The 56027-nt window shown below is 66.8% G+C and carries 48 protein-coding genes, 1 tRNA gene, 2 rRNA genes and 4 pseudogenes (1 of these 55 running past the window's edge); 27 read left to right on the top strand and 28 right to left on the bottom strand.

Going from position 1 to position 56027, the window contains the following annotated elements:
- Positions 1 to 282: the 5' end (the start) of a DMT family transporter gene (locus CSW59_RS03545; protein WP_099442734.1), read on the bottom strand. 612 nt of this gene lie to the left of the window's left edge; the window shows 282 of its 894 coding nt (coding positions 1–282); the start codon lies at positions 280 to 282; its stop codon lies beyond the left edge, outside the window.
- A 176-nt stretch (positions 283 to 458) separates the two neighbouring features.
- Between CSW59_RS03545 and CSW59_RS03540 the strand changes: the two genes are divergently transcribed.
- From CSW59_RS03540 to CSW59_RS03525, 4 genes are all read left to right on the top strand, one after another.
- Positions 459 to 1928 (top strand): NAD(P)/FAD-dependent oxidoreductase, encoded by a 1470-nt coding sequence (locus CSW59_RS03540; protein WP_099442794.1) that lies wholly within the window; start codon positions 459 to 461, stop codon positions 1926 to 1928.
- A gap of 76 nt (positions 1929 to 2004) precedes the next feature.
- On the top strand, positions 2005 to 2379 hold the full coding sequence (locus CSW59_RS03535; protein WP_099442733.1) for a hypothetical protein: 375 nt from the start codon (positions 2005 to 2007) through the stop codon (positions 2377 to 2379).
- On the top strand, positions 2376 to 3329 hold the full coding sequence (locus tag CSW59_RS03530) for a hypothetical protein (protein WP_099442732.1): 954 nt from the start codon (positions 2376 to 2378) through the stop codon (positions 3327 to 3329). The genes CSW59_RS03535 and CSW59_RS03530 overlap by 4 nt, the downstream gene beginning before the upstream one ends.
- A gap of 14 nt (positions 3330 to 3343) precedes the next feature.
- Positions 3344 to 3544 (top strand): hypothetical protein, encoded by a 201-nt coding sequence (locus tag CSW59_RS03525; protein WP_099442731.1) that lies wholly within the window; start codon positions 3344 to 3346, stop codon positions 3542 to 3544.
- Positions 3545 to 3595: 51 nt separating this feature from the next.
- Here CSW59_RS03525 and CSW59_RS03520 read toward each other — a convergent pair whose 3' ends face one another.
- Together CSW59_RS03520 and CSW59_RS03515 are read right to left on the bottom strand one after the other, a co-directional pair.
- Positions 3596 to 4192, bottom strand: coding sequence for a DUF3052 family protein (locus CSW59_RS03520; RefSeq protein WP_099442730.1), 597 nt, complete (start codon positions 4190 to 4192; stop codon positions 3596 to 3598).
- A 2-nt stretch (positions 4193 to 4194) separates the two neighbouring features.
- The gene (locus CSW59_RS03515) at positions 4195 to 4998 is read right to left on the bottom strand and encodes a crotonase/enoyl-CoA hydratase family protein (RefSeq protein WP_099442729.1); all 804 of its coding nucleotides are present in this window, start codon (positions 4996 to 4998) and stop codon (positions 4195 to 4197) included.
- A 181-nt stretch (positions 4999 to 5179) separates the two neighbouring features.
- Between CSW59_RS03515 and CSW59_RS03510 the strand changes: the two genes are divergently transcribed.
- Positions 5180 to 5542: a response regulator gene (locus CSW59_RS03510; RefSeq protein ID WP_099442728.1), complete on the top strand. Its 363-nt coding sequence runs from the start codon at positions 5180 to 5182 to the stop codon at positions 5540 to 5542.
- A gap of 48 nt (positions 5543 to 5590) precedes the next feature.
- Positions 5591 to 6202, top strand: a complete 612-nt coding sequence (locus CSW59_RS03505; protein ID WP_099442727.1) for a pyridoxamine 5'-phosphate oxidase family protein — start codon at positions 5591 to 5593, stop codon at positions 6200 to 6202.
- Between the two features lie 9 nt (positions 6203 to 6211).
- Here CSW59_RS03505 and CSW59_RS03500 read toward each other — a convergent pair whose 3' ends face one another.
- Together CSW59_RS03500 and CSW59_RS03495 are read right to left on the bottom strand one after the other, a co-directional pair.
- The gene (locus CSW59_RS03500) at positions 6212 to 7087 is read right to left on the bottom strand and encodes an endonuclease/exonuclease/phosphatase family protein (RefSeq protein ID WP_099442726.1); all 876 of its coding nucleotides are present in this window, start codon (positions 7085 to 7087) and stop codon (positions 6212 to 6214) included.
- 11 nt (positions 7088 to 7098) lie between these two features.
- Positions 7099 to 7860 (bottom strand): DeoR/GlpR family DNA-binding transcription regulator, encoded by a 762-nt coding sequence (locus CSW59_RS03495; RefSeq protein ID WP_099442725.1) that lies wholly within the window; start codon positions 7858 to 7860, stop codon positions 7099 to 7101.
- 177 nt (positions 7861 to 8037) lie between these two features.
- Between CSW59_RS03495 and CSW59_RS03490 the strand changes: the two genes are divergently transcribed.
- The gene (locus CSW59_RS03490; RefSeq protein WP_099442724.1) at positions 8038 to 10842 is read left to right on the top strand and encodes a TonB-dependent receptor; all 2805 of its coding nucleotides are present in this window, start codon (positions 8038 to 8040) and stop codon (positions 10840 to 10842) included.
- Between the two features lie 96 nt (positions 10843 to 10938).
- Positions 10939 to 12153, top strand: coding sequence for a histidine-type phosphatase (locus tag CSW59_RS03485; protein WP_099442723.1), 1215 nt, complete (start codon positions 10939 to 10941; stop codon positions 12151 to 12153).
- Between the two features lie 72 nt (positions 12154 to 12225).
- Here the strand turns inward: CSW59_RS03485 and dksA are convergent, their stop codons facing one another.
- Positions 12226 to 12654, bottom strand: a complete 429-nt coding sequence (gene dksA / locus CSW59_RS03480; protein WP_013078283.1) for an RNA polymerase-binding protein DksA — start codon at positions 12652 to 12654, stop codon at positions 12226 to 12228.
- A gap of 203 nt (positions 12655 to 12857) precedes the next feature.
- A complete protein-coding gene (locus CSW59_RS03475) occupies positions 12858 to 13292 on the bottom strand; it encodes a flagellar assembly protein FliX (RefSeq protein WP_099442722.1) in 435 nt (144 codons plus the stop codon).
- Positions 13293 to 13511: 219 nt separating this feature from the next.
- Here CSW59_RS03475 and CSW59_RS03470 point away from each other — a divergent pair, with 219 nt between their 5' ends.
- Genes CSW59_RS03470 through CSW59_RS03460 form a run of 3 tightly spaced genes read left to right on the top strand, consistent with a single transcriptional unit; the run spans position 13512 to position 15423 of the window.
- Positions 13512 to 14636, top strand: coding sequence for a flagellar basal body P-ring protein FlgI (locus tag CSW59_RS03470; protein WP_099442721.1), 1125 nt, complete (start codon positions 13512 to 13514; stop codon positions 14634 to 14636).
- Complete coding sequence (locus CSW59_RS03465; protein ID WP_099442720.1) at positions 14636 to 14968, top strand: rod-binding protein; 333 nt, start codon at positions 14636 to 14638, stop codon at positions 14966 to 14968. Before CSW59_RS03470 ends, CSW59_RS03465 begins: the two co-directional genes overlap by 1 nt.
- Positions 14969 to 14973: 5 nt before the next feature.
- Positions 14974 to 15423, top strand: coding sequence for a flagellar basal body protein (locus CSW59_RS03460; RefSeq protein WP_099442719.1), 450 nt, complete (start codon positions 14974 to 14976; stop codon positions 15421 to 15423).
- On the opposite strand, the gene CSW59_RS03455 is transcribed toward CSW59_RS03460, so the two are convergent.
- The 5 genes from CSW59_RS03455 to CSW59_RS20885 form a co-directional block, all read right to left on the bottom strand.
- The gene (locus tag CSW59_RS03455; protein ID WP_099442718.1) at positions 15420 to 16055 is read right to left on the bottom strand and encodes a methyltransferase; all 636 of its coding nucleotides are present in this window, start codon (positions 16053 to 16055) and stop codon (positions 15420 to 15422) included. The genes CSW59_RS03460 and CSW59_RS03455 overlap by 4 nt on opposite strands.
- Before the next feature lie 107 nt (positions 16056 to 16162).
- Positions 16163 to 17749, bottom strand: a complete 1587-nt coding sequence (locus CSW59_RS03450; RefSeq protein WP_099442717.1) for an ABC-F family ATP-binding cassette domain-containing protein — start codon at positions 17747 to 17749, stop codon at positions 16163 to 16165.
- Positions 17706 to 17819: a hypothetical protein gene (locus CSW59_RS20515; protein WP_143754941.1), complete on the bottom strand. Its 114-nt coding sequence runs from the start codon at positions 17817 to 17819 to the stop codon at positions 17706 to 17708. Before CSW59_RS20515 ends, CSW59_RS03450 begins: the two co-directional genes overlap by 44 nt.
- A 62-nt stretch (positions 17820 to 17881) precedes the next feature.
- Positions 17882 to 18031 carry a hypothetical protein gene (locus CSW59_RS20890; RefSeq protein WP_099442716.1) on the bottom strand — a complete coding sequence of 50 codons (150 nt, stop codon included), beginning with the start codon at positions 18029 to 18031 and terminating at the stop codon, positions 17882 to 17884.
- 304 nt (positions 18032 to 18335) lie between these two features.
- Positions 18336 to 18497: a hypothetical protein gene (locus CSW59_RS20885; RefSeq protein WP_099442715.1), complete on the bottom strand. Its 162-nt coding sequence runs from the start codon at positions 18495 to 18497 to the stop codon at positions 18336 to 18338.
- A 318-nt stretch (positions 18498 to 18815) separates the two neighbouring features.
- On the opposite strand from CSW59_RS20885, the pseudogene uvrA reads away from it, so the two are divergent.
- A pseudogene (gene uvrA, locus CSW59_RS03435) lies at positions 18816 to 21721 on the top strand (excinuclease ABC subunit UvrA).
- A gap of 192 nt (positions 21722 to 21913) precedes the next feature.
- Here uvrA and CSW59_RS03430 read toward each other — a convergent pair.
- The 4 genes from CSW59_RS03430 to CSW59_RS03415 form a co-directional block, all read right to left on the bottom strand.
- Complete coding sequence (locus tag CSW59_RS03430; RefSeq protein WP_099442714.1) at positions 21914 to 22822, bottom strand: hypothetical protein; 909 nt, start codon at positions 22820 to 22822, stop codon at positions 21914 to 21916.
- An 85-nt stretch (positions 22823 to 22907) separates the two neighbouring features.
- Positions 22908 to 23792, bottom strand: coding sequence for a hypothetical protein (locus CSW59_RS03425; protein WP_099442713.1), 885 nt, complete (start codon positions 23790 to 23792; stop codon positions 22908 to 22910).
- Positions 23793 to 24548, bottom strand: coding sequence for a hypothetical protein (locus tag CSW59_RS03420; RefSeq protein WP_099442712.1), 756 nt, complete (start codon positions 24546 to 24548; stop codon positions 23793 to 23795).
- Between the two features lie 77 nt (positions 24549 to 24625).
- Entirely contained in the window at positions 24626 to 25564 is a 939-nt protein-coding gene (locus CSW59_RS03415; protein ID WP_099442711.1) for a hypothetical protein, read from the bottom strand.
- Positions 25565 to 25663: 99 nt separating this feature from the next.
- Between CSW59_RS03415 and trmFO the strand changes: the two genes are divergently transcribed.
- The 10 genes and pseudogenes from trmFO (at position 25664) to CSW59_RS03365 (ending at position 38754) form a co-directional block, all read left to right on the top strand.
- A complete protein-coding gene (gene trmFO / locus CSW59_RS03410; RefSeq protein WP_099442710.1) occupies positions 25664 to 27076 on the top strand; it encodes a methylenetetrahydrofolate--tRNA-(uracil(54)-C(5))-methyltransferase (FADH(2)-oxidizing) TrmFO in 1413 nt (470 codons plus the stop codon).
- A gap of 302 nt (positions 27077 to 27378) precedes the next feature.
- Positions 27379 to 30768, top strand: a complete 3390-nt coding sequence (locus tag CSW59_RS03405) for a TonB-dependent receptor (protein ID WP_236632148.1) — start codon at positions 27379 to 27381, stop codon at positions 30766 to 30768.
- A gap of 185 nt (positions 30769 to 30953) precedes the next feature.
- Positions 30954 to 31997, top strand: a complete 1044-nt coding sequence (locus tag CSW59_RS03400) for a cyclopropane-fatty-acyl-phospholipid synthase family protein (protein WP_099442708.1) — start codon at positions 30954 to 30956, stop codon at positions 31995 to 31997.
- Positions 31994 to 32401 (top strand): DUF2177 family protein, encoded by a 408-nt coding sequence (locus tag CSW59_RS03395; protein WP_099442707.1) that lies wholly within the window; start codon positions 31994 to 31996, stop codon positions 32399 to 32401. The genes CSW59_RS03400 and CSW59_RS03395 overlap by 4 nt, the downstream gene beginning before the upstream one ends.
- A 172-nt stretch (positions 32402 to 32573) precedes the next feature.
- Positions 32574 to 33836 (top strand): annotated as a pseudogene (locus tag CSW59_RS03390) (allantoate amidohydrolase); the annotation flags it as partial.
- Positions 33837 to 33927: 91 nt separating this feature from the next.
- Positions 33928 to 35151, top strand: coding sequence for an alanine--glyoxylate aminotransferase family protein (locus tag CSW59_RS03385; protein WP_201722707.1), 1224 nt, complete (start codon positions 33928 to 33930; stop codon positions 35149 to 35151).
- 142 nt (positions 35152 to 35293) lie between these two features.
- Positions 35294 to 36214 (top strand): allantoinase PuuE, encoded by a 921-nt coding sequence (puuE, locus tag CSW59_RS03380; RefSeq protein ID WP_099442705.1) that lies wholly within the window; start codon positions 35294 to 35296, stop codon positions 36212 to 36214.
- Between the two features lie 151 nt (positions 36215 to 36365).
- Positions 36366 to 36890, top strand: coding sequence for a 2-oxo-4-hydroxy-4-carboxy-5-ureidoimidazoline decarboxylase (gene uraD, locus CSW59_RS03375; protein ID WP_201722706.1), 525 nt, complete (start codon positions 36366 to 36368; stop codon positions 36888 to 36890).
- A complete protein-coding gene (locus CSW59_RS03370) occupies positions 36890 to 38077 on the top strand; it encodes a urate hydroxylase PuuD (protein ID WP_099442703.1) in 1188 nt (395 codons plus the stop codon). The genes uraD and CSW59_RS03370 overlap by 1 nt, the downstream gene beginning before the upstream one ends.
- On the top strand, positions 38074 to 38754 hold the full coding sequence (locus tag CSW59_RS03365; protein WP_099442702.1) for a TetR family transcriptional regulator: 681 nt from the start codon (positions 38074 to 38076) through the stop codon (positions 38752 to 38754). Before CSW59_RS03370 ends, CSW59_RS03365 begins: the two co-directional genes overlap by 4 nt.
- Here the strand turns inward: CSW59_RS03365 and CSW59_RS03360 are convergent, their stop codons facing one another.
- Both CSW59_RS03360 and CSW59_RS03355 read right to left on the bottom strand, forming a co-directional pair.
- Positions 38755 to 39471, bottom strand: coding sequence for a YceI family protein (locus CSW59_RS03360; protein ID WP_099442701.1), 717 nt, complete (start codon positions 39469 to 39471; stop codon positions 38755 to 38757). It lies immediately after the preceding gene.
- Between the two features lie 83 nt (positions 39472 to 39554).
- A complete protein-coding gene (locus CSW59_RS03355) occupies positions 39555 to 40520 on the bottom strand; it encodes an acetamidase/formamidase family protein (protein WP_201722705.1) in 966 nt (321 codons plus the stop codon).
- Positions 40521 to 40743: 223 nt separating this feature from the next.
- Between CSW59_RS03355 and CSW59_RS03350 the strand changes: the two genes are divergently transcribed.
- The 4 genes and pseudogenes from CSW59_RS03350 (at position 40744) to CSW59_RS03335 (ending at position 43746) form a co-directional block, all read left to right on the top strand.
- Positions 40744 to 40962, top strand: a complete 219-nt coding sequence (locus CSW59_RS03350; protein WP_099442700.1) for a hypothetical protein — start codon at positions 40744 to 40746, stop codon at positions 40960 to 40962.
- Positions 40959 to 42352, top strand: a pseudogene (locus CSW59_RS03345) (AtzE family amidohydrolase). Before CSW59_RS03350 ends, CSW59_RS03345 begins: the two are co-directional and overlap by 4 nt.
- On the top strand, positions 42349 to 42765 hold the full coding sequence (hpxZ, locus tag CSW59_RS03340; protein WP_099442699.1) for an oxalurate catabolism protein HpxZ: 417 nt from the start codon (positions 42349 to 42351) through the stop codon (positions 42763 to 42765). Before CSW59_RS03345 ends, hpxZ begins: the two are co-directional and overlap by 4 nt.
- Before the next feature lie 9 nt (positions 42766 to 42774).
- The gene (locus tag CSW59_RS03335) at positions 42775 to 43746 is read left to right on the top strand and encodes a nucleoside hydrolase (protein ID WP_099442698.1); all 972 of its coding nucleotides are present in this window, start codon (positions 42775 to 42777) and stop codon (positions 43744 to 43746) included.
- Between the two features lie 129 nt (positions 43747 to 43875).
- Here CSW59_RS03335 and guaD read toward each other — a convergent pair whose 3' ends face one another.
- The 5 genes from guaD to uraH form a co-directional block, all read right to left on the bottom strand.
- On the bottom strand, positions 43876 to 45168 hold the full coding sequence (guaD, locus tag CSW59_RS03325) for a guanine deaminase (RefSeq protein WP_099442697.1): 1293 nt from the start codon (positions 45166 to 45168) through the stop codon (positions 43876 to 43878).
- On the bottom strand, positions 45165 to 46175 hold the full coding sequence (gene xdhC, locus CSW59_RS03320) for a xanthine dehydrogenase accessory protein XdhC (RefSeq protein ID WP_099442696.1): 1011 nt from the start codon (positions 46173 to 46175) through the stop codon (positions 45165 to 45167). Before xdhC ends, guaD begins: the two co-directional genes overlap by 4 nt.
- 120 nt (positions 46176 to 46295) lie before the next feature.
- A complete protein-coding gene (xdhB, locus tag CSW59_RS03315; RefSeq protein WP_099442695.1) occupies positions 46296 to 48647 on the bottom strand; it encodes a xanthine dehydrogenase molybdopterin binding subunit in 2352 nt (783 codons plus the stop codon).
- Complete coding sequence (gene xdhA / locus CSW59_RS03310) at positions 48640 to 50082, bottom strand: xanthine dehydrogenase small subunit (protein WP_099442694.1); 1443 nt, start codon at positions 50080 to 50082, stop codon at positions 48640 to 48642. The genes xdhB and xdhA overlap by 8 nt, the downstream gene beginning before the upstream one ends.
- A complete protein-coding gene (gene uraH / locus CSW59_RS03305) occupies positions 50082 to 50429 on the bottom strand; it encodes a hydroxyisourate hydrolase (protein ID WP_099442693.1) in 348 nt (115 codons plus the stop codon). The genes xdhA and uraH overlap by 1 nt, the downstream gene beginning before the upstream one ends.
- A 317-nt stretch (positions 50430 to 50746) precedes the next feature.
- Between uraH and CSW59_RS03300 the strand changes: the two genes are divergently transcribed.
- Positions 50747 to 53035, top strand: a complete 2289-nt coding sequence (locus CSW59_RS03300) for an NADP-dependent malic enzyme (protein WP_099442692.1) — start codon at positions 50747 to 50749, stop codon at positions 53033 to 53035.
- 129 nt (positions 53036 to 53164) lie between these two features.
- Here the strand turns inward: CSW59_RS03300 and CSW59_RS21145 are convergent, their stop codons facing one another.
- The 5 genes and pseudogenes from CSW59_RS21145 to CSW59_RS03280 form a co-directional block, all read right to left on the bottom strand.
- Positions 53165 to 53359, bottom strand: a complete 195-nt coding sequence (locus tag CSW59_RS21145; RefSeq protein ID WP_035017693.1) for a cold-shock protein — start codon at positions 53357 to 53359, stop codon at positions 53165 to 53167.
- A 132-nt stretch (positions 53360 to 53491) separates the two neighbouring features.
- A pseudogene (locus CSW59_RS21140) lies at positions 53492 to 53695 on the bottom strand (cold-shock protein); the annotation flags it as partial.
- Positions 53696 to 53952: 257 nt separating this feature from the next.
- Positions 53953 to 54029 (bottom strand) — tRNA-Met (locus tag CSW59_RS03290).
- Between the two features lie 64 nt (positions 54030 to 54093).
- Positions 54094 to 54208 (bottom strand): 5S ribosomal RNA (rrf, locus tag CSW59_RS03285).
- A gap of 103 nt (positions 54209 to 54311) precedes the next feature.
- Positions 54312 to 56027: ribosomal RNA gene (locus CSW59_RS03280) — 23S ribosomal RNA — on the bottom strand; the annotation flags it as partial.

The raw sequence follows: 56027 nt of genomic DNA, 5'->3' as shown, positions 1-56027 counted from the left end.
GATCACCACCGCCGCCGCCGAGGGCGAGGCGGTGGTCAGGCCCATGAACAGCAGCGCGAAATTGCCTCCGCCCATCAGCAAACCCACCAGCACCATCCGCCAGGTCGGCCTGGGCGCGGGCAGCAGCCAGGGCAGCGTGATGACCGCGACCAAGGCAAAGCGCACGGCCGCATAATACAGCGGCGGTACGCCCCAGTGCGCCACGACCAGCTTCGAGACGATATTGCTGCCGGCCCAGGCCAGACAGATCAGGACCAGAAGGCCAAAGTCGCGCAGAGACATGGGTTACCGCTTAAGCCTTGGCCGCCTCAGTCCGCAATCGAAACCCGCGTTGGCGCCCCCAGGCTGGGGCGCTATCGCGGTTGACGTTCGGTCAAAACGGTCGTTTGTTCCTGAACAATGTTCACCTATCGCCACGCCGGATCAACCGTCGGGCGTCGAAGCGGGGCGGAAATCTGATGGAACACGTGGACGTCCTGATCGTCGGCGCCGGCCTCTCAGGCATCGGCGCGGCCTATCACCTGCGCAAGCACTGCCCCGGCAAGACCTTCGCGATCCTGGAGGGGCGCGAGGCGATCGGCGGCACCTGGGACCTGTTCCGCTATCCCGGCATCCGCTCCGACAGCGACATGTACACCCTGGGCTACAGCTTCAAGCCGTGGAAGCAGGCCAAGGCGATCGCCGACGGGCCGTCAATCCTGTCCTATGTGCGCGAGACCGCGCGCGAGCACGATGTCGATCGCCACATCCGCTTCAACCACAAGGTCAAGCGCGCCAGCTGGTCGACGCAGACCGCCACCTGGACCGTCGAGGCCGAGCACGACGGCCAGATCGTCACGTTCTCGTGCGGCTTCCTCTACATGTGCTCGGGCTACTACCGCTATTCGGCGGGCTATACGCCGGAGTTCGCCGGGACCGAGCGCTTCAAGGGCCGCATCGTCCATCCGCAGCACTGGCCCGAGGACCTCGACTACGCCGGCAAACAGGTCGTGGTGATCGGCAGCGGCGCGACGGCCGTCACCCTGGTGCCCGAGATGGCCAAGACCGCCGCGCACGTGGTCATGCTGCAGCGCTCGCCGACCTATGTGGTGTCGCGTCCGGCCGAGGACGGGATCGCCAACTGGCTGCGGACCAAGCTGCCGGCCATGACCGCCTACGGCATCACGCGCTGGAAGAACGTCCTTATGCAGCTGCTGTTCTTCAACCTGGCCCGCAAGCGGCCCGAGAAGATGAAGGCGCGGCTGCTGGACCTGGTCCGCGACCACTTGGGTCCCGACTACGACATCGCCACCCACTTCACGCCCAAGTACAATCCCTGGGACCAGCGCCTGTGCCTGGTGCCGGACGCCGACCTCTTCGACTCGATCAAGGCCGGGACGAGCTCGGTCGTCACCGACCAGATCGAGACCTTCACCGAAGACGGCATCCTGCTGAAATCCGGCAAGACCCTGAAGGCCGACGTGGTCGTCACCGCTACGGGCCTACAACTGCAGCTGCTAGGCGGCATGGAGGTGGTGGTCGACGGCAAGGTCGCCGATCTGTCCAAGGCGTTCAGCTACAAGGGCATGATGTTCAGCGGCGTGCCAAACCTGGCCTCGGCGTTCGGCTACACCAACGCCAGCTGGACGCTGAAGGCGGACCTGACCAGCGAATATGTCTGCCGCCTGCTCAAGCATCTGGACCGCACGCATGCGGACTTCTGCGTCCCGCGCGTCGATGAGCCCAACATGCCGATCGCGCCGTGGCTGGACTTCTCGTCCGGCTATGTGACCCGCTCGATCGGCATGTTCCCCAAGCAGGGCCCGAAGGCGCCGTGGAAGGCGCATCAGAACTACGCGCTGGACCTTATGACCCTGCGCTTTGGCAAGGTGGACGACGGGGTGATGGCGTTTGGACGCAAGACGAAGATTGACGCCATAGCTGCATAAGCTTAACCATACCCGCCAAGGGAGAATCTATCTCTCTGGGCGGCGTCTTGGCCCGTGTGGTTGGGGGAAGACGCCTATGGCCCACGCCTCGCGGCGCCGCGACCATCGCCTTGCCAAGGCCGTGCTTCGATTTGGCCGGGGCTTGGCTCTGCTGACCTTGGTCAGCCCGATCAGCGGCTGCTTCTCGATCAGTTACGTCGATCGCGACAACAGGCTGCATCGCACGGGACTGATGGACATCGTTGTCGCCGAGGACGCGACGAAATCGGTTCAGGCCACTCGCGTCACTATCCTGGGCTTGGCCATTAGCCACGACCCCGTCAACGGCGGCGGCCTCACCATTGGCTATCGCGATGACCGCCTCCTGGCCCTGCCCGACAATTCCTGCGTCGATCTGAAAGCCTCAGCCGTCTGCGCCGAGGCCGCAAAACCAAAAGGAAGCGTTCCATGAAGCGAGTTCCTATTCTGGCGGGCGTGGCCGTCGCATCCCTTCTGTCCGCCTGCGCCAGCGAGAAGAGCGTGCTCTTCGTTACCTCGGCCTCGCTGGGGATCAATGTCGATGGCAAACCGCCCACCGCGAGCGTCGGCTATGACCGAACCGAAGGTTACCTTGCTCCGCTGGTGCCGAATGGAGCGCTTCCTCCGGTCGTGGCGTCGATCGAGACAGGCGGCGGCCTTCTGAGCCCGAAAGTCCGCCAGCTCTACGCCACCGGCGCCGCGGCCGGGAAGGCCGCCGACGCGCCAGACGTCAAGGATGGCCCGGTCGAACTGAAGGGCCAAGTGGAAGGCAAGAAGCGGGTGTTTTTCGGGACAACGACGAACATCGGCTTCAAGATCGGCGTCGGGCCGGACAACATCCCCGACAGCTTCAACTTCGGTTACAAGCGCAAGGAGTTCTCTTACATCCCGCTGGCCGAGGTCCCACAGACCACGCCGGGAGGCGAACAAGTCTATGTCTATCCGTCGGTCCTGGCGTCGGTGGACACCGCCAGCCTGGCCACCGCGCCACAGACCGCCAACAGCGGCCTGACCAGCCGTCAGTTCTTCGCGACAGGCCAGGCGGCCGAGGCTCTCGCCGTTTTGAACCAGGGGTTGTTCCGCGACAAAACGCAAGACGCTCTGAGCGCGGCGCTGACGCCCGAGGAGCAGCGCCAAGCCCAGGACGCAGGCCACCAGGACGCCGAAACCCAGAGTGCGAACGTCGACAAAATTCTGGATTATGTCGCGCCGGGCGGCGTCGTAGACGTCAATAAGTTGAAAGCGCTGGTCGCGGCCGCCAGGACCAAGGGATCCGTGCCAGAGAATTTGGAGAACCAGACCTCAGCGGCCGAAATCCGGAAAGCCATCGCCAACAAACAGGCGGCCACCCGTCGGCTGGTCGCGGCGATTCCAAACCTCTGACTCAGGAGATTCCGATGTTGGCAGAAATGGTCATCTATGTCTGCGAAACGGCACCCAAGGCCGAACAGGCGCGACAAGTCCTAATCGATCAGGGCTTCCCGGCCGCGGCTATCACGGCCGAGGAAGTTGGCGACTTCACCTACGACGCCGAGACCTATGCCAACGGAACCTCGGGCGACGCGAGCAACTGCTGGGTGGTGACTGGTCGAAAGTAATTGCCCCTGAGATGCGGTGTGGGCGTCGGAACGCAAGCCAAGCCCGCGCTCCTAGCCGCCTTTGCGCTTCACGAACCGCAGCGCGGTGTGGGTCGTTGAGAAGCCGCAGACCTTGGTGTCCGAAAAGCCCATGCCGCGCGCGGCGCCCAGGATGTCGGTGTCCTTCAACGGCGCGCCCTTGCCCTTGCGCGAGACCACCCAGATCGCGCCCTTGTCGGCCAAGGCGCCCTTCCAGTCGTCCATGCGGTCGAGGTCGGCCAGGTCCTCGGCGGCCAGGAACAGGATGTCGATCCCCTCCTCGGCCTCGACCGGCTCCACGCGCGTGCTGAGCTCCTCGACGAACGCCTCGTCCTCGACACCGTCGATCACGACCGTCATGCCCGGCTTCACGCCCAGCTTGTCTAGGCGCGAGGGCGGGTTGAGGATCGCGTGGACCCATTTGTCGGCTTGGCCCGGCTCCAGCGTGAAGCGGGTGCCGTCGCTGAGCACCAGGTCATCGCCCTCGGTCCGAACGTTCTTCAGGGCGTGGCCCTGATAGATCCCGCGATAGGCGCCGCGGAAGATCAGCTTCGGCGGCTCCCACAGCAGCTTTCCCTCGCTCTCGCCCTCGGAGAGTTGCCCCCAGACCCCGCTTGCTTCCTTGCCCATGCTCAAGCGCCCTTAAAGACCGGAGCGCGCTTTTCGAGGATCGCCTCGACGCCTTCCATGTGGTCCTGCGTGTGGTGGGCGATGGCCTGGGCGGCGGCGCTCATCTCCATCAGCGTGTCGTAGCTGGCGGTCTGGCCGTGCTTGAGCAGGCTCTTGGCCATGCGCAGGGCGTGCGGCGGCTGCTGGGCGATCCGTTCGGCCAGGGCGAGGGCCTCGCCCATCAGGTCGGCGTGCGGCACGGCCTTGCTGACCAGGCCCCACTCGGCCGCCTTGCCCGCGTCGATGACATCGCCGGTGAAGAGCAGCTCGGCCGCGCGGCTCATGCCGATCGTGCGCGGCATCAGCCAGGCGCCGCCGTCGCCGGGGATCAGGCCCAGCTTCAGGAAGGTGACGCCGAACCTGGCCGTGTCGGCGGCGATGCGGATGTCGGTCATGCAGGCCACGTCGCAACCCAAGCCGATCGCCGCGCCGTTCACGGCCGCGATCGAGGGGACCTCCAGGCCATAGATCGCCCGCACGATGCGGTGGATGTTCTTGCGGTAGCCGTCGCGCACCGCCACGCCATTGCCGGCGAAGGCGCCCTCGCGCGCCTTCATCGCCTTGACGTCGCCGCCGGCCGAGAAGGCCTTGCCCGCGCCCGTCAGGATCACGCAGCGGATCTCCTGGTCATCATTGATCGCCTCGCAGGCGGCCGCCACCTGATCGCCGTCGCCCGGCGCGCCGAGCGCGTTCATCGCCTCGGGGCGGTTCAAGGTGAGAATGGCGACGTGGCCGCGCTTCTCGGTCAGGATCAAGGGCTGGGACATCGGCTAGGGCGCTCCTGCGGTTCTTATCTGTTGGGCGTTCCATAGCGCGGTTTGCACCCGCGCGCAGCCTCGGGCTGGATGTCACTCAACCCCTACGATATAAGCGATCACGAAAACGCGACTGGCGCGCGAGCGCGCGCCGTCATTGATATGTCTTGGGACTCGATAGAAAGCAGCGGCAATGACCGTGCACACACAGGCCCGACATGTATTGATCATCGAGGACGAAATCCTCGTGGCCTTCGAGGTTGAGGCTCTTCTTGCCGAGCAAGGGTTCACCAGCTTCGACATCGCCGATAGTCCAGCCGACGCCTTGGCGATGGCCGTGGCTCACCCTCCGGACTTGATCACCGCGGACTATCGCATCGTTGGCGGGACGGGCGTCGAGGCTGTCGAAGCGATCCAGAACCAGCTCGGCCACATCCCGGTCGTCTATGTCACCGGCAACGCCGACCAGCTGAGGGGCCACTTCAAGCCCATCGTCGACAAGCCCATCTCGCCGCGCCACCTGGCCGAAGCCTGCGCCCGCGCGTTCGCCAGCTGATTGCGGCCCGCCCCCGCCGCTCATAAGGTCGAGCCAGGAGGCCGCGCGATGGATATCACCACGATCGAAGCGCTGGAGGCGCTGTATCAGCCCGCGCCCGTCCCGGCCTCGCTCGTCAAGGTCAGCGACCACATCACCCCGCACTACGCCGCGCTGATCCAGGCCTCGCCGTTCGTCGCCCTCGCCACCGTCGGCCCCGAGGGCCTGGACTGCAGCCCGCGCGGCGACCAGCCCGGCTTTGTCCGCATCGCCGACCCGAAGACCCTGATGCTGCCGGACCGGCGCGGCAACAACCGCATCGACACCCTGCGCAACATCGTCCGTGATCCGCGCGTAGCCCTGCTGTTCCTGATCCCCGGCTCGGGCACGACCTTCCGTGTCAACGGCCGCGCCAAGCTGAGCGCCGATCCGGCCTTGCTCGAAAGCTTCGCCGTCGACGGCAAGCCGCCTCGCACCGTGACGGTGATCACGATCGAGGAGGCCTATTTCCAATGCGCACGCGCCATCGTGCGTTCGGGCCTCTGGAAGGCCGAGAGCCATGTCGATCCAAAGACCCTGCCCTCGGCCGGCGCGATGCTGGCGGCCGTCACCGCCGGAGAGGTCGGCGGCGAGGCCTATGACCAGACGTGGCCGGAACGCGCGGCCAAGACGCTGTGGTGAAGGCCGCGCCTACCGCGCCGTCTTGCCGCGCGGGGGCGGAACGATCTCGACGATGATCGGGAAGTGATCCGAGATCGCCAGGCCATTGTCGGTGTCAGTCAGGGTGGCGAACCGCGAGATCTTCAGCTTGCGATCGACGAACACGTAGTCGATCGGCCCCGTCGGCGGCGCGCCGGGCGAGAAGTCGTTGAAGGTGCCCGCCGGGCCAAAGACGATCGGGCTGGCCTCGCGGGCGTCGCGAAGCGGCGAGTCCTTGCCCGCCAGCACGGCGTGGGGCGGGTCGCCGGGCGCGCTGTTGAAGTCGCCCAGCACGATCAGGCGCGAGTCCGGCCAGGCGGCCTGGTCCAGGATCTGCCGCGCGCAAAGCCGGCGCGACTCCGCGCCGACATGGTCGAGATGCGCGTTGCGCACGTCCCATAGCAGGCCGCTCGCGCGATCCCTCAGCACCAACCGAGTATAGGTGCGCGGCAGCGCCGCGTCATAGGCCTTGCCCGGCCGCTCGGGCGTGGGAGAGCACCAACGCGTCTGCGCCAGCACCCGCTCGAACCGGTCGGCGCGATAGAACACCGTCGTCGCCTCGCCCTTCGCCGCCCCGTCATCGCGGCCCACGCCATAGTGGGCGTAGCCCGGCAAGGCGCGCGACAGATCCTCGACCATCGGCATCAGCGCTTCCTGCAAGCCGAGAATGTCGGGCGCGAAGAAGGCGACCTGCCGCGCCATCGGCCCGCGCCGCGCGCGCCAATCGGGCCGGTCGTCGGGATTGTCGTAACGGATATTGTAGCTCATCACTCGCAGCGACGGCTCTTCGGCCCGAACGGCGATAGGCGAAATGGCGGCGATCGCGATCGTCGCGGCCAGGGTCAGCTTCATGAGGCTCTGGGTCATCGCCGCGACGTCTAGGGCGCGATGACGACGGTGGCGCGACGGAAGGCCTGGACGAAAGACTCTTCCAGCGGCTTGTCGGTCACGAGGATGTCGACCTCCTCGGGCGAGGCCGTACGGATCAGGCCCAGACGGCCAAACTTGGTGTGGTCGGCGGCCAGCAGAACCCGGTCGGCGCGCTCATAGACGATCCGGCTCATCGCCGCCTCCCGGGCGTGACGGTCGGTCAGGCCGTGATCGGGATGGACGCCGCCCACCGTCAGAATGGCCAGATGCGGGGTGAACTGGGAGACATAGTCCTGGGCCACATGGTCCGAGAACGCCTTGTAGTCATAGTCCAGCTCGCCCCCGGCGAGGAACAGGCTGTTGCCGTCTCGCCCGCCCAGGGTCTGGGCCACCACCAGCGAATTGGTGATCACCTTCAGTTCGCGGCGCACGCCAGCCAAGGCCCGGGCCACGTAGCAGGCGGTCGTGCCGGCGTCGATGAACAGCGTGTCGCCGTCGCGGACAAACGGCGCGGCGGCGGCGGCGATACGGGTCTTCTCCGCCAGATTCTCCTGCATGCGCCGATCGTGCGGACCTTCGCTGGAAACCGCCGCCAGCTGGACGACGCCGTGGGTCCAGACCACCTCGCCACGGGCCTCGAGCACGCGCAGTTCGCGCCGGATCGTCTCCTCGGAGACCTCCAGCTCCTGGGCCAGGCGCGCAATGACGAGGCTTTCGCCGGGTTTGAGCTTGTGAAGGATCTCGCGCTGACGGTCCTGGCGTCTGAGCATGGCTGCTCCCCTCCGCTGCTCATCTCGATAATTGTGGGAATTCTGATGGCTTGATGTGCTTTTGTCGAGCTGGTCGTGTGGCAATGCGACAAATTGCGCCATAATGTCACACCCCTGTCTCAACCCGCACGTATGAGCCCGCCGTCGCGAACAGCGAACCAAGTCAGGGGTGTGATCATGAAAGAGTGGAACGGCGAAGGCGCCAAGCGTCCGCGCGGACAAACGGGCAAGTCGATCAAGGCCGCCCTTCTGGCGGGGGTGTTCGGCCTGGCTTGGGCGAGCGGCGCGCACGCCGAGACGGCCCCGCCGTCGGCCGAGCCGTCCGATACGATCGACTCCCTGGTGATCGTCGCCAAGCGCAACGACGCGGCCAAGACGCAGATGCGCGCGGCCAATGCGATCGCCGTGCTGTCGGCGGAAGACCTGGAACACACCGCCGTCCACAACGTCGCCGAAGCGCTGGGCATGATGCCCAGCGTCAACGTGATGAACACCGGCTCGTCGTTCTTTGGCGGCATCGACGGCGCCTCGCGCGGTGAAGGCATGTTCGTGTCGATCCGCGGCCTGAACGCCGAGTTCAACGTCAACATGATCAACGGCGTGACGGTGGCCCAGGGCATGCCCTACAGCCGCCAGGTCAAGCTGAGCCTGCTGCCGCCGTCTGGCCTGCACACCATCGTGTTGAACAAGACCTCGACCGCCGACATGGACGGCGACGCGATCGGGGGCACGGTCGACTTCCGCACGCCGTCGGCGTTCGACTATCGCGGCGACTTCTCCGGCTCGATCACGGCTTCGGGCCGCATCGAGAGCCGCGCCCGCGACTATGGCGACAAGGGCCTGGGCGGCGGCCTGTCGGGCGAACTGGCCAAGAAGTTCGGCCCGGACCAGAGCTTTGGCGTCTACGCCAGCGCCTTCTACGACAAGCGCAACTTCGCCAACAGCGAGATGGCTGGCGTCATGGCCGCCCAGAACGACGGCGGCTGGAGCTATCTGGTCCGCAACGCGGCTGGCCAAAGCTATCCGGGCCTAGATCCCGAGCAGAATATCACCCAGACTGGCATAAATGTCGGCGTTTCGAACGGCTTCACCGAGCGCTGGGGTGGCAATTTCACGCTCAACTGGCGGCCTGACGAGACGCTGGATGTCTATCTGCGCGGCTCCTACGCCCGCGCCAAGACCCAGCAGAACTCCACGCTCACCCAGTTCGTCAGCACCAGCAAGAGCTACAAGGAAACCGTCGCCGGCAGCGGGCGCTACGCGCTCAGCGTCGACCAGGTCTCGACGCGCGTCTGGTACGAGACCAACCCGGAAGAGGCCGACCTTGGAACCCTGCAAGCCGGCTTCGACAAGACGCTGGGCGCCTGGACCCTTTCGCCTCAGGTCTTCTACAGCGAGGGCGATAACGACCGTCCGAACCACATCGAGGCTTCGGTGCGGATCAATCAGAGCGACAGGTTCAACAGCGGCTCCAACCGCACCCTCGGCGGCCTGTCGATGGGCTATTCCAACAACCTGCCGCGCCCGCTGTTCACCAGCACGATCTACGACGACCTCAACAACGCCAACACAGCGCTGCTGGCGCGTCGCGCCGGCCAGCTGACCGAGCAGTACAGCGGCCAGCAGAAGTACGGCTTCAAGTTCGACGCCAAGCGGGTCTTCGAGGGCCGCGCGCTGCAGTGGGTCAAGCTGGGCGGCAAGTATGTCGACAGCCATCGCCGCGTGACGAACCGCGACTGGACCAATGACCACTTCGCCAACCTGATCGGTCAGGGCGGCCTGACCTGGGACAGCCTGGGCATCGCCACCAGCTACTACGAAGACGTGTTCCCGGGCGAATACGATTGGCGCGCGCCGAAGGTGGACCAGGACAAGCTGCTCGAGTACTTCTACAAGTACAAGACCGCCGCATCGTTCGACACCTGCGGCTCGAACGAGATCAACAACTGGAACTGCAACACCCAGAAGGGTGATGAGGCGGTCGCTTCGATCTATGCGATGGCCGACTACCAGTTCGGCGACGTCGAGGTCACGCCCGGCCTGCGCTACGAACACACCAAGATCGACAACCTCTACTGGGCGATCCCGACCACCAGCGCCGGCCAACAGACGGGCGCCTGGGCCACGAGCAGCACCGAGTACAACGAAGTGCTGCCCAGCGTGTTCGTCACCTGGCGCCCCAGCGACGCGGCCGTCTATCGCGGCTCGGTCTGGACGTCCTACACCCGTCCGGCCTTCATCCAGCTGGCGGGCGGCGAGCGTCGCGCGGTCAGCGACGACGGCAACGTCTCGATCAGCCGCGGCAATCCGGACCTGAAGCCGATCAAGGCGATCAATCTCGACCTGTCGGGCGAGTGGAGCAGCAGCAAGGGCGGCTACGCCATGCTGGGCGGCTTCTACAAGCACCTGTCGGACTACATGTACGACAATGGCTCAAGCTCGGTGAACACCGACACCTTCGCCGTGGGCAGGACCACGGTCAGCCAGCCCACCAACGGCGGCGACGGCGACGTCTATGGCCTGGAGCTGCAGCTGCGCCAGAAGTTCTCGGACCTGCCGGGCCTGCTGAGCGGCCTGGGCGCGGGAATCAACGTCACCCGTCAGTGGACCAGCGTGGACCTGGGCGACGGCGTCGACAACCGCATCCAGAACGCTCCGGACTGGCTGGCCGACGCCCAGCTCTTCTACCAGAAGGGCGGCTTCAGCTTCGACGTGATCTACCACTACTCGGGCGCCTACGTGTCCGGCTACGACGTGCTCGACCAGCCCGGCGAGTGGGACAACCTGTGGGTTCGACCGATGCGCAGCGTCGACCTGCACATGGGCTATGCCTTCGGCAACGGTTTCAAGGTCGACCTCTCGGTCGCCAACCTGCTGAAGAACTACAGCTACTGGTCGCACATCGGCAAAAACAGCCTGGCCCTGTCGGACGTCGTCGACTCGGGTCGAACCACGCTGCTGACGCTGAAGAAGAGCTTCTAGAGCGCTTTCATCCCCGCGCTCTTGGAAGCGGCGATGCGCTCCCCCAGCCCGGGGAGCGCATCGTTGCGTTTCGGGGCCCCCTTTGAGGAAACGGCCATGTCCAGCCCGCGAACGTCGCACCGCCTAGCGCTCTCCCTGCTCGCCTGCGCCGTCCTGGGCTGGGCGGGCGTCTGCGAGGCCCGCGCGCCACGCGTGGAACACGTCGTCGTGGTCATGCGCCACGGCGTCCGCGCCCCGATCGTCGGCGAAGCGCCGGAAGGGACGCTCACGCGCGATCCCTGGCCGACCTGGCCGGCGCCGGCCGAACACCTGACCCCACGCGGCGCGCGGGCCATGGAAAGGCTGGGTCGCTCGGACAGATCCTGGTTCGCAAAGCTCGGCGTGCTGCCGACGCGCGGCTGCCCCATGCCGGGCCAGGTCACGATCTGGACCAACACCGCCCAGCGCACGATCGCCAGCGGCGAGGCCTTCGCCCAGGGCCTCGCGCCGGGCTGCGGCCTTGTCGTGGGCCACCGCGCGGCGGGTGACATCGATCCGCTGTTCGAACCCCTGCGAGCGGGCGTCGCGCCCTTCGATCCCGCCGCCGCGATCGCCTCCATCGAAGCCTATACCGGCGGCGTCGACCGGCTGGCGGACCGCCTCAAGCCGCAGCTCGACGAGCTGGACCGCGTGCTGGGCTGCGGTGCGCCCCAGGGCTGCCAGCCAGCGTCCACCTCCGGCCTCAAGGCCTCCGCCGACGGGCGGGGCGTCGACCTCAGCGGTCCGATCCGCGACGCCTCCGGCACGGCGCAAGTCCTTCTGCTCCAATATGTCGAAGGCCTGTCCCCGGCCCCGTCGAGCTGGCGGGGGATCGACCCCGCCGCCCTGAAGCGCCTCGGCGCGCTGCACGCGGCGCTGTTCGACGTGTTCACGCGCCCTCCATACATGACCGCGCGACAGGCCGGACCGCTGGGACGCCGGGTGTTGGAAACTCTGGAGAACGGTCCTCGCGTGGATGTCCTGGTCGGACACGACACCAATGTCACCGCTCTCGCGGCCGCGCTGGGGGTTCCTCTGGATGCGCCCGGCTACGCCACCGGGGATACGCCTCCAGGCGGCGCGCTCGTGCTGATGAGCCTGGTGGACGAGGCGGGTCGGCGAACCGTACGCGTCTACTACCGAACCCAATCGCCGGAGGCGCTGCGCCGGCTGAGCGGCGACGTGACACGCCAGGAGACCGCCCTGCCCAGCTCCGTCGGCCCCGTGTCGCTTGAACGCTTTCGAGAAGACCTGACGGCCAAGCTCCAGACCAGCGCTCCCGTCGCCAACTAGGCGGCAGGCAAAAGCGGCCCCGGGGTTTCCCCCTGGGGCCGCTCGAAACACAATCGTCGCCGAAGCGGACGCTCAGTCGTCGCGGTGGACGCGTTCGCGGCGCTCGTGACGCTCCTGGGCTTCCACGCTCATGGTCGCCGTCGGACGAGCTTCCAGTCGGGCTAGGCCGATCGGCTCGCCCGTCTCCTCGCAGTAGCCGTACGAGCCGTCTTCGACTCGGCGCAGGGCCTGGTCGATCTTGGAAATCAGCTTTCGTTGGCGGTCACGGGTGCGGAGCTCAAGGGCTCGGTCAGTTTCCGAGGATGCGCGATCGGCGAGATCGGCATGGTTCTCGGTCTCTTTCTGGAGATGAGTCACCGTCTCGCGAGATTCGCGGAGGATCTCTTCCTTCCAGGCCAGCAGCTTGTTCTTGAAATACTCAAGCTGCCGGTCATTCATGAACGGTTCGTCCTCGGAAGGACGGTAATCGGACTTCTCAACTAGAACAGTGGCCGTCTGCATTAACGCCTCACGCCCCAATGAACTCAGCCCTCAAAGGCCGGGTGCTTATACCAAAAGGTGAGCCGCGTTCAATGAACCTCGCATGAAGAGCGAAAAGACCTTCATGGGATCGCCCGGAACGGCGGCATGGACAGGTGTAAAACGCGCGAGAACGCCAAGCGCCGCGGGACCGGTGATCATTCGCGCGTCCGGTCCTCTCCATCTCAGCCGCCCCTGACTTGCAGCTTGGCAAGCTCGACAGCGGCCCGGGTCTCGATCTCGTTGAGAACGCCTTCAAGGCGCGGATCATCGGTCTGGTCCCGCTGCTCGCGGATCGCGCGCTGCAGATTGGCCAGGGTCGCCTGCGGAATGTCGCCGTCGATCAGAGCGATCCGCACCTCACCCAGGATGTCGAGGATGTGGTCGGCGCGGCGCACCGCGCGCTTCTTGCGTTCAAGGGGATCGCCGAGCGCGCCGGCAGCCTGCAGGGCCAGCAGCGCATCGACCGAGCCAACGCCCGACAGGCCGCCGACCGAGGCTGTGCTGGCCGCGCCGCTGGCGGCGTTCACCGATGGCAGGGAGAAGCTCGAAGCGCCGCCAGAGGACTTGGCCCGCGACGGCCCCGTCGCTCCCACGCCCCCCGTGCTGGAAACCTTCATCCGACAAGCTCCAAAAGCTCAGACACGCGAGTCACTTGTCTCGTCGCACAATCATAGTCGGTTTGCGCGCTTGAAGTATGGTTAATGCCGGGCAGAATCTGCCGCGAGGCGCCGCCCAGCCCGCCCCCGCGCCGAGAATCCCTTGAGTCACAAGAGCTTGAAACTGGCCCGGTTCTGGCATGGGGCGGCGCGGGGACACCTCCCCGCAACGGGACTGCCATGCCGCGTTCATTTTTTCGCACCGTTCTTCGCTCAGGCCTGACCGCTCTGGTCGCCGCATCCGCCCTTGTGGCGAGCCCGGCCTTCGCCAAGTCGCGCATCAAGGACATCGTCGCCTTCGAGGGCGTGCGCGAGAACCAGCTTGTCGGCTACGGCGTCGTCGTCGGCCTGAACGGCACGGGCGACTCCCTGCGCAACGCGCCGATGACCAAGCAGAGCCTGGAAGCGATGCTGGAGCGCCAGGGCGTCAACGTCCGCGACGCGACCCTGAACACCAAGAACACGGCCACGGTCATGGTGACCGCCAGCCTGCCGCCCTTCTCGGCCGCCGGCTCGAAGCTGGACGTGACCGTCTCGGCGCTCGGCGACGCCAAGAGCCTGCTGGGCGGCACCCTGCTGGTCACCAGCCTACAAGGCGCGGACGGCCAGACCTACGCGGTCGCCCAAGGCACGGTGCAGACCGGCTCGGTCTCGGCGGGCGGCGCCTCGGGCAGCTCGGTCACCAAAGGCGTGCCGACCGCCGGCCGTATCGCCTCGGGTGGCATCATCGAGCGCGAAACCGGCTTCCAGATGGTCAACATGGACATCCTGCGCATGACCCTGCGCAATCCGGACTTCACGACCGCCCGCCGCATCGCCGACGCCGTCAACAAGAAGTTCCCGGGCTGCGCCCAGGCGCAGAACCCCACCATCGTCGCCGTCCGCGCCCCGCCCGGCATGGACATGATCACCTTCATGACCAACATCGAGAACCTGGAGGTCGAGCCCGACTTCCCGGCCAAGGTGGTCATAGACGAAGTGGCCGGCGTCATCGTCATGGGCGACGACGTCCGCATCAGCCAGGTGGCGATCGCCCAGGGCAACCTGACGATCACCGTCCAGGAAACTCCGGCGGTCAGCCAGCCGGCCCCGTTCAGCCAAGGCCAGACCACGGTCGTGCCTCAGTCGGCGGTCAGCGTCGAAGAGGAAAAGGGCAAGAAGCTGATCACCCTGGGCGGCTCGCCCTCGCTGAAGAGCCTGGTCGGCGGCCTGAACGCCTTGGGCGTGACGCCGCGCGACATGATCTCGATCCTGCAGGCCGTGAAGGCCGCCGGCGCCCTGCAAGCCGACATCGAGGTGATGTGATGAGCGCCTTCTCCCTGTCCTCCGTCACCCCCGACGTCGCCACGCTCTCCGCCTCCGCCAAGGCGACGGCCGCCTCGACCGCCGAACTCGCCAAGCGCGGCAAAATCAAAGAGACGGCCCAGAACTTCGAGGCCTCGTTCCTGTCGGTGATGATGCAGCAGATGTTCGAGGGCGTGAAAACCTCCGAACCGTTTGGCGGCGGTCAGGGCGAGGAGATGTTCAAGTCGGTGATGGCCGAAGCGATGGCCAAGCAAGTGGCCAAGGCCGGCGGCATCGGCCTGGCCCCCACCGTCGAACGCGAAATGCTGAAACTGCAGGGTCTTAAGGAGTAACCCCCATGGCCATCGCCGCCATCGACGCCGACGATCGCGTCAATCAGCTGATCCTGCTGACCGAACGCCTGACCGACCTGATCGCCAAGGAAGCCCAGGCCTTCGAGAACCGCCGCCCGCATGAGGCGGCCCAGTATGTCGAAGAGACCGCCAAGCTGGCTAACGTCTATCGCCACGAGTCGATGCGGGTGCGCGCCAATATCGCCCTGATCGAGGCGGCTGGGCTCGAGCTGCGCCAGCGCCTCAAGCGCGCGACCGAGGCCTTCGACGCGGTCCTCGCTCGCCAGGCCCGCGCGGTCGACGCCGCCCGCACCGTGACCGAGGGCCTGGTTCGCGCGGTGGCCGAAGAGATCGCCAACCAACGCAGCGCGCCGGCCACCACCTATGGCGCCGGCGGCATGGTCAACGACCGCCCGGCCCTGGGCGCGGCGATCACCCTGAACCGTAGGGCCTAGGCCAGAAGCGAAAACACGGCGGCGTCGCGCAGCACGCCGCCGGGATCGCCGAAATCGGCGACCGGGTATGTGGCGACGACACTCAGCTGCTCGCCCGGCAGATGCGCCCGCCACGGATCGCCGATCAAAACCGCGACGCCGGCCGCCACGCAGCGCTCTAGGAACGGCAAGACCTGCTGAGCCAGCGCGACGTCGTAGAAGAGATCCCCCACCAGCATCAGGTCGATATCGGTGGGCGGCGCGCCTTGGGTCAGGTCCCCCAGTCGAGCCTCCACGATCACCGCATTGACCTCGGCATTGAGGCGCGTGGCGGCGACGGCAGAGGGGTCGACATCGACGGCCACGCCGCGCGCCGCCCCCGCCTTCATCGCCGCGATCGCCACGAGGCCCGAGCCCGCGCCGAGATCGAGCACGCGCCGGCCAGCAACGCTCTCCGGACGATCCAGCACATGCCGCGCCAGCGCCAGGCCCCCGCCCCAGCAGCGCGCCCAGTAGGGCGAGCCGAAGTCCGGATCGGCGTCCGCCAGACGCATCAGCCCGCTGCGCGGCCCCGCCCGATGCAGGCAAATCTCCGGAACGCCCGGGACGGGCTCGATGGGGAGGTTCGCCCGGATGAAGGCCTCGACGGTCATCCGGGCTCTATAGGCGGCTTAAGGCTTTTCGTCTTCGTCGCGGGCGCGCCATCGGATCATGTCCAATCGTCGCGGTCGCATGGAGGCGGCGAAATCCAGGCGGCGCGTCACGACCTTTTCAACGTGATCCTTCGCTCGACGCCGATCGCCGCCAGGAAATCCTCGTCGTGGCTAACCACCAGCAGCGCCCCGTCATAGCCGGCCAGCGCCGCCTCGACCGCGCGGACGGAGTCGAGATCCAGGTGGTTGGTCGGCTCGTCCAGGATCAGCATTTGCGGCGGCGTGGCCGCGCACAGCACGCAGGCCAGGGCGGCGCGTAGGCGTTCTCCTCCGCTGAGCGTTCCAGCCACCTGCAGGGCGGCGGCGTTGCGGAACAGAAAGCGCGCCAGGGCCGCATAGGCGTCATTGACACTGGCCCCAGGGTTTAGGCGGCGGAAATTCTCGAGGATCGTCTGCCTGTCGTCGAGCAAGGCCGCGCGCTGGTCAAGCAAGGCGAAAGGAACCTCGAGGCGAATCTTACCCGCCGTTGGCGTCAACGCTCCGGTCGTCAGGCGGATCAAGGTCGTCTTGCCAGCGCCATTCGCCCCTGCAACCGCCAGCCGCTCAGGCCCGGTGATCAGGAACGACAGATTGTCGAACACGGGAGGACCGCCCGGCCAGGCCAAGCCGACCGCCTCGAACGCCAAGACCGTGCGTCCCTCCGGCAGACCGCTGGACGGCAGGTCGAGACCCATCACACGGGCCCGCTCCACGCGCGCCTCGGCGGCGGCCTGGGCGCCCTCGGCCTGAGCGGCCAGCTTACCCGCCAGCTTGCCCGCCTTGGCCCCGCTAGTCTCCGCGCGCTCGGCCATCATGCCCAGTAGGATTCTCGGGGTTCCGCCGCGCGCAGCGAAGCGGCGGCCGGCGGCGTCGCGGCGATCCTTGCGCTCGCGCGCGACCTGAGCCTCGCGGGCCACGCGGCGAACCTCGCGCGCGGCGTGGTCCAGATCGCGCTGAGCGGCGTCGGCCTCGATCGCCTTGCGCTCGGCATAGAGGTCGTAACCGCCGCCATAGGACCGCGCCCCCAGGGACGAGAGGTCGACGATCCGGTCCATGCCACGCAGCAGGGACCTGTCGTGGCTGACCACCAACGCCCCGCCACGCCAGCGCGCCAGCAGCCGGACCACGAGCTCGCGCGCCTCGGCGTCGAGATTGTTGGTCGGCTCGTCCACCAGCAGCACGTCCGGCCGCGCGATCATCAGGCGCGCGAGACCGGCGCGGGTCGTCTGCCCGCCCGAAAGCGCCGTCGCCGGGCGCTCCGGCTCCAGGTTGTGCAGGCCGACCTCGGCCAAGGCCTGCTCCAGTCGGCCGGGCAGGTCCCAGTCCGCCTCGGAGAGATCGGTCTCGTCGCCTTCGCCGCGCTCGATGCGCCCCAGCCGGTCCCAGGCCTCGCCGACGTCCAGCAGGTCGACAAGCCGCGCGCCCGGCGCAAGGTCCGGCGTCTGGTCCAGCATCGCGATGGGGCCCGAGCGCGATACGACGCCGGCGTGCGGCGGTCGCACACCCGCGATCAACGCCAGCAAGGTCGACTTGCCCGCGCCGTTGCGCCCCACCAGACCGATGCGCTCGGCCCCGATGGACAGGTCCAGGTTTTCGAAGAGAAGCCGGCCGTCAGGCGTGGCGGCGGAAACAGAATCCAGAGTGACGAAGGACATGCGACCCCAAGGTCAGGGAAACGGAAAGGACGAAGCGGTCTTCCGTCTTGCTGATCATGGGAGCCTCCATCGGATGGGAAGCGAGGTTAGTACGTCCGCGACCGGCGTTAGACAAGCGAAGCCGGCGCCTGCCTAAGGCGCCATGTTGCGCAGGACCCAGAGCAGGGACCCGACGCCGCCGATGAACACCAGGCCGTCGATGACCACCGAGCGCGGCTTGCTGGTGTTCAGGGCTCTGAAGGCCTCGCGCTTGGCGTCCTGCTTGGAGGAGTCCTGCGACATGACGATGGGTTCCGGCTGCCTCGAGCCCCAGGCCCGATCGCAAACGTTTTCAGAAATCACGCTGAACAGGGGGCTTCGAAAGACGGTTGAGCAAAAGCGAACGCCCCCGGGATGGGCTAACGCCGTTCTCCTCGGAGGCGGCTCACCTGCCGCCGACCGGCGAGCGGAGAACGCTTAGATCAATGATTCTATTGGGAAAATATGAGTGGTAAACCGTGTCAGCGGTTCCGGCGTCGCGGCCTGACGACACCCCGCCACCTGCCCGCGACCTGGTGTCGCGGCCGCCCCGGCCTCAAGAGAGCCTCTAGTTCGGCGCCATGCTGCACAGGACCCAAACGAGCGCCCCGACGCCGCTGATGAACACCAGTCCATCGATGACCACCGAGCGCGGCTTGGGCGGGCGGAGGGCGTTGAACGCGTGGTAGCTAGCCCCCTGATTGGCGCTCGCGGCCTCTTTCTTGGCCATGGCTCCAGTCCCTCTCCGGCGGGCCTCAACTCGACCCAAGATGGAGCCGTAAAGCACCGGTCCTTGAAGAACCCGCTTCCAAACAAGGTTTAGGAAATGCAAACGGCTAGGCGCGACCTAGCCCTCTCTTCGCCGCACCATGCCGGGTCTCGAAAATGGGCGCCCAGTGGCCACCATGCTGACATCCGCTGTCAGCAGAAGCTTCGCCTCGCGCGCGGGAGATTTGTTCGCATCTTGTTCTTGTGTTAATTCGCGGTCCGAGCCCTACATATAGCCGCTGCGCCGCCACCAATCGGGCGGCCCAACGTTCCGGAAAACATGGCCGAGCAACTGAACTTCATCCGCGTTCGCGGCGCCCGTGAGCACAATCTCAAGGACGTCAGCGTCGACATCCCCCGTGGCGAGCTGGTCGTGCTGACCGGCCTGTCGGGCTCGGGCAAGTCGTCGCTCGCCTTCGACACGATCTACGCCGAGGGCCAGCGCCGTTACGTGGAGAGCCTGTCGGCCTATGCGCGTCAGTTCCTGGAGCTGATGAGCAAGCCGGATGTCGACCTGATCGAGGGCCTGTCGCCGGCGATCTCGATCGAGCAGAAGACGACGTCCAGGAACCCGCGCTCGACCGTCGGCACGGTGACCGAGATCCACGACTACATGCGCCTTTTGTGGGCGCGGGTCGGGGTCCCCTACTCGCCCGCCACCGGCCTGCCGATCGAGAGCCAGACCATCAGCCAGATGGTCGACAAGATCACCGCCCTGCCCGAAGGCACGCGCCTCTACCTGCTGGCCCCCGTCGTTCGCGACCGCAAGGGCGAGTACAAGAAAGAGATCGCCGAGTGGCAGAAGGCCGGCTTCCAGCGGCTAAAGATCGACGGCGAGTTCTATCCGATCGAGGACGCCCCGGCGCTCGACAAGAAGTTCAAGCACGACATCGACGTGGTCGTGGACCGCGTGGTGACCAAGCCCGACATGGAGCAGCGCCTGGCCGACTCCATCGAGCAGGCCCTGCGCCTGGCCGACGGTCTGGCCGTGGCCGAATTCGCCAATATCGAGGACGGCGAGAAGGAGCCCCGAAGGATCCTGTTCTCGGAACGCTTCGCCTGCCCGGTCAGCGGCTTCACGATCGCCGAGATCGAGCCGCGCCTGTTCTCGTTCAACAATCCGGCGGGCGCCTGCCCGGTCTGCGACGGCCTGGGCGCAAAGCTGGCCTTCGACGCGGATCTGGTGATCCCCGACAAGGACAAGAGCCTGCACAAGGGCGCGGTCGCGCCTTGGGCCAAGGGGCCCTCGCCACTCTACACCCAGACCCTGCAGGCCCTGGCGCGCCACTACGGGTTCTCGATGGACGAGCCGTGGCACAAGCTGCCGGCCGACGCGCGCGACGTGGTGCTGAACGGGTCCAAGGGGACCAAGATCAAGTTCGTCTATGACGACAACGCTCGCAAATACGAGGTCGAAAAGCCTTTCGAGGGCGTGCTGCCGAACCTTGAGCGGCGCTGGCGCGAAACGGACTCGAGCTGGGTCCGTGAAGAGCTGGGCCGCTACCAGTCCGACACCCCGTGCGAAACCTGCCACGGCAAGCGCCTGAAGCCCGAGGCCCTGGCCGTCAAGATCGACGCCAAGGACATCGCCGAGGTCTCCAACCTCGCCATCCGCCGGCCCGCGACTGGTTCAGCGCCCTCGAAACCAAGCTGACCGACAAGCAGATGGAGATCGCCCGGCGGATCCTGAAGGAGATCAACGATCGCCTGCGGTTCCTGGTCGACGTGGGCCTGGACTACCTGAACCTTTCGCGCGGCTCGGGCACGCTGTCGGGCGGCGAGAGCCAGCGCATCCGCCTGGCCAGCCAGATCGGCTCGGGCCTGACGGGGGTTCTGTACGTGCTGGACGAGCCGTCGATCGGCCTGCACCAGCGCGACAACACCCGCCTGTTGACCTCGCTGCAGGGCCTGCGGGACCTGGGCAATTCGGTCCTGGTCGTCGAGCACGACGAAGAGGCGATCCTGACCGCCGACTACGTGATCGACATGGGCCCGGCCGCCGGCGTCCATGGCGGCGAGATCGTCGCCGAGGGCACGCCCCAGCAGATCATGGCCAATCCCAACAGCATCACCGGCCAGTACCTGACCGGCGTGCGTGAGATCGAGGTGCCCGAGCAACGTCGTCCGATCAGCAAGAAGAAGGTGCTGCGGGTCGTCGGGGCCACAGGCAACAACCTGAAGGGCGTCACGGCCGAAATCCCCGTGGGGACCTTCACCTGCATCACCGGCGTGTCGGGCGGCGGCAAGTCGACCTTCACGATCGAGACCCTGTACAAGGCCGCCGCGCGCCGCCTGAACAACGCCAGCGACGCCCCCGCCCCGCACGAACGGATCGAAGGCCTGGAAAACTTCGACAAGGTCATCGACATCGACCAGTCGCCGATCGGCCGCACCCCGCGCTCGAACCCGGCGACCTATACCGGCGCCTTCGGTCCGATCCGCGACTGGTTCGCGGGCCTGCCGGAAAGCAAGGCGCGCGGCTATGGCCCGGGGCGCTTCAGCTTCAACGTCAAGGGCGGCCGCTGCGAGGCCTGCCAGGGCGACGGCGTCATCAAGATCGAGATGCACTTCCTGCCCGACGTCTACGTCACCTGCGATATCTGCAAGGGCAAGCGCTACAACCGCGAAACCCTGGACGTGCTGTTCAAGGGCAAGACGATCGCCGACGTCCTGGACATGACCGTCGAGGAGGCCGCCGACTTCTTCAAGGCGGTGCCGCCGATCCGCGACAAGATGGAGACCCTCAAGCGCGTGGGCCTCAGCTACATCAAGGTCGGCCAGCAGGCGACGACCCTGTCGGGCGGTGAGGCCCAGCGGGTGAAGCTGTCAAAGGAGCTGTCGCGCCGGGCCACCGGCCGGACGCTCTATATCCTCGACGAGCCGACCACCGGCCTGCACTTCGAGGACACCAAGAAGCTGCTTGAGGTGCTGCACGAGCTGGTCGACCAGGGCAACACGGTGGTCGTCATCGAGCACAATCTCGACGTGGTGAAGACCGCCGACTGGCTGCTCGACTTCGGCCCCGAGGGCGGCGACGGCGGCGGCGAGATCGTCGCGGTGGGCTCACCCCAGGACGTGGCCAAGGTCGAGGCCAGCTGGACCGGCCGCTATCTGAAGGAACTGCTGGACCGCCACGAGGAACGCCGCAAGGCGCGGGTGGCGGAGTTGAAGAAGGCCAGGGCTTAGGCCCTTCGCTATGCGTCCCGGAAAATCTCCGCCTCCCTAGGCCTTGTGCCTAGGGCCCAGGCGTCAGCCTGCATGGCGTACGATCGTTGAACGCGGCCTAGCCGCGCTCATTCCGTCCGCAACGAAGTTCCGGAACGATGGGTCCTCGCCACAAGGGCGAGGAAGGCTGGCTTTGTGCGCCTGCCGCGTCCACTACCAGCCGCCGCCGGGCGCCGGATCCGCCGAACCGCCTTTCAGCTCGCGATAAATGGTCGGCGCGGGGGCGAACACGATCAGCGTGGTCAGGATCGAGATCAGGCCCGAGAACAGCGCCTGCACGATGCCCGCCGGGGTGAAATAGGTCTGCAAGGAGCTGGTGTCGGCCCGCAGCATCTTGCCCGTCGCCGCCAGATCTCCGGATGCGATGAGACCAACGGCCGAGACGATGGTCCAGATCAGCAGCACGACGATGATGCTCATCACCGCCGCCAGCAGATAGGCGCCCAGCAGACGCCAGAAGATGCCCTTGGTCTCCGGCAGCGACTTGAAGATCGTCACCTTGTCGGTCTCGAAGGTGACCGCGGGTGCGAAGGACAGTCGCACGGCCAGATAGATCATCGCACAGACCGAACCGACCAGGCCCAGCAGCGCCAGGAAAGCGCCGGTGGGGCCGCCCAGGGCGCCCAGGAACCCCGAGATCAGCGAGCCGACGAACAGCACGCCCATCAGGATCAGGCTGGTCAGCACCCAGACCGCCGCTTGACGCAGCTCCTGCTTGCCCAGGCGCAGATAGGCCAAGCCGCTGTCCTGCGGCCGCAGCACCAGGCGATTGAGCGCCGCGAAGATCACGCCGTTGACGATCAGGCTGTAGGGCAGCGACCACAGCATCAGCGGCGTCAGGTCGGCGGCGCGGCGGAAGAACTCCTCCGGATCGGGATTGCTGTTGTCGGAGACGTAGGACATCAGGGCCTCAAGCTTGGGCCCGAAGAACTGGATCGCCAGCACGTTGGAGATGATCGACAGCACGGTCATGACCGCCGCCCAGATGGCGATGGTCTTCAAGTTCTCCCGCACCAGTCGAAAACCGGAGAAGGCGGCGTCGGAAGCCGAGAACCTGGACATGTCTTACTCTTGCTTTGCGGACAGGCCCTAGCCCTAACAAGGTTCGCGGCGCTTCGACAGAGTCCGCTTGCGACTTTTCGACCGATTAGTCGTGCAGACCCGCGTCGATCTCGTCCTGGTTCAGATGGGCGAAGGCCTTGGCGGGCGCCGAGGCCAGGATCACGGTCTGCAGGGTCAGGAAGATCGGCGCCAAGAGCATGTTGGCCAGCAGGGTCAGGATCAGGCCTGGATGGCCTGAGACCACCCCGCCGTCGATGGGGTCGATGCCGCCGCTCATCAGGTTGCCGAGCACGCCCGAGACGATCGTGCCGATGATCGAGACGATGGCGCTCAGCACGATGGTCATGGCGAACATCGCCAGCAGCCGGAAGAACTGACCGTGGGTCTGGATCCAGGCGGCGCGGACGTCGATGTGGTGGTGCGAGAAGGCGTGCGGGCCCAGCAGCGAGAGACGCACGGCGACCCACATGGACAGGCCGATCACCGCGAGCGCGCCCAGGGTGGCGAACCAGCCGGCCGCTGCGCCCGACAGCAAGGCCGCGCCCAGAACCACCGCACCCGAGGGGATCACGGTCACGCCCAGGGCGGCCGCCCAGGTGATCAGCGAGACGATCAGCAGCTGCACCTCTTCCCGGCCCAGCCGCAGATAGGCCAGGCGGTCGTTATCGGGCTGGATCACCGAACGGATGATCGCCGCCTGCAGCACCGCGCCCAGCACCAGGGCCAGGGCCACCAGCAGCAACATGGTGCCGCCCAGATGAGTGACCAGGTCCAGCAGCTCGCGCGGATCGGCCGAGCCCACCCGGCCCGCCAGGGCCGCGCGGCCTTCCTCGCCCAGCACGATCTTGGCGATCAAGCCCAGGATCGGCAGCATGACCAGCGAGAACGCCGCCCAGGCCAGCACCGTCAGCGGCTTGCGCCGCATGGTGCGAAGACCCTCGAGAGCCGCGTCGGTGGGGCGAACAGACATCTAGGCGTCCTGCGTGACCGCGCTTTGGCGGTAGAGATGAGCCAGCGCGCCAGACCAGGCCGGCGCGAGGAATAGATAGGTGAGACCCGCCAGCACCGCCGCTCCCAGCCGCGAGGACGGCGAAACGCCGAGCATGGCGGCCACGACGACCGGCGCGGCGAACGCCCCGGCGGCGACAAAGAGCATGGGGACCTTGCCCTTGGTCAGCGGAAAGGCGCTCAGCACCCGCACGCCGGACTCGGCGACCGTGGCAGGCGCGGCGAATGACAGGCGCAGGCCCAGCCAGACCAGGATCGCCAGGGCCGCCAGCGGCGCGAGTCCCGCGACCCAGCCCGCCGGACCGGCGCTGGCGAACGCCTCGCGCCAGGCCTCCACCGTGCCGGCGTCCAGTTGCGGAGCGCTGACGCGGGCGACGCCCAGCGCGATGGCGGCGACCACCACCAGCAGGATCGAGCCGATCAGCAGGAACAGGCCCAGCATCATCAGATGCGCGCCCAGCAGCCGCCACTCGTCGCGTCCCCACCACAGACCCTTGAAGCCGGAGTTCCGGCCGAAGGCATGGCGAAACAGAGCCCCTTGCGCGACAACCACCGCGATCAGTCCCGCCAGCAGCCCCGCGACAGCCGGCAGGAAGTCCGCCGCGACCGTCAGCGCCGCAGCCGCCAACAGGGCCGCCCAGCAGGCCGCCAGTGAGGTGCGCAGGCCGGAAAACCCAGCCATCAGCACGCCTTCCACCCTGGCCGAACGGTCCGCCATCCGATCAATCTTCTCCTTCGGTTCCGCACTCGCGAGTCGCCGCGCTCTGGACAATCCAAGTCCCAGGCGATGCGCTGCTAGGCCTCAGCGGTCAAGGCCTTGTAGGCTGCGGCCCATGGCGCCCAGAACACCGTCTGCAGCACCGCGCTGAACACGGCCGACAGCGCGCCCAATCCCAGCAGCCAGGGCCAGAGGTCGCGCAGAATCGCGATCGGCGGCCGGGTGATGAAGGCCTCCAGAGCGCCAGATCCCTGGATCGCCTCCAGCGAGCCTCCGGCCGCCACGATGGCGCCGAACGCCGCCGCCAGAACCAGGATCTCCATCAGCAGGATGAAGATCACGACCAGAGCCGCCATGCCCAGCAGGCGCCAGCCCTGGCCCCGCGTCAGGGTCCAGGACTCGAACAGACGGAACTGGGCGTCGGCGAAGGTCATCGGCGCGGCCAGGGACAGGCGCAACGCCACCCAGATCAGCACGCCCGCCGCGATAGCCGAGGTCGAAGCCGCCACGGCGATCGCCGCCGTCTGCCCCTGATCCCCGGCGCCGACCGCGACGATGGCCGTCAGGATGATGATCAGCAGACCAATGATAAAAACGACGATCATCGCCAGCACCTGCTCGACGACGAACAGCAAGGTCAGCCAAAGCTCGCGCCCGCCGATCCGCAGAAAGGCCCAGGCCGAAGCCTCGGGCATCAGCACGGCGCGAAACACCGCCGCGCAGAGAACCGCGCGCACGAAGGAGGACCATAGCCAGTACAGCAAGTTCAGGGTGGTCACGCTGGACTGCGCCTGCATGAAGTCATCGAACATGCCCGGATCCGTCGCGCCGGCCGTCTGGGTCAGGGCCAGTTGGATCAGGCGCGCAAACTGGGGACCCAGCCAGAACAGCCCGACCAGCGCCGGGATTATCAGGCCAATGACAAAGGCCAGAGCCCATCCGACGACCGCCAGGGGATGCCGTACGACGACGCCAAAGCCCGACGTCGCCGCCTCGCCCACCACAAATCTCGCCATAGCCCCTCCCCAGGGTTCCCCGACACGCGGATCGCGCATCGCCAAACCAGAGCCTACACGAGGTTTCGCCGAGCGACAGCCGGGGGTATAGGGCGCGGCATGACCACGAATGCGACCTATCAGCCCATCCACGTCATCGGCGGAGGCCTGGCCGGCTCAGAAGCCGCCTGGCAGATCGCCCAAAGCGGCGTGCCGGTGATCCTGCACGAGATGCGCAAAGACGACGCCAGCGGCAAAGTCATCACCGATGCGCACCAGACCGACGGCCTGGCCGAGATGGTGTGTTCCAACTCTTTCCGCTCGGACGATTGGCAGTTCAACGCTGTGGGCCTGCTGCACGCCGAAATGCGCAAGCTAGGCAGCCTGATCATGGCCTGCGCCGACCAGCACCAGGTGCCAGCCGGCGGCGCCCTGGCCGTCGATCGCGACGGCTTCTCAGGTGAGGTCACCAAGCGCCTGTCGCAGCATCCGCTGGTGACGATCGTCCGCGAGGAGATCGCCGGTCTGCCGCCTGTGGAATGGGACAATGTGATTGTCGCCACGGGCCCCCTAACCTCGCCCGCCCTGGCCCAGGCGATCCTGGACCTGACCGGCGAAGGCCAGCTCAGCTTCTTCGACGCCATCGCGCCGATCATCCACTTCGACTCGATCGACATGGACAAGGCCTGGCGCCAGTCGCGCTACGACAAGGAAGGCCCGGGCGGCGACGCGGCCGCCTACATCAACTGCCCGATGAACAAGGACCAATACGAGGCCTTCATCGACGCCCTGCTGGCCGGCCCCAAGTCCGAGTTCAAGGAGTGGGAGAACGTCCCCTATTTCGACGGCTGCCTGCCGATCGAGGTGATGGCCGAGCGCGGCCGCGAGACCCTGCGCCATGGTCCGATGAAGCCCGTCGGCCTGACCAACCCGCGCGATCCTCTGGTCAAGGCCTACGCCATCGTGCAGCTGCGTCAGGACAACGCTCTCGGCACGCTGTGGAACATGGTCGGCTTCCAGACCAAGCTGAAGCACGGCGTCCAGGCCGAGACTTTCCGCATGATCCCGGGCCTGGAGAACGCCCAGTTCGCGCGCCTGGGCGGCCTGCACCGCAACACCTTCATCAACTCGCCCAAGCTTCTGGACAAGTCGCTGCGGATGAAGGCCATGCCGCGCCTGCGCTTCGCGGGCCAGGTCACGGGCGTTGAGGGCTATGTCGAGAGCGCGGCCATGGGCCTCTTGACCGGCCGCTTCGCCGCCGCCGACCGCAGGGGCGCGCCGATCGACGCCCCGCCGCCGACCACCGCCCTGGGCGCGCTCGTCGAGCACATCACCGGCGGTCACCTGGAGGCAGGCAATGGCCCCGGCAGCTTCCAGCCGATGAACATCAACTACGGCCTGCTCCCGCCCTTGGAAGCACCCAAGGTCGATGAGGACGGCAAGAAGATCCCGCTGAAGGAACGCGGCCGCGCCAAGAAGCGGCTGATGAGCCTGCGCGCGCTCAAGGACCTCGACGCCTGGCGCGACGCCTGACCTGAAGAGCCCGCCGGCGCCAGGCCCTCAAGCGCCGAACGCCTTCAAACCGGAAAGGCCGCCTGGCGCTTTGACGTCGGGCGGGCGCCGGCTGCTGCCCCCCTCACAGCCCCTAACCGAGACGATCTTGCGGCGCCCCGCGCCATCAATGTGGCGCCGAGGTCTCAATGGCTTGCCACTCGTTGCAATTGATACCGGTTTCTCTTGCGAATGACACCGGTGTCCATTACCCCTATCCGCGAATAGGGACCGGCCAAGCTCCAATGAGAGCCGGAACCCTGCCAAGCCTTTGGGAGGAAACCGTGCAAGATCATGCCAAGCAAACTCGCGTCCGCGCGCTGCTGACCCAGGCGTCGCTGGGCGCTCTTAGCGTCGCCGCCGCGCTCGCCCTCACGCCTAGCGCCGCCGTGGCGCAGCAGGCCGCAACGCCCCCGGCGGCGTCCGAGCCTGAAGAAGTCGAGGCCATCGTCGTCACCGGCTACCGCGCCGCCTTGCAGAGCGCGCTGAACCTCAAGCGCAACTCGAACACGATGATCGACGCGATCAACGCCGAGGACATCGCCGACTTCCCAGACGCCAACCTCGCGGAGTCGCTGCAGCGCCTGCCCGGCGTGTCGGTCGACCGTGAAAACGGCGAAGGCCGCACCATCACCGTTCGCGGCCTGGGCTCGGACTTCACCCGCGTGCGCCTGAACGGCCTGGAAGCCCTGTCGACGGCGGGTCCGTCGATCGCCGGCGACGCGGCCAACCGCTCGCGGGGCTTTGACTTCAACACCTTCGCCTCGGAGCTGTTCAGCGCTCTGAAGGTCCAAAAGACCGCCTCGGCCGAAACCGACGAAGGCTCTCTGGGCGCCACAGTGGATCTGGAAACCGGCAAGCCGCTGAACTTCAGCGGTCGCCGCCTGGCCCTGTCCTTGTCGGACGCCTACTACGAGAACGGCGGCACCCATTCGCCGCGCGTCGCCGCCCTGGTCTCGGACCGTTGGGAGACCAAGTGGGGCGATTTCGGCGCCCTGTTCTCGCTGGCCTACAACAAGCGCAACCAGATCATCGACAGCTACCAGCGCCAGGCTGGTTCGTTCGACTACACCTATCGGCAGTCTACCTTCCTGGCCAGCAACTCCACGGCCACCTCGCCGCGTCGCCAGGGTTTCGCGACGCCGACCGGCACCGCCTGCAATAGCGGGGTGATCCCGGGGATCAACATCACCAATTCGGCGATCTGTTCGATGCTGACCGGCTCGAACACGACGGCCTACAACCTGGTCAACAACCCGAGCAGCGCGACCACCAACGCCACCAGCCTGACCAACACGGGTACAGTCACGGCTCCGGGCGCGCTGACCCGCATCCCCGCCCTGGCCACTCTGAACCAGCAGGACCTGACGCAAGAGCGCATCGGTCTCACCGGCGCCGTCCAGTGGCGCCCGACCAATCGAACGACCGTGTCGATGGACTGGGTCTACTCCGAGCTGCAGCAGGATTCGGTCAACTATCAGGTCCAGACCGTCGGCCTCAACCGCAACAACACCAACGCCAATCTGTACGCCCTGAACAGCGGCACGGCGACGGCGACCAAGCGCGGGCTCTACGCCTCTTGTACGGCGCAGACGGCGACCGAAGTGCGCGACGCCATCGACTGCGGTCAGGCGCTGAACGGCGGCGCGCTCGTGTCGGGGATGACCAACAGCTACAACCCCAATAACCTCGACCCGTACGACTACTACAACAACCCGAACTCGGTGGGTTACGTGGCCAGCCCCTACGGGGCGTCGATGGTCGACCAATTCATCGGCCGCCCCTCTGTCCGCCTGATCGACGCGGCCCTGTCCTCAAGCGGCGCCAACGCCGACTATCTGAAGCTTGGCAATGTGGACCTGCGTTCGGCCGCCGACGCCGCGTACTTCACGACCTATTTCCGCCAGGCCTCGTTGAAGCTGGACCACGAGTTCAACGACAACTTCTCGATGACGGCCGTCTACGGCAAGTCCTCGTCGAAGAACAAAACCCAGGGCCTGCTCGCCGACTTCATCCGCCTGGACTCGGGCCAGGGCGTCACGGGCAATGACTATCTGACCTACGATGCTCGCGGCGGCGGTGACATGCCCCTGCTGAACCTGGGCTTCGACGCGACCCAGGCCTCCGCCTGGGACTTCGTGAAGGGCTATTCGGCGCTGCGCCACTTCCAGCGTCTGACCAACAACGACTACGAGACCCTGCGCTTCGACTTCAAGTACTCGGTCGACGACAGCCTGGACGTGAAGTTCGGCTTCAGCCAGCGCAAGTACGGCTTCTCAACCTCCGAGTACCGCCGCCTCACCGGTGAAACCCTGAACCCCAGCCTCAAGGAAGCCGGCACGAACGTGGCCGCCGTGAGCAAGGTCATCAATTGGGGCACCGGCCTGAGCGTTCCGGACGGCGCCACCACCGCGTTCCTGGTTCCCGACCTGAACAAGATGGTGTCGCTGTTCAACTTCGACTGTAACTGCATCAACAAGTGGGGCGACTGGCGTCTGTCGTATCTGGCCAGCGCCGCCAACCGCTACTCCGTCGATGAAAAGGACACCGGCGCCTACGTCCAGTTCGACTACAACACCGAGCTGTTCGGGCGTGAACTGCGGGGCAACATCGGCACGCGCTACGCCATCACCGATGTCCAGTCGGACGGTCTGACCAACAGCTCGCGCCCGATCTCGGGCGAGAACAACTACAAGGACGTTCTGCCGTCCTTGAACGCCGTCTACGAGGTGGCGGACAACATGTTCCTCCGCTTTGGCGCGGCCAAGGTGATGGCGCGTCCGTTGCTGGGCAACCTGGCCCCGAGCGTCACCGCCATCAGCGTTCCGAGCACGGCTGGCGCGACCGTCGGCGGCTCCTTGACCGTCGGCAATCCGAAGCTGGACCCGTTCCGGGCCACCAACTACGATCTGAGCTTCGAGTGGTACTTCACCTCGGGGGCTCTGATTTCGATCGCGGTCTTCGACAAGGACATCAAAAACTTCCCGCAGACCCTGATCAACAACGGGCCGCTCAGCTCGATCATGGACGCCGACGCGATCGCCGCGCTTCGCGCCGCCCAGACCAACGTCAACTCGATCGCCTATATCGACGCCGATAACACCTTCGATATCCGTCAGTTCGGCAATGCGCCGGGCGGCTACATCCGCGGGATCGAGTTCAACTACCAGCAGAACCTGACGTTCCTGCCCTGGTACTTCAAGAACCTGGGCGTGCAGTTCAACGCCACGCACTTGGAATCGGAGTTGAACTACATCGTGACTCCGGCCAACTCGCGGACGGGCGCGGCGGCGGTCACGGCAAAGGGTCCGTTCACGGGCGCGTCGCCGAACGCGGCGAACTTCACGATCTACTACGAGGTCGACAAGTTCTCGGCTCGCCTGTCGTCGTCCTATCGCAAGGGCTATCGCACGACCTATCCGATCGCCGCAGGCACCTGCGAGCCGGGCTTCTGCGACTCGCCGCTGGTCAATGACTTCCTGGGCAGCAGCAAGACCTTCAACCTCGATGGCTCGGCCACCTACAAGCTGAGCAAGAACATCACCTTCACGCTGGAAGCCCTGAACCTGACCGACCAGACCGAGAACCGCTGGGCCTACGAGAACGACCCGGTCGTCACGCGCTACGCCGCTGTCGGCCGCTCGATCTTCGCCGGCGTCCGTTTCGTCTACTGACCTAAACGCCCCTTCCGCCCCGACACGCTCGTCGGGCCGGAAGGGGCGCTCGTTCCTGGCGGAGCGCTGAGCGTTCCGCCAGAGCAGAGCCAAAGCGCTCTCCTCCCCTCCCACATTCATCGCCACGACCCATCCGCTGGCGTTCTTTCTCCGTAGCTGTGAAGGCTAGCGAGGGAGAACGGCCCATGAGCTTGATGAAGGCGGCGATCCACGCGTTCGAGGACGCGCCCATGCCGGACGCGGTCTCTCGCGCGGCGATCGACTTTCTCGTGGGCGACGCTCGCCGCCGCCTGGGCAAGGCCCCGCCCGGCGCCTCGGCCGCCTTCGCGCGCGAGATGGAGGCGCGGCCGATCGCGACCCATACCGACGCGGCCAATGCCCAGCACTACGAACTGCCTGCCCCCTTCTTCGAGGCGGTGCTGGGCCCGAACCTGAAATATTCCAGCGGCCTCTATCCCCCCGGCGCGACCACCCTGGCCGAGGGCGAGGCCGCCGCCCTGCGCGAGACCGCCGAACACGCCGACCTGCGCGATGGCCAGGCCATCCTGGAGCTGGGCTGTGGTTGGGGCTCGCTGTCGTTGTGGATGGCCGCGCGTTATCCCAAGGCCCAGATCACCTCGGTCTCGAACTCGGCCCCGCAGCGCGCCTTCATCGAGGCGCGGGCGGCGGCGCGGGGTCTGGACAACCTGACGGTCGTCACCGCCGACATGAACGATTTCCAGACCGAACAGCGCTTCGACCGCGTGGTCTCGGTCGAGATGTTCGAGCACATGTCAAACTGGCGCGCCCTGCTGACCCGGGTGCGCGACTGGCTCAAGCCCGACGGCCTGCTGTTCCTGCATGTGTTCACGCACAAGAACACGCCCTACCGCTTCGAGGTCGACGATCCCGCCGACTGGATCGCCCAGTACTTCTTCAGCGGCGGGGTGATGCCCAGCCACGACCTGCCCCGCCAGTTCCCGGACCTGTTCACGGTCGAGACCGACTGGCGCTGGAGCGGCGAGCACTACGCCCGCACGGCGCGCCAGTGGCTGGAGAACTTCGACGCCCGCCGCGAGACAATCGACCCGGTCCTGACCTCGGTCTACGGCTCTCACGCCACCGTCTGGCGGCGGCGGTGGCGGCTGTTCTTCCTCGCCACAGCCGGCCTGTTCGGCCATCGCGGCGGCGAGGAATGGGGCGTCAGCCACTACCGGATGCGTCCGGTCGCAAAGGAAACGGGACAATGATCCAGGTCGCCGCCGCCTACCTCGGAACCGCCCTGGCCATGCTGGTTCTGGACATCATCTGGCTGACCCAGATGAGCCCCCGCCTGTATCAGCCGCGCATCGGAGAACTGCTGGCCGAGAAGCCGTCCATGCCGCCGGCGGTGATCTTCTACCTACTCTACGTGGCGGGCATCGTCGTGCTGGCCGTGCTGCCGGCCCTGCGCGAAGGCGGCTGGCGGCGGCTGCTAGTCCACGCGGCGGTGTTCGGACTCGTCGCCTACGCCACCTACGACCTGACCAACCAGGCGACGCTAAAGACCTGGTCGACGACCATCACGGTGGTCGACATGGCCTGGGGTACTTTCATCACCACCGTCTCGGCCAGCGCGGGCTTCGCGGCGGCGCGGTGGATCGCCTCACGCTGAACCACGGCCTCCCCTTTCTCAAGTAAGTGAATTATGACTTATGAGCAGGCGCCCGCCCAGCGGCGTGGCGCTTGCGCGGGCGCCTGGGTCGGTTCTCGATCTGGACGGCGCGCGAGAGGGGACAGGGTCGCTCAGCCTGCTAGGGTGAGACGACCCAGAGCGTGGAGCGGATGTGACGGACGGTTTCGACATCGGGACGCGAGCCAAGGCGCGCTGCGACGTGCTAGGGCTGCCGCCGTGCAGCGAGATCGACGGTCAGCTGACGCGCCGGTTCCTCACGCCGGCCCACGCCGCCGCCCTATCGGTGCTGGAAGGCTGGATGACCGAGGCTGGCATGAGCGTCCGCCGCGACGCCGCCGCCAACCTGATCGGCCGCTATGAGGGCGAGGCGCCGGGCGCCAAGGCGCTGATCATTGGCTCGCACATCGACAGCGTGCGCAACGGCGGACGCTATGACGGACCGCTCGGGATCATGCTGGGGATCGACCTGGTCGAGGCGCTGCATCGCGCGGGCCGTCGCCTGCCCTTCGCTGTCGAGGTCGTCGCGTTCGGCGACGAGGAAGGCTCGCGCTTTCCCGCCTCGATGAGCTGCAGCCGCGCGATCGCCGGCACGCTGGACGCCAGCGCCCTGGAGATGCGCGACGCCGACGGCGTTTCGGTGGCGCAGGCCCTGGCGGCGTTCGGCGGCGATCCCGTCGGGATCGCGGGCGCCGCCCGCAGTCCCAAGGACGTCCTGGCCTTCCTCGAAGCCCATATCGAGCAAGGCCCCGTGCTGGAGGCCGAGGGCCTGGCCCTGGGCGTCGTCACCGCCATCGCCGCCCAGAAGCGGATCATGGTCAAGATCATCGGGACCGCCGGCCACGCGGGGACGACGCCCATGGGTCTGCGCAAGGACCCGGGCCCCGCCGCCGCCGAGTGCGTGCTGGCGCTGGAGCGGATCTGCCGCGCGGGGACCGGCGGGCTGGTCGGCACGGTCGGCCGGATCACCGCCCTGCCCGGCGCTTTCAACGTCATTCCGGGCGCGGTCGAGTTCTCGATGGACATCCGGGCCGAAACCTCGGCGACGCGCGACGCGGCCGTCGACGCCATCTGCGTCGAGATTCACGCCATCGCCGCCGCGCGCGACCTCACCGCCGAAATCCGCATGGCGCAGGCGCTGGCCGAAAGCCCCTGCGATCCCGGCCTTACGGACCTTTTGGAACAAGCTCTGGCCGATCTTGGCCTGCCCGCCCGCCGCCTGCCCTCAGGCGCGGGTCACGACGCCATGGTGATGGCCGCGCTTTGCCCCACCGCCATGCTGTTCATCCGCTGCGAAGGCGGGATCAGCCACAACCCGGCCGAGGCCGTCACCGAGGCCGACTGCGCCTTGGCGGCCCGCGCCATGTTGGGGTTCGTGGAGAAACTTTCCCTTTCCTTGTCATCCCGGCCGCAGCGCAGCGAAGAGCCGGGACCTCAACAATCGCCGGCGCATCCGGCGGTCCCGGATCGCCCCTTCGGGACGTCCGGGATGACAGGCGCCTGAGATCATGACCGACACTTTTCAAGAACTCGACCACCCCGCCCGCCTGCTGATGGGGCCAGGCCCGATCAACGTGCACCCGCGCGTGCTGCGGGCCATGTCGGTGCAGCTCTTGGGCCAGTTCGACCCCGAGTTCACCGGCTACATGAACGAGGTCATGGCGCTGTATCGTGGCGTCTTCCAGACGAAGAACCGCTGGACCTTCACAATCGACGGCACCTCGCGCGCCGGCATTGAGGCCGCATTGGTCTCAACCCTTCAGCCAGGCGACGACGTCGTGGTGGTCAATGCCGGACGCTTTGGCCTGCTGCTGGCCGAGATCGCCGAGCGCTGCGACGCCAAGGTCACCTTCGTCGAGGCCCCCTGGGGAACCGTGGTCGATCCGCAGGCGGTCGAGGACGCCGTCAAGCGGGTGAAGCCGCGCCTGGTGGCCTGCGTGCACGGCGACACCTCGACCACCATGGCCCAGCCGCTCGCCGAGATCGGCGCGATCTGCCGCGCGCATGGGGCGCTGATGTATGTCGACGCCACCGCCACCCTGTCGGGCATGGACGTCCCGGTCGACGCCTGGGGCGCCGACATCGTCACCGCCGGCCTGCAAAAGTGCCTGGGCGGCCCCTCGGGCTCGGCTCCGATCACGATCAGCGACCAGGCCGCCGAGCACATCTTCTCGCGCCGTCATGTCGAGAAGGGTCTTGTCGGAACCGGCGGCGTGGCCGGGAATGGCCGCCGCATCGCCTCGAACTACTTCGACCTGGCGATGATCATGGACTACTGGTCCGAGAAACGCCTGAACCACCACACCGAATGCGCCCCGATGCTGTTCGCGGCCCGCGAATGCGCCAGGCTGGTGCTGGAGGAAGGGCTGCCGGCGCGCTTCGAGCGCCATGCCAAGGCTGGCGGCGCGATGACCGCGGGCTTGGAAGCGATGGGCCTGTCGATCTACGGCGACAGGGCCCACAAGATGACCAACGTCACCGGAATCTGGGTCCCAGACGGCGTCGACTACGACCGGGTCAAGGCGCGGATGCGCACCGACTTCGAGATCGAGATCGGTTCGGCCTTCGGTCCCTTGACCGGCAAGATCTGGCGGATCGGGACCATGGGCGTGAACGCCCGCAAGCACGCGGTGCTGCAGACCCTGGCGGCCTTCGAGGCGGTGCTGCGCTGGGAGGGCTTCAGCGCCCCAGCCGGCGCGGGCGTCGACGCGGCGGCGAAGGTGTACGGATGAGCGGGTTGGCGATCACCGTCTTCTTCCCCCTCCGGGGGAGGAGCGCGAAGCGCGGAGGGGGCAAGTCAGAGCGAAATCCCCCTACGCGCCCCCACCTGACCGCGCTGCGCGCGGTCGTCCGCCCCCAGAGGGGGCAGAAGGCATGACCCAGTCCTACCCCCGCGACCTCATCGGTTACGGCGAGCACCCGCCGCATCCGCGCTGGCCCAGCGGCGCGCGCGTCGCCGTGCAGTTCGTGCTCAACTACGAGGAAGGCGCCGAGCGCTCGATCCTGCACGGCGATCCGGTCTCCGAGTTCTTCCTGTCGGAGATGGTTGGCGCCCAGCCCATCCAGGGCATGCGGCACATGTCGATGGAGAGCCTCTACGAATACGGCTCGCGCGCCGGCTTCTGGCGCATCCGTCGCCTGTTCGAGGAATTCGGCCTGCCGCTGACCGTGTTCGGCGTCGCGCAGGCCATGGAACGCCATCCGGACGCCGTCGAGGCTATGATGAAATCGGGCTGGGAGATCGCCAGCCACGGCTATCGCTGGATCGACTACCAGCACTTCACACCCGACCAGGAGCTGGAGCACATCCAGCAGGCCATCGAGATTCAGAAGCGCCTGACCGGCGAGCGCCCCCTGGGCTGGTACCAGGGCCGCACCAGCCCGAGCACCGCCCGCCTGGTCGCCCAGGAAGGCGGCTTTGTCTACGACGCCGACAGCTACGCCGACGACCTGCCCTACTGGGACGACCAGCACGGCCGGGCCCAGCTGATCGTGCCCTACACGCTGGAAGCCAACGACATGCGCTTCACGGCCGCCCAAGGCTTCAACACCGGCGAGCAGTTCTTCACCTACCTGCGCGACGCCTTTGACGCGCTGTATCTAGAGGGCGAGACCGCGCCGAAGATGATGAGCGTGGGCCTGCACTGCCGCGTCGTCGGCAAGCCCGGCCGCATCGGCGCCCTGCGGCGGTTCCTGGAGCATGTGACCAACCACGACCGCGTCTGGGTGGCGCGACGCATCGACATCGCGCGGCACTGGATCACCGAGCATCCGTATCAAGGGAGCGCCAAATGAACGCTTCCAGCTATTCTCCGTCATCCCGCGACTTGTTTGCGGGACCCATGGTTCAGCTTTCGCGTGAGAGCGAAATCATCTCCCCACCTGCGTCGGACAGATGGGTCCCGCGCACAAAGCGCGGGATGACGGGGTTTATGGAGGTGAACGCGTGAGTTCGGCCCCTCCCCTGTCGCTGAAGCTGCTCAACAGCATGAACCAGACCGGCTTCACCACCGCCCTGGGGTTCGCCTTCGAGCTCTCGCCCTGGGTCGTCGAGCGCGCCTGGGACGAACGCCCCTTCGCCAGCGTCGAAGCGATGCACACGGCGATGATGGCCGTGCTCGACGCTTCGACCACCGCCGACAAGCTCGCCCTGATCCGCGCCCACCCCGAACTCGCCAGCAAGGCCGCGATCGCCAAGCAACTGACCGCCGAGAGCAACGCCGAGCAGGCCAGCGCGGGTCTCGACCGGCTGACGCCCGAGGAGTTCGCACGCTTCCATGACTTGAACGCCGCCTATCGGGAGCGCTTCGGCTTCCCGTTCATCATCTGCGTGCGCCTGAACGACAAGGCCTCGATCCTGGCGGCCATGCACGCGCGGCTTTCCAACGACGAAGCCACCGAGATCGTCGAGGCCATTCAACAGATCGGCCTGATCTCCAAGCTTCGACTGCTCGACTCGGTGACGACCTGATGGACTACGATTTCGCCGGTTGGGCCGGCATGGCTCTGCGCTGGCTGCACGTGATCGCGGGCGTGGCCTGGATCGGCGCGTCCTTCTACTTTGTCTGGCTGGATAACAATCTTCGCGATCCCAATCCGCCCAAGGACGGCGTGAAGGGCGAGCTGTGGGCCGTGCACGGCGGCGGCTTCTATCACTCGCAGAAATACCTGAACGCCCCGGCGCACATGCCCGAGCACCTGCACTGGTTCAAGTGGGAGGCCTACACCACCTGGCTGTCGGGCTTTGCGCTGCTGATCGTGCTCTACTACTGGCAAGCGGGCGTCTATCTGATTGACCCGGCCAAGCACGCCTTCAGCCAAGCCCAGGCGATCGGCGTGGGCCTGGCCTTCATCGTCGGTGGCCTTGCGACCTATGAGGCCCTGTGTCGCTCGCCGCTAGGCAAGTCCGGCAAGCTGTTCGGCGTGGTATGGTTTTCGATCCTGACCTTCGCGACCTGGGCGCTGACCCAACTGTTCTCCGATCGCGGCGCCTTCATCCACGTGGGCGCGATCATCGGCACCTGCATGGTCGGGAACGTGTTCCTGGTCATCATCCCCAACCAGCGCAAGATCGTCGCCGACATGCTGGCGGGCCGAGACGTCGACCCGCGCCTGGGCGCGATGGGCAAGCAGCGCTCGGTCCACAACACCCACATGACCCTGCCGGTCATCTTCATCATGATCAGCAATCACTACCCGGCCGTCTCGGGACACCCGAAGGCCTGGCTGCTGCTGGCCCTGATCAGCGCCGGCGCGATCGCGATCCGCTATTTCTTCATCCAGCGCCACTTCGGGAAGATTCGGCACGAATTGCTGTTCGTCGGCGCGATGCTGATCTTCGCGGCGACGGCGATCGCCTCGATGAAGCCCAAGGACAAGGTGGAAATCAGCGGCGAGGTCCCTTTCGCGACCGCCCAGGGAATCATCCAGAAGCACTGCGTCATGTGCCACAGCGCGACCCCGACCCATGAGAGCTTCTCCGCCCCGCCTTTAGGCGCGATCTTCGACACGCCTGAGCACATCAAGACCTATGCGGCGAAAATCAACGAACGCGCGGTGCTCTCGACCGGCATGCCCCTTGGCAACGAGACCGGCATGACCGATGAGGAGCGGGCCCAGCTGGGCGCTTGGATCAAGCAGGGAGCCAAGACCCCGTGACCGACGCCGCCGTTCTGGACGCCAATCCGAAGGCCGAGAGCGAGACCGCTCCGCGCAAGCGCAACGCCGAGCGGACGCGCAAGGCGATCCTCGCTGCGGCCCTGAAGGAGTTCGCCCAGGCGGGTTTCGCGGGGGCCCGGATCGAGAAGATCGTCAAGGCCGCCAAGTGCAACATCCGGATGCTGTACCACTACTTCGGGGACAAGAAGGGCCTGTACATGGCCGTCCTCGAAAGCGCCTACATGGACCTGCGGGCCCGCGAAGCCGAGCTGAAGATCGACTTCGACAAGCCGCTGGAAGGCTTCCTCGAGCTGCAGCGCTTCACCTTCGACTACTTTGAGAAGAACCCGCGCTTCGAGGGCCTGCTAAGGAACGAGAACCTGCAGCACGGCAAGTTCGCCGCCCAGTCGCGCGTCGTGACCGAGACCGCCTTCCCCCTGCGCCGCACGATCGAGCGGCTGATCAAGAGCGGCCAGGAGCAGAGCGTGTTCGGGCCCGATCTCGACCCAGTGCAGATCTACGTCACCATCGCGGCCATGAGCCGTTTCCACCTGGCCAACGGCTACTCGCTATCGGCGACGCTGGACACCGACATGAGCGCGCCCGAGTGGCGCAAGGCGCGGCTGGATCACGCCCTGGCCCTCCTCGAAGGCTATCTGACGCGCGGCGCGCGCTAGTTATCCAGCGGTCGGCGCCGGCGGCGCATTGACCAGGGGCGGGCCGCTGAATTCGGCCTCGATCTGCACCTCGACCTCGTCGCCGACACCCATGGTCGTGCCTGGCGCGGGAACGCCGAAGGCGATCCCGAAGTCCGAGCGCTTGAAGACGCCCTTGGCCGAGAAGCCGACGCGGGCGTTCGGGTCCATCGGGTGGCCCTGGTAGCCGCCGTTATAGGTCACGTCCAAGGTGACGGGCTTGGTGACGCCGTGCAGGGTCAGGTCGCCGGTGACCTTGCCGGTGTCTGGCCCGGTGACTTCGATCCTGGTCGAGCGGAAGGTGATCGAGGGATAGGCGCTGGTGTTCAGCCACTGCGGCCCGATCAGGTCGGCGAGGAAGCCGGGCGGCGGCGACGGCAGCGTCAGCGACTTGGGATCAATCGTCGCCTCAACCGCGCTGGCGACGGGATTGTTCTGGTCAAACCGCAGCTTGGCGTCGAAGCGCGCGAACGCCGCTGTATAGCTTGAGAAGCCCAGATGGCTGACCTTGAACACGAGGCTGGCGTGGGACTTGTCGAGCACATAGTCGCCGGCCGGGATATTCGCCTTGGGCGGCTTGAGAACGGTCGGCGCCGGCGGCGCGGAAACTAGCGGCGGCTCGGCGGCCTTCTTGTCGTCGGAAGACGGTGAACAGGCCGCCAAGGCAAGCAGGGCTACAGCGGGCAGGATCGTTCTCATACGTTGGCCTCCCAAGGCGCGACTCCGCGCGTCACAGGTCAACGTAAACGCTTACGAGAGGTTGCGGCAGCGTTCATTGCGCCTCAGAATAGCAGCCCCTTCTTCAGCAGCGCATGCACGCCCTTCTCTCCATTGACGGTCTGAGTCACGCGGAAATCCACGGCCAGCGAGCAGAACTGATAGGCCTGGACGCGGGTCAGGGCCGAACGTGCGGTGATGAAGTCGATGGTCTGGCGCAAGGCCTGCTTCATGGCCAGGTCCAGGTCCTCGTTGAAGCCCATCAGGATGTAGTGCGTCGGCGTCTCGGCGCGCGGCCAGGCGAAGGCGCCGACGTCGGCGGCCCCAGTGGCCTTCTTGTGCAGGACGAAGGTGAAGGTCCCTGTCAGCCCCATCTCCAGCGCGTTGACGCAGACCTCGCCGTCGCCCTGGCGACCGTGGCCGTCGCCGACCGAGAAGTTCGCGCCCGGAACCCAGACCGGCAGATAGAGGGTCGAGCCGGCGACCAGCTCCTTGTTGTCCATGTTGCCGCCGTGCTCGCGCGGCTCGCGGCTGGAAAGGCGGCCGTAGCGCGCGGGCGGCGCGACACCCATGGTCCCGAAGAACGGCGCCAGCGGCAGCTCCGGCCCCCATTCGGGCTTGCAGACGCCGCGCGCGCGGTCGACGGCGATGTGGCTGACATAGCGCTCGGGGAAGTCCTCCGGGAGCGTGCCCGCCAGCGGTCGCACGGCGCAGTAGCCCCAGTCGTTGTTCGGCTCGATCGCCTCGATCCGGACCTCCAGCATGTCGCCAGGCTCGGCGCCGGCGATGGCGACGGGACCCGTGAGAATGTGAGGGCCGATCCGCTCGGGCTTGCTGTCGTGGATCGCCTGCAAGGCGGGCGGAATGGCGTAGGGCGAACCGGCGGGCGGCATGACCTCGACACCGCCCGAGACGCACTCGAAGGTGACGCTGTCGCCGGACGCCACCGTCAGCACGGGATCGAACGCCGCGTCGAACATGCCAAAGCGGATCGTGTCGGGGGCCGAGGCCAGTCGGTGATGCGCCATCAAGTAAGCCTTCTATTACATGCGCATCTGAAGCCGGCCGGCGGCATATCCCAAGGTCTGGAAGGCTCGGACGGGCAAGATGGCGCCGCCCTGCCTTTGTGACGGGCGACGCGCGGGCGAAACTGGCGCAGGCTTGGGCGATCGCGGACCGTCGCGCCGCCAGGACTGGCGCGTCCGCCGACCCTCGTTGTATGAAGTTTTTTCTTACTTATGGAGCTTTGGCCGGATGGCGCTCGACGCGGAGACACAAGCCTTTCTGAACCTGTCCGAGGCCGAGCTCGCGCCCTGGACGGCGGCGCGGGCGGCCGAGCACGGCCTGACGCCACCGCCCGAAGTCCTCCCGAACGTCATCGACAATGTCGCCCTGCTCCAAGCCCAGACGAGGCTGTTCGTCGACGCCATGGGTGAAGCCGCCGGCCAGGCGTCGGAGCCGTTCCAGCCGTGAGCTTCGCCAGCGCTATCCAGATCGTCGAGGACGTCCGGGCCGGACGCACCACCGCTCGCGCCGTCACCGAAGCCGCTCTGTCGCGGATCGCCCAGCGGGATGGCGGCATTAACGCCTTCACCACCGTGACCGCCGAGCGCGCCCTGGCGGCGGCGGACGCGGTGGATGCGGCTCGCGCCGCCGGCCAGCCGCTTGGTCCCCTGGCCGGCGTTCCGTTCGCTGTGAAGAACCTGTTCGATATCGACGGCCTGCCCACCCTCGCCGGCTCCAAGATCCGCCGCGAGGCCGCCCCCCCTCGCGCGACGCGACCCTGGTCCAGCGCCTGACCGCCGCCGGCGCCATCCTGGTGGGCGCGCTGAACATGGACGAGTTCGCCTATGGCTTCGTGACCGAGAACGCCCACGACGGCCCGGTGCGCAACCCCCACGATCCGACGCGGATCGCCGGCGGCTCGTCGGGCGGATCGGCGGCGGTCGTGGCGGCTGGGCTGGTCCCGCTGACCCTGGGTTCGGACACCAACGGCTCGATCCGCATCCCGGCCAGCCTGTGCGGGGTGTTTGGCCTGAAGCCCACCTACGGTCGCCTGTCGCGCCAGGGCGTCTTCCCGTTTGTCGAGAGCCTGGACCATGTCGGCCCCTTCGCCCGGACGGTCGAGGAGCTGGCCCTGGCCTATGACGTGCTGCAAGGTCCCGATCCCGAGGGGGACGCAATCTGCGTGCGCCAGGCCGAGCTGCTGTCGAACCGTCTCGACGCTCTGGCCGAGCAGCCCCTGCGTGTCGGCGTCCTGGGCGGCTGGTTCCGGCAAGGCGCGTTCCCCGAGGTGCTTTCGGCCTTGGATCAAGTGGCCAAGGCGCTGTCAGCCGATACGGGGGTGACGCTGGACGGCGCCCAGGCCGCCCGCGCCGCCGCCTTCTGCCTGACCGCCTTCGAGGGCGGCGAACTGCACCAGGACAACCTAGCCGCTCGCGCCATGGACTACGACCCGGCCGTCCGCGACCGCCTGCTAGCCGGCGCCCTACTGCCTGAAGGCGTGGCCGAGGCCGCGCGGCGCTATCGCACGATCTTCCGCGACCAGGTCGCCGAGGTCTTTCAGCGATACGACGTGCTGCTGGCGCCGGCCTCGGTCTGCCCCGCCCCGCCGATCGGCCAGGCGACCATGGAGATGGACGGGGTTCCGGTCTCCGTCCGCAAGAACCTCGGCGCCTTCACCCAGCCGATCAGCTATATCGGCCTGCCGGTCGTGGCCGCGCCGGTGAACCGTACGGGCCAGTTGCCGATCGGCGTCCAGATCATTGCCCCGCCCTGGCGCGAGGACCTAGCCTTCGCCGCAGCGCTTCGGCTGCAGCGCGCCGGCGTCGTCGCCGCCCATCCGCCGAAAGCCTTCGCATGATCATCAACGACCCCGCCGTCCTGGCCGAGGTGACGACCCTGGTCGACGCCTATGAGACGGCGCTGATGACCAACAACGTGGTCGCCTTGGACGGCGCGTTCTGGAACTCGCCCCACACGGTGCGCCTGGGCGTGGCCGAGAACCTGTGGAGCTTCGACGAGATCGCCGCCTTCCGCGTCGGCCGCGCCGGCGGCTCGCCGCCCCGCACACGGCTGCGGACCGAGATCACCACCTTCGGGGCGGACTTCGCGATCGCCAACGTCCTGTTCCAGCGCGACGACACCGGCCGCCTCGGCCGGCAGAGCCAGACCTGGATCCGCGTCGAGGACGGCTGGAAGGTCGCCTCGGCCCACGTCTCCCTGATGCAGGAGAGCGCCGATCAACGGCTCGCCTCCCCGACCGAAAAGCGCTAGAGCTCCCAGATGACGACCCCGACCAAGATCATCTTCGACACCGATCCCGGCATCGACGACGCGATGGCGCTGCTGTTCATCGAGGCGAGCCCCGCCCTCGACCTGATCGCGGTGACGACCATCTTCGGCAACGCCGACATCGACACCACTACCCGCAACGCCCTCTATCTGAAGCGCCGCTTTGGCCTGGCCGCGCCGATCTACAAGGGGACCGACAAGCCGCTGGTCCGCCCGCGCAACCCCTCGCCGACCTTTGTCCACGGGGAGAACGGTCTGGGCGACGTGGAGCTCGAAGGGCTCGTGCCGGAACAGCCCGAAGCCAAGCCGGCCCACCAGGCGATCATCGACCTGGCCCGCCAATATCCCGGCGAGGTCGTGCTGTGCGCGGTCGGTCCGCTGACCAACCTGGCCTTGGCGCTGCAGGCCGATCCCGAGGTCGCCACCCTACTCAAGTCCGTGGTGATCATGGGCGGCGCGTTCGGCGTGGCCGGCAAGCCGGGCAATGTCACGCCCGTCGCCGAGGCCAACATCTGGAACGATCCGGAGGCCGCCGATCAGGTCTTCACCGCCCCCTGGCCCCTGACCGCCGTCAGCCTGGACGTGACGACCCAGGTCGTGATGTCGCCCGACTACATGGAGGCCCTGGCGGCCAGCGGCGGCGACGCCGGCGGCTTCCTCAACGCGATATCCAAGCCCTATGCGGCCTTCTACGGCGGCCGCGACGGCATCGTCGGCTGCTGCGTCCACGACGCCGCCGCCGTGGCCTTCGTGATCGACCAGACGCTGTTCGAGGTTCGTCGCGGCTCTGTGCGCGTGGTCACCGAAGGCATCGCGCTGGGCCAGACCTGCCAGAAGGTCGAGGGCGAGCTGTTTGGCCCGTCGGCGTGGGATGATCAGCCGATCCAGGCGGTGACCGTGGCGGTCGAGGGCGAGCGGCTGTTGAAGCTGTACGCCGAGACGATGACGGCCAAGCACGGGTAAGACTGTTAGTTCCTCCCCCGCGATGCGGGGGAGGTGGCCCAGAGGGCCGGAGGGGGCCAACGCGGCCGATTTCCAGCTTGCCCCCTCCGTCGCTCCGCGACAGCTCCCCCGTATCACGGGGGAGCATCTTCACTCCCGCCGCCACCGCTCCACACCCGCCAGATAGGTCCGCGCGACCGCCCGGTCGTCCCCCAGCACCGTCAGCGCGAACACCTTGTCCGCCAGCGTCTTCGCCGACTTCAGCCGACGCTCAATCAACGGCGTCGCCGCCATATCCAGCACCAGAAAATCGGCCTCCTTGCCCTGCGCGAGGTTGCCGATCTTGTCGTCCAGATCCAGCGCCCGCGCGCCACCCAGCGTGCCCAAGTACAGCGCATGGAACGGGTCCAGCGCGTCGCTGCGCAGTTGGCCGACCTTGTAGGCCTCGCCCAGGGTGTGGAGGATCGAGAAGGTCGTGCCGGCGCCAACATCCGTCCCCATGCCGACCTTCACACCGTGCGCGCAGGCGCCCTTCAGCGGGAAGAGACCCGAGCCCAGGAACAGGTTCGAGGTCGGACAGAACGCTACCGCCCCGCCCTTCGCCGCCATCCGCTGGAAGGCCTCGCCTTGCAGATGGACGCAGTGGGCGAAGACCGAGCGCTCTCGCAGCAGGCCAAAGCGGTCATAGACGTCGAGATAGTCCTTGGCGGCGGGGAACAGCCGCGCCGTCTCCTCGATCTCGTGGGCGTTTTCCGACAGGTGGGTCTGCATCCAGACGCCGGGATGGGCCGCCAGCACCTCACCGGCCATGGCCAGCTGTTCGTCGCTGCAACTGATCGCGAAGCGTGGGGTGACCGCATAGCCAAGCCGGCCCTTGCCGTGCCAGTCGGCGATCAGGGCCTCCATGTCGGCGCGGCTACTCTCGACCGTGTCGGTCAGGCCCTCGGGCGCGTTGCGGTCCATCAGCGACTTGCCGGCGATCAGGCGCATGTCGCGCTCATAAGCCTCGGCGAACAGGGCCTCGACCGAGACCTTGTGCACCGAGCCGAACACCAGCGCCGTGGTCGTGCCGTTGCGCAGCAACTCATCCAGGAAAAAGGTCGCGGTCTGGGCCGCGTGCTCAGGATCAGCGAAGGCCGCCTCGGCCGGGAAGGTGTGCTGCTCCAGCCAGTCCAGCAGTTGCGCGCCGTGGGCGGCGATCACATCGACCTGCGGAAAGTGGATGTGAGTATCGACAAAGCCCGGCGTGATCAGATGGCCGGTCAGGTCCTCGACCGGCGTGTCGCCCAGGCGCGCGGAAAGCTCGGCATAGTCGCCGCAGGCGGCCACGCGGCCGTCCTCGACCAGCAGCAGGCCGTCTTCGTGGAAGGCGACCGCCTCCGCGTGCGAGGTCTTGGTCGGGTCGTCCAGCAGGTGGAGGATCGCCCCTCGATAGGCTTTCACGTCTTCGAACTCTCGTCGTTGCGCACGCGCGCGGCTTCCTGGCGCATCAGGAGGTCGGCGGCCACCGACACAGCGATCACCTCCGGCGCCTTACTCTTCAGGCCCGGCAGGCCGATCGGACAGGTCAGGCGCGTCAGCACGGCTTGCGAGAAACCATCGTCGCGCAGTCGGCTCATGAACCGCGCGCGCTTGGTCTTGGAGCCGATGACGCCGAAGTAGCCAAAACCCCCGCCCGCCAGGCCCGCCGAGACCAGGGCGTAGTCCAGGGCGTGGTCGTGGGTGAGCACGAGACCATAGGCGTCGGGCGCCGCGCCCATGGCCTTGGCGGCCATCTCGGCCGGCTCCAGCACGGTGACGCCGGGGATCTCGGCCGTCTCGGGCCGGCTGTCGTACCAGGAGAGGCGGAACGGCAGCGGCTGGAAGGCCCGGGCGATCGCCTGCCCCACATGACCGGCACCGAACAGCAGCAGCGGCGGACGCGGAGCGTCGGCGCGCTCGACCAACTCGTCGCCCAACTCGGGCCGGGCTCCGCGCGCGCTGGCCGGCGCGCCGCCGAGGGTGACGGCGGGCGCGTCGCCGTCGGTGGCGAGGATCGGCGCTATGGTCTTGCCCAAGGCGCCGGGATCAAAGCGCGTGCGGACCTCGAACGGCTGGGCGGCGTCCATGCGCCGAGCCGCCTCGGTCAGCCAGTCGCGACTGTTGTCGTTCAGGCGCTCGAGCAACATGCGCACCCGGCCGCCGCAGCACTGGGCCAGCAGCGGTCCCAGCGGATAGTCCTGGATCGCGAAGTGCGCCTGGCCGCCGTCCAGCATCCGCCGCGCCTGGTCGGCCACGCGGTACTCCAGATTGCCGCCGCCGATCGTGCCAGCCTGGCCCTCGCGCCAGACCACCATCTTGGTCCCGGCCTCGCGCGGCGCCGAACCCTCGGTGGCGAGGACGGTGACCAGCGCGGCCTCGTCATGGGCGTCGAGACGGGCGAGCGCGGCTCGGGCCCAATTCCTGCTCATGCGCCCCCTCCGTCACGGCGCGTATTCGCGCCGCGCCACCTCCCCCGCGTCGCGGGTGAGGAAGACATCATCCTCTCCCGTGCAACGGGGGAGGTGGACGCGAAGCGGACGGAGGGGGCGCTACACATCGCGCGCCCGCCTCCGCACATCCTCGCACGCCATCAGGATCGCCTCGGGCGTCGCCGGCGCGTTCAGCTCCGGGAACACGCGATACTCCCCCACACTGGCCACCGCGTGATTGATCGCCGAATGCACCGAGATCGCCAGCATGAACGGCGGCTCGCCGACGGCCTTGGAGCGATGCACGGTCGCCTCGACATTGCGGCCGGCCTTCCACAGGCGCACGTCCAGATGCGCCGGCCGGTCGCCGCAGGTCGGGATCTTGTAGGTCGAGGGCGCGTGGGTGCGCAGGCGGCCCTCCCCGTCGTAGACCAGCTCCTCGGTGGTCAGCCAGCCCATGCCCTGGACGAAGCCGCCCTCGATCTGGCCAAGGTCAATGGCCGGGTTCAGCGACTTGCCGACGTCGTGCAGGATGTCGGCGCGCGTGACCTTCATCTCGCCGGTCAGGGTGTCGATCAGTACTTCGCTACAGGCCGCGCCATAGGCGAAGTAGTAGAACGGCCGGCCCGTATGGGTGGCGCGGTCGTAGTGGATCTTGGGCGTGGCGTAGAAGCCGGTGGCCGACAGCGAGATCCGCGCCAGATAGGCCTGGCGGATGAAGGCCTCGAACGCCAGGGTCTGGCCGCCCACCCGCACGCCGTCAGACGTGAACGCGACCGCGTCCGGCGCGACGCCCCACTTGGCGGCGGCGAACTCGACCAGCCGCGCCTTGATCGTCTCGGCCGCGTTCAGCGCCGCCATGCCGTTCAGGTCCGCGCCCGACGAGGCGGCCGTGGCCGAAGTATTGGGCACCTTATCGGTGACGGTCGAGGTGATCTTCACCCGCGAGACATCGACCTGGAAGGCCTGGGCGACGATCTGGGCGACCTTGGTGTTCAGCCCCTGCCCCATCTCGGTCCCGCCGTGGTTCAGCATGATCGAGCCGTCGGCATAGAGGTGCAGCAGCGCCCCGGCCTGGTTCAGGTGGGTGGTCGTGAACGAGATGCCGAACTTCACCGGCGTCAGGGCGATGCCCTTCTTGAGCACGGGGCTCGCCTGATTGAACGCCTCGATCTCGCGCCGACGGGCGTCGTAGTCGCAGGACGCGGCCAGCTCGTCGATCAGTTGGGGCGCGACATTGTCCTCCACGACCTGGTGGTAGGGCGTGAGGTCGCGACCCTCGCCGCCATAGAGGTTGCGGCGGCGCACCTCCAGCGGGTCGAGGCCGACCTCGGCCGCCACGGCGTCCATGATGCGCTCGATCGCCAGCATCCCCTGCGGCCCGCCAAAACCCCGGAAGGCGGTGTTGGAAACCGTGTGGGTGCGGAAGCGGTGCGACAGGATCGCGACGGCCGGCAGGTAGTAGGTATTGTCGACGTGGAACATCGCCCGGTCGTTGATCGCCGGCGACAGGTCGGTGGTCGCCCCGCAGCGCGAGGCCAGCTCCAGCGAAAGACCCGTCAGCCGTCCGTCGTCGTCGAAGCCGACATCGTAGGCGACTTCGAAGTCATGCCGCTTTCCGGTCATGACCATGTCCTCGTCGCGGTCGGGACGGCACTTGGCCGGGCGGCCGGTCTTGACCGCGACCAAGGCGGCAGCGGCGGCGAACAACGAGGCTTGCGTCTCCTTGCCGCCAAAGCCCCCGCCCATGCGCCGGACCTCGACGGTGACGGCATGGTCGGGCTTACCCAGCACGCGAGCGATCAGGTGCTGGACCTCGCTGGGATGTTGGGTCGAGGACCAGACATGGACATCGCCGCCCTCGCGCGGCGTGGCCAGGGCGACCTGGCCCTCCAGATAGAAGTGATCCTGGCCGCCCATCGCAAAGCGGCCTTGCAGGCGGCCCGGCGAGGCGTCCAACGCCTCGCGCGCATCGCCCCTCGCCATGCGCTGGCTAGCCTCGATCTTAAAGTCCATGACCCGGGCGGCGGCGATGTCGATGGCGGCCGGCAGGTCCTCGTACGCGACGACGGCCTTGGCGGCGGCGGCGCGCGCAGCAGCGATCGAGGTGGCGGCCACAGCGAACAAGCTCTGGCCGACATGGACGACCTCTCCGCCTAAAGCTTCACTGGCCGCGAACAGCCGGTCGTCATGGATGACCGGGCTGACGTCGTTCTCGCCGGGAATATCCTGGGCGCTCAGCACAAGCACGACGCCGGGCGAGGCGCGCACGGCCGACAGGTCCAGCTTGACGATCCGGGCGTGGGCCCGCGCGCTCATGCCCAGGTGCACATGCAGCAGACCCGGCGGCTCGGGCAGGTCGTCGATATAGACCGCAGAGCCCGCCACGTGGCGCGCGGCGCTGTCGTGCGGCAGCGCCGCATTCACGCCACGGGGCGCGGTGATCGGAGGGGCGACGCCGGAGTCAGCCATGGGCGCTCTCCGGCATGACGCGGGTTTCGACATGCGGCGCGACGCTCTCCAGGAACACCTTGCGCAGCATGTTGCGCGCGGCCAGGGCGCGATAGGTCGCCGACGCGCGCATGTCGCTCATCGGCGCGTAGTCGCTGTCCAGCGCGGCCATCGCGGTCTCGATCGTGGCCTCACTCCAAGGCTTCCTGATCAAGGCCGCCTCGCAGGCCGGAGCGCGCTTGGGCGTCCCGGCCATGCCGCCGAACGCAACGCGCGCGTCCGCCACGACGTCGCTCTCGACCACGATCGAGAACGCCCCGCAGACGGCCGAGATATCCTGATCGAAGCGCTTGGACAGCTTGAAGACCTTAAAGATCCGCTCCTCGGTCAGCTTCGGAACGATCACGGCCTCGACGAACTCCCCGGGCCGTCGGTCTTGCTTGCCATACTCCAGGAAGAAGGCCTCCAGCGGCAGTTCACGCCGCTCGGCCCCGCGCCGCAGGACCAGGGTCGCGCCCGCCGCGATCAGCGCCGGCGGCATGTCACCGATCGGCGAGCCGTTGGCGATGTTGCCGCCGATCGTGCCGCTGTTGCGCACCTGGGTCGAACCCAGCCGCCGCATCATCGCGCCAAGGTCCGGATAGAGGCGAGCCACCGCCTCGATAGCGTCAACATAGCGGACGCCCGCGCCGATCCGCAGGGCGTCGGAGGTTTCTTCGATCGCCTTCAGCTCAGCGACCTCGGAGACGCTGATCAAGGTCGGCAGCGGACGGCGCTGCTTGGTGACCCAGAGGCCAACATCAGTCGCCCCGGCCACGATCGTCGCGTCGGGATGCTTGAGGTAGGCGTCCGCCAGCTCATCGACCGTTCGCGGCGACAGCCAGGTCCGGGTCACGCCATGGATCTCGTCCTGGAAGCTGAGTTCCAGCATGGTCTCGTCGCGCAGGGCCGACAGATCGACCGTCGGCGTGGCCTCGGCCGTCACACTCTTGGCGACCTCAATGATCGGCCCGTAGCCGGTGCAGCGGCACAGGTTCCCGGCCAGCACCTCGCCAACCGGCGCGTCCGCGCCCTTGGCTCCGACCGCGCGACCATAGAGCGACATGACGATGCCCGGCGTGCAGAAGCCGCATTGCGAGCCGTGCTTGTCGACCATGGCCTGCTGCACCGGATGCAGCGCATCATCCTTCGCCAGACTCTCCACCGTCATCAGCGCCTTGCCGTGCAGCATCGGCAGGAACTGGATGCAGGAATTCACCGCCCGCCAGGTCACGGTCTCGCCCTCCGCCTCGCCGACCAGCACGGTGCACGAGCCGCAGTCGCCCTCGGCGCAGCCCTCCTTGGTCCCGGTGCGGCGCAGCGTGCCGCGCAAGTGCTCCAGCAGCGTGGTGGTGGGATTGGCCCCACGCACCTCCTGCACCGCGCCATCCAGCAGGAAACGGATCACCTGGCCCATCAGCTGCCCCGGTAGGTGGAATAGCCGTAAGGGGAAACCAGCAGCGGCACATGCCAGTGCTGCTCGGTGTTCGAGACGGAAAAGTCGATCACCACCACGTCCAGGAACGGCGGATCGGTGATCGGCAGGCCCGAAGCCTTGAAGTGCTCTCCGATCGAGAAAGCCAGGCGATAGCCGCCGACCTTGAGGTCCTCGCCCACGATCAGCCGCGCCCGGCCGTCGGCGTCGGTAATGACTTCGGTGATGGGCGACAAGGCCTCGCCCTCGCGGCGCGAGACCCGCACGGCGACGCCGGCCGCCGGCTTGCCAGCCGCCTGGTCCAGGATGTGTGTCGTCAGTCCGCTCATTCGTCCGCACTCCGATCGGGTCGATGCTCGACCGCCCTCGCTGTCGTGTCCAGCGCTCTGGCGCGTCCGCAGAGCGCGATCGCCGAACCGCCAAGGAACACAGCGCGCGGCGCCCGAAGCGTGGGCATTATATAATAGATTTATTACTTATGAGAGCCCCTCACGCGAGCAGCTGAATGTTACCGCTATCACAAATGAAACCATTCCCCGGTCGCACAGGGTTGGAAAAGCCGGCCATCCCCGGTAGCTAGACGGGTGAACGGCCCGCGCTTGAGACGGGCCGCGCGAACACGCGCAGAGCTTCTAGAGGAAGACCGATGGACGAGGATTTCCGCAAGGCGGCGTTGGACTATCACCGCCTCCCGCGGCCCGGAAAGCTGGCGATCGAAGCCACCAAGCGGATGGCCACCCAGCGCGACCTCGCCCTCGCCTATTCGCCCGGCGTCGCGGCCCCATGCCTGGCGATCGCCGACAATCCCGACACCGCCCGCGACTACACCGCGCGCGGCAACCTGGTGGCGGTGATCTCCAACGGCACGGCCGTGCTGGGCCTGGGCGACATCGGCCCGCTGGCCTCCAAGCCCGTGATGGAGGGCAAGGCGGTCCTCTTCAAGAAGTTCGCCGGCATCGACGTCTTCGATATCGAAGTCGACGCCAAGGATCCCGACCGCTTCATCGAGGTGGTCGCGGCGCTGGAGCCGACGTTCGGCGGCATCAACCTGGAAGACATCAAGGCTCCGGAATGCTTCGTCATCGAGCGCGCCCTGCGCGAGCGGATGAACATCCCGGTCTTCCACGACGACCAGCACGGCACCGCCATCGTCTGCGCCGCCGCCGTCCGCAACGCCCTGCTCGTTCAGGGCAAGACTCTGAAGGACGTCAAGCTGGTGACCTCGGGCGCCGGCGCCGCGGCCCTGGCCTGCGTCGATCTCCTGGTGTCGATGGGCCTGCCGGTCGAGAACGTCACCCTGACCGACATCAAGGGCGTGGTGCACGCCGGCCGCGAGCCGGACATGCCCGACAACATGGCTCGCTACGCGCGCCAGACCGACGCGCGCACCCTGCCTGAAGTGCTGCCGGGCGCCGACATCTTCCTGGGCCTCTCGGCCCCGCGTGTTTTCAAGCAAGAGTGGCTGCCGCTGCTGGCGCCAAACCCGCTGATCCTGGCCATGGCCAATCCGGATCCGGAAATCCTGCCCGAGCTGGTCTACGCAGCCCGTCCGGACGCCATCATGGCGACGGGCCGCAGCGACTACGCCAACCAGGTCAACAACGTCCTCTGCTTCCCCTTCATCTTCCGGGGCGCCCTGGACGTCGGCGCGTCCGAGATCAACGAGGCGATGAAGGTCGCCGCCGTGGAGGCGATCGCCGAGCTGGCCCGCGCCGAGGCCTCCGAAGTGGTCGCTTCGGCCTATGGCGGCGTCGCGCCGGTCTTCGGGCCGCAATACATCATCCCTAAGCCATTCGACCCGCGCCTGATCCTGCAGATCGCGCCGGCCGTGGCCAAGGCGGCCATGGACAGCGGCGTCGCCACCCGGCCGATCGCCGACTTCGACGCCTATCGCCAGGAGCTGGAGCTCTTCGTTTATCGCTCAGGCCAGCTGATGCGGCCGGTCTTCGAGCGGGCCCGCAAGACGCCCGTCAAGGTCGCCTATGCCGAGGCCGAGGACGAACGTGTGCTGCGCGCGGTCCAGACGGTCGTCGACGAGGGCCTGGCCCTGCCGGTGCTGGTGGGCCGTCGCGAGGTCATCAAGGCCAAGATCCAGCATCTGGGCCTGCGCCTCGACGTCGGCGGGACCGTCGAGATCGTCGACCCCCAGGCCGACAAGGACCTGTTCGGTCCGTTGGTCGCCGACTACCAAAAGCTGGTCGGGCGTCGCGGCGTGCCGCCTGCGGCCGCCGAACGCCGTGTGCAGGGCCGCCGCACCGTGGCCGCCTCGATGCTGCTGGCCTCGGGCTATGTCGAGGCTGCTCTCGTGGGCGGCAGCGGCGATTGGTGGCAGCACCTGAAATACGCCCTGCCGATCATCCCTAAACGCGATGATGTCAGCCGCGTCTACGCCATGTCGTCGCTGATCCTAGACAACGGCACGCTGTTCTTCTGCGACACCCACGTCAATGTCGATCCGACCGCCGAGCAGATCGCCGAGTGCGCCCAGCTGGCCGCCGAGGCCGTGCGCCGCTTTGGCCTGACGCCCAAGGCCGCCCTGCTCTCGCACTCCTCGTTTGGGGCCAGCAATTCGCCGACCGCGCGAAAGATGCGCGAGGCCCTGGCCATCCTGCGCGAGCAGGCGCCGGAGCTGGAGGTCGATGGCGAAATGCACGCCGACGCGGCGCTCAGCCAGCACCTGCGCGACCGCTTGGTGGCCGACAGCCCCCTGAAGGGCTCGGCCAACCTGCTGGTCATGCCGACGCTGGACGCGGCCAATATCGGCCTGACCCTGCTCAGCGCGGCGACGGAGTCTCTCCTGGTTGGCCCACTGCTGCTGGGCATGGCCAAGCCACTGCACGTGCTGATCCCCAGCGTCACCGCGCGCGGCATCGTCAATCTTACCGCCCTGGCGGTGAGCCAGGCGATCTCCGAGCGCGCACGCGTCACCGGCTAGGGGTTTGGGGCTAGGGGCTAGGGGCTAGCCCCAAACGACAAAGGGCCCCGATCGACGCGTCAACGTCGAGCGGGGCCCTCGAAAGTCTCTGAAAAGGCCGCCCGTCCAGGCGGCCTTTTCGATTCGCGCTTAGAGGATGCGCAGGTTGCCGGCCGAGGTCTTGCCCGAGCGGCGGTCCTGTTCAAGCTCGTAACCGACTTGCTGGCCTTCGTTCAGGCCACGCAGACCGGCGCGCTCGACAGCCGAGATGTGCACGAACACATCGCCGCCGCCGTTGTCGGGCTGGATGAAGCCAAAGCCCTTGGTCGTGTTGAACCACTTCACGACGCCGGTGCCAGCTTCGCCGGTGCCGCTCGAGAAGTTGTTGCGGGGAGCGCTGTCGAAGCCGCCGCGCGCCGGGCGCGGAGCGCCACGACCGCCAGCGCCGCCACCGGCCGGAGCCGGGCCGTGGCCCGTGACGCGCAGTTGACCGGCCGAGGTCTTGCCCGAGCGACGGTCCTCTTCCAGTTCGTATGCGACTTGATCACCTTCGTTCAGGCCCGACAGACCCGAGCGTTCAACCGCGGCGATATGGACGAACACGTCCTGGCCGCCGTCCTCGGGCTGAATGAAGCCAAAGCCCTTGGCCGGGTTGAACCACTTAACGACACCGTTCGCCATATTATCCTCAAACACCTCAATCGACGGGCTGATAGTCGGCCCGCGTCCTTCCAACGGAAGTCATGACGCAAAACCGCGCCACGCGCTATGGGCTTTGAGCGGAGAAAATCGACCGGAAGGCGGCATCGGCCAGAAAAATTCGCGGATCGCACAGCGAGCGTGGCGCCGGCGCCACTCTAAATTGCACGCAAGGATATAAAAAAACCCGCCCTCAATCGGACGGGGTGGAATTTTCGGCCCCATAACCTGGGAACCCTTGGGTGCGGGGACAGGATTTGAACCTGTGACCTTCAGGTTATGAGCCTGACGAGCTACCGGGCTGCTCCACCCCGCGTCAGGGTGTTATTGTGAGATTGTGTGCAGGGTTTGCGGACTTAATCGAGATATCCTTTTGGCGGACCTGGCGGCGACCTACTCTCCCGCGCCTTGAGACGAAGTACCATTGGCCCAGGGGGACTTAACGACCGAGTTCGGAATGGGATCGGGTGGGGAACCCCCGGCAAAGCCACCAGGTCAGCGAAAAGGATATCATCCAGTCCCTTGCGGGACCGGAGATTGTGAAGAAGACATCAGTGTCTGAAGTAGAGCCATGCTGTTGCATGGGTTTGACTGAAGAACGATCAAGCCTATCGAGCTATTAGTACCGGTAAGCTCCATGCGTCGCCGCACTTCCACACCCGGCCTATCAACGTGGTGGTCTTCCACGGCTCTCAGCGAGACCTTGTTTTGAGGTTAGTTTCCCGCTTAGATGCTTTCAGCGGTTATCTATTCCACACTTAGCTACCCTGCTGCACAGCTGGCGCCATGACAGGTCCACCAGAGGTGTGTCCATCCCGGTCCTCTCGTACTAGGGACAGATCCTCTCAAGTCTCGTACACCCACGGCAGATAGGGACCAAACTGTCTCACGACGTTCTGAACCCAGCTCACGTACCACTTTAATCGGCGAACAGCCGAACCCTTGGGACCTGCTCCAGCCCCAGGATGTGATGAGCCGACATCGAGGTGCCAAACTTTGCCGTCGATATGGACTCTTGGGCAAAATCAGCCTGTTATCCCTAGAGTACCTTTTATTCGTTGAGCGATGGCCCTTCCACGCAGGACCACCGGATCACTATGGCCGACTTTCGTCTCTGCTCGACTTGTCAGTCTCGCAGTCAGGCGGGCTTATGCCATTGCACTCGACGACCGATTTCCGACCGGTCTGAGCCCACCATCGCGCGCCTCCGTTACACTTTGGGAGGCGACCGCCCCAGTCAAACTGCCCGCCACGCCATGTCCCGGACCCGGATAACGGGCCGCGGTTAGACGTCAGCAACAATAAGGGTGGTATTTCAAGGATGGCTCCACTCGAACTGGCGCCCGAGTTTCATAGCCTCCCACCTATCCTACACATGTTGTTGCTAACGCCAAGGCGAAGCTGCAGTAAAGGTTCATAGGGTCTTTCCGTCTGACCGCGGGAACCCCGCATCTTCACGGGGAATTCAATTTCGCTGAGCCTGTGCTGGAGACAGTGGGGAAGTCGTTACGCCATTCGTGCAGGTCGGAACTTACCCGACAAGGAATTTCGCTACCTTAGGACCGTTATAGTTACGGCCGCCGTTTACCTGGGCTTCAATTCAGAGCTTGCACCCCTCCTTTTAACCTTCAGGCACCGGGCAGGCGTCAGACCCTATACGTCGCCTTGCGGCTTCGCAGAGCCCTGTGTTTTTGATAAACAGTCGCTACCCCCTGGCTTGTGCCACTCTCATCTGGTTGCCCAAAAGAGAGTCACGCTTATCCCGAAGTTACGCGTGCAATTTGCCGAGTTCCTTCAGCACAGTTCTCTCAAGCGCCTTGGTATACTCTACCTGCCCACCTGTGTCGGTTTCGGGTACGGTCTCCGTTGGAGTTATTTCCAGGGACCTGTTCACTGCCAGGAGCAATCCAATAAGCCCTGACAATTTACCAGATCCGTCACTTCCAACTGGTTCAGGAATATTCACCTGATTCCCATCGACTACGCCTTTCGGCCTCGCCTTAGGGGCCGACTAACCCTGCGCAGATTAGCTTTACGCAGGAACCCTTGGGCTTTCGGCGAGAGGGTCTCTCACCCTCTTTATCGCTACTCATGTCAGCATTCTCACTTCCGATACCTCCAGCAAGGCGCGCCTCACCTTCATCGGCTTTACGGAACGCTCCGCTACCGCGTGCTTACGCACACCCATACCTTCGGCGTCTGGCTTGAGCCCCGTTACATTTTCCGCGCAGGTTCGCTTGACCAGTGAGCTGTTACGCTTTCTTTAAATGATGGCTGCTTCTAAGCCAACATCCTGGTTGTCAAAGCAAACCCA

The sequence above is a fragment of the Caulobacter sp. BP25 genome (genome assembly GCF_002737755.1).
In the GTDB taxonomy this organism is placed as follows: domain Bacteria; phylum Pseudomonadota; class Alphaproteobacteria; order Caulobacterales; family Caulobacteraceae; genus Caulobacter.
This window is presented reverse-complemented; position numbering and strand designations above follow the sequence as displayed.

What these genes read in the sequence shown, in the direction of transcription:
- CSW59_RS03540 (WP_099442794.1), top strand. Translation starts at nt 459, where the DNA reads ATGGAACACGTGGACGTCCTGATCGTCGGCGCCGGCCTCTCAGGCATC.
- CSW59_RS03535 (WP_099442733.1), top strand. Translation starts at nt 2,005, where the DNA reads ATGGCCCACGCCTCGCGGCGCCGCGACCATCGCCTTGCCAAGGCCGTG.
- CSW59_RS03530 (WP_099442732.1), top strand. Translation starts at nt 2,376, where the DNA reads ATGAAGCGAGTTCCTATTCTGGCGGGCGTGGCCGTCGCATCCCTTCTG.
- CSW59_RS03525 (WP_099442731.1), top strand. Translation starts at nt 3,344, where the DNA reads ATGTTGGCAGAAATGGTCATCTATGTCTGCGAAACGGCACCCAAGGCC.
- CSW59_RS03520 (WP_099442730.1), bottom strand. Translation starts at nt 4,192, where the DNA reads ATGGGCAAGGAAGCAAGCGGGGTCTGGGGGCAACTCTCCGAGGGCGAG.
- CSW59_RS03515 (WP_099442729.1), bottom strand. Translation starts at nt 4,998, where the DNA reads ATGTCCCAGCCCTTGATCCTGACCGAGAAGCGCGGCCACGTCGCCATT.
- CSW59_RS03510 (WP_099442728.1), top strand. Translation starts at nt 5,180, where the DNA reads ATGACCGTGCACACACAGGCCCGACATGTATTGATCATCGAGGACGAA.
- CSW59_RS03505 (WP_099442727.1), top strand. Translation starts at nt 5,591, where the DNA reads ATGGATATCACCACGATCGAAGCGCTGGAGGCGCTGTATCAGCCCGCG.
- CSW59_RS03500 (WP_099442726.1), bottom strand. Translation starts at nt 7,087, where the DNA reads ATGACCCAGAGCCTCATGAAGCTGACCCTGGCCGCGACGATCGCGATC.
- CSW59_RS03495 (WP_099442725.1), bottom strand. Translation starts at nt 7,860, where the DNA reads ATGCTCAGACGCCAGGACCGTCAGCGCGAGATCCTTCACAAGCTCAAA.
- CSW59_RS03490 (WP_099442724.1), top strand. Translation starts at nt 8,038, where the DNA reads ATGAAAGAGTGGAACGGCGAAGGCGCCAAGCGTCCGCGCGGACAAACG.
- CSW59_RS03485 (WP_099442723.1), top strand. Translation starts at nt 10,939, where the DNA reads ATGTCCAGCCCGCGAACGTCGCACCGCCTAGCGCTCTCCCTGCTCGCC.
- dksA (WP_013078283.1), bottom strand. Translation starts at nt 12,654, where the DNA reads ATGCAGACGGCCACTGTTCTAGTTGAGAAGTCCGATTACCGTCCTTCC.
- CSW59_RS03475 (WP_099442722.1), bottom strand. Translation starts at nt 13,292, where the DNA reads ATGAAGGTTTCCAGCACGGGGGGCGTGGGAGCGACGGGGCCGTCGCGG.
- CSW59_RS03470 (WP_099442721.1), top strand. Translation starts at nt 13,512, where the DNA reads ATGCCGCGTTCATTTTTTCGCACCGTTCTTCGCTCAGGCCTGACCGCT.
- CSW59_RS03465 (WP_099442720.1), top strand. Translation starts at nt 14,636, where the DNA reads ATGAGCGCCTTCTCCCTGTCCTCCGTCACCCCCGACGTCGCCACGCTC.
- CSW59_RS03460 (WP_099442719.1), top strand. Translation starts at nt 14,974, where the DNA reads ATGGCCATCGCCGCCATCGACGCCGACGATCGCGTCAATCAGCTGATC.
- CSW59_RS03455 (WP_099442718.1), bottom strand. Translation starts at nt 16,055, where the DNA reads ATGACCGTCGAGGCCTTCATCCGGGCGAACCTCCCCATCGAGCCCGTC.
- CSW59_RS03450 (WP_099442717.1), bottom strand. Translation starts at nt 17,749, where the DNA reads ATGTCCTTCGTCACTCTGGATTCTGTTTCCGCCGCCACGCCTGACGGC.
- CSW59_RS20515 (WP_143754941.1), bottom strand. Translation starts at nt 17,819, where the DNA reads ATGGAGGCTCCCATGATCAGCAAGACGGAAGACCGCTTCGTCCTTTCC.
- CSW59_RS20890 (WP_099442716.1), bottom strand. Translation starts at nt 18,031, where the DNA reads ATGTCGCAGGACTCCTCCAAGCAGGACGCCAAGCGCGAGGCCTTCAGA.
- CSW59_RS20885 (WP_099442715.1), bottom strand. Translation starts at nt 18,497, where the DNA reads ATGGCCAAGAAAGAGGCCGCGAGCGCCAATCAGGGGGCTAGCTACCAC.
- CSW59_RS03430 (WP_099442714.1), bottom strand. Translation starts at nt 22,822, where the DNA reads ATGTCCAGGTTCTCGGCTTCCGACGCCGCCTTCTCCGGTTTTCGACTG.
- CSW59_RS03425 (WP_099442713.1), bottom strand. Translation starts at nt 23,792, where the DNA reads ATGTCTGTTCGCCCCACCGACGCGGCTCTCGAGGGTCTTCGCACCATG.
- CSW59_RS03420 (WP_099442712.1), bottom strand. Translation starts at nt 24,548, where the DNA reads ATGGCGGACCGTTCGGCCAGGGTGGAAGGCGTGCTGATGGCTGGGTTT.
- CSW59_RS03415 (WP_099442711.1), bottom strand. Translation starts at nt 25,564, where the DNA reads ATGGCGAGATTTGTGGTGGGCGAGGCGGCGACGTCGGGCTTTGGCGTC.
- trmFO (WP_099442710.1), top strand. Translation starts at nt 25,664, where the DNA reads ATGACCACGAATGCGACCTATCAGCCCATCCACGTCATCGGCGGAGGC.
- CSW59_RS03400 (WP_099442708.1), top strand. Translation starts at nt 30,954, where the DNA reads ATGAGCTTGATGAAGGCGGCGATCCACGCGTTCGAGGACGCGCCCATG.
- CSW59_RS03395 (WP_099442707.1), top strand. Translation starts at nt 31,994, where the DNA reads ATGATCCAGGTCGCCGCCGCCTACCTCGGAACCGCCCTGGCCATGCTG.
- CSW59_RS03385 (WP_201722707.1), top strand. Translation starts at nt 33,928, where the DNA reads ATGACCGACACTTTTCAAGAACTCGACCACCCCGCCCGCCTGCTGATG.
- puuE (WP_099442705.1), top strand. Translation starts at nt 35,294, where the DNA reads ATGACCCAGTCCTACCCCCGCGACCTCATCGGTTACGGCGAGCACCCG.
- CSW59_RS03370 (WP_099442703.1), top strand. Translation starts at nt 36,890, where the DNA reads ATGGACTACGATTTCGCCGGTTGGGCCGGCATGGCTCTGCGCTGGCTG.
- CSW59_RS03360 (WP_099442701.1), bottom strand. Translation starts at nt 39,471, where the DNA reads ATGAGAACGATCCTGCCCGCTGTAGCCCTGCTTGCCTTGGCGGCCTGT.
- CSW59_RS03350 (WP_099442700.1), top strand. Translation starts at nt 40,744, where the DNA reads ATGGCGCTCGACGCGGAGACACAAGCCTTTCTGAACCTGTCCGAGGCC.
- hpxZ (WP_099442699.1), top strand. Translation starts at nt 42,349, where the DNA reads ATGATCATCAACGACCCCGCCGTCCTGGCCGAGGTGACGACCCTGGTC.
- CSW59_RS03335 (WP_099442698.1), top strand. Translation starts at nt 42,775, where the DNA reads ATGACGACCCCGACCAAGATCATCTTCGACACCGATCCCGGCATCGAC.
- xdhC (WP_099442696.1), bottom strand. Translation starts at nt 46,175, where the DNA reads ATGAGCAGGAATTGGGCCCGAGCCGCGCTCGCCCGTCTCGACGCCCAT.
- xdhB (WP_099442695.1), bottom strand. Translation starts at nt 48,647, where the DNA reads ATGGCTGACTCCGGCGTCGCCCCTCCGATCACCGCGCCCCGTGGCGTG.
- xdhA (WP_099442694.1), bottom strand. Translation starts at nt 50,082, where the DNA reads ATGGGCCAGGTGATCCGTTTCCTGCTGGATGGCGCGGTGCAGGAGGTG.
- uraH (WP_099442693.1), bottom strand. Translation starts at nt 50,429, where the DNA reads ATGAGCGGACTGACGACACACATCCTGGACCAGGCGGCTGGCAAGCCG.
- CSW59_RS03300 (WP_099442692.1), top strand. Translation starts at nt 50,747, where the DNA reads ATGGACGAGGATTTCCGCAAGGCGGCGTTGGACTATCACCGCCTCCCG.